Genomic DNA, 50165 nt, shown 5'->3' on the forward strand with positions numbered 1-50165 from the left:
AAGGCGGTCAAAGGCCGGGCTGTGATGGCCGCTGGCTTCCAGTTCGTGGATCAGGGCGTCGGTGAAGCCGGCTTTGCAGCGGGCCATGTAGTCGCACGGGTAGTCGGTGCGGACTTCCTGCAGGTGGCTTAACTGGTGCAGGAGATTGTCAAAAAGGCCTTCCAGGACCTGGGCAGTGAGCGCAGAGGACGGACGAGGGCCCTGGAAGGCAAAACTGGCCGCGTTGATGGCTTTGCTGATGTCGTGGCGGTGGTATCTCATGCGTAGGCCTCCAGGCAGACACCTTTATAGAACTGTCCTGGGGATGCCCCGCAGGCTTTCAGTTGTTCGCGACGCAGTACCACAGAGCGAGGAAGAACACCTTTCACGCTCTGGTAGTAGTTCAGGTAGGCATCGAGGTTGGCGCGGATCTTCAGGGCCCTGGGGTTGTCGATGAACCGGACGACGTCGCCACCAACCGGGGGTTGATCGACCTGGGAAGACACGAAGCGCCAGCCGGCTGCACCGTTGGTGTGATCACCGCCAACGGCCAACCACTGGCGGCCTGATTTGCTGACCGCAACGGTTCCAGGTCTGACCATTCGAGCCGGGCCCAGGCGGTCAGAGGACGCGACGAATTCGGAACCGTTGAAGAAGTAGAAGGTGCAAGAAAGGGTGCGGCCCTTCTCGTTAGCCACACGGATGATGGTCTGGGCTTTTCTGCCGACTCGATTCAGGGGCTTCATTGCCAGTCCTCCTGGTCCAGGGCCTGCTGAGACAGGGCGGCAATGTTGACCATGCGCACCCGGCCGATTTTGAGTGAAGGCAGATGTCCTTTTTCGATCTGGCCCCTGACCTGCCCTTCCGTTAAGCCCGTGAGCTGGGCGTAACGGTCCTGGGTCATGACGGGGGTTGCGATCAGAATGATTTGCTTTTGCTCGTCCACTGTTTTGCACTCTGCTACACTGATTTTCACTGTTTGGTGCGCATTAATGGGTGCACCCATATTCGGGTATACACGTTTTTGTGTATACATATCTAAAGGTATATTCATTTTTGTGTACTGTCAATGGACTTAGCCAGAAAAATTAGAGCAATAAGAGAGGCGGAGACGTCAGGGCGTCAGGAGTTCTGTGATCTTTTGGGTGTGAACAAAGGCACGCTCACCCGGATCGAGCAGACTGGGCAAGTGCCGAAAGGAGATCTCTTGGAAGAGATCTGCAGAAAGTGGCCGAAGTACACGCTATGGCTCATGACTGACAAAACTGACGAGTCATGCGGCCAGATTGATCCGCAAACAGAAATCGCTAGGAGAGAAAACAGCCTGAAAGCAGGATAGGTTTCAGCCTGGCGGCAAGAATCGCCAGTTCCTGGTATGGAGACCGACGAGGGGAACGACAAGAACAAAAGGGCTGGCCGTCGTAGTGTGTGGTGGCGGCTTCAGGCTGGAGCTTTTTATCTTGACTCCGTTAGTGCTTGAGAGACAAAAAGGAAATCCTAATTACATGGAAAAACAATGGCTTCGGATAGAATAGTTAGAGTCTCAGGAGGATTAATTACTCCTAACACCGCGTATGATGTGTATAGAGCAACGAATAGACCCGATCCGGACGTCAGCCCGGAGTCATACTTGCTTCCACCAAAGTCGAACGACTTATGGGAAAATGCGAAGAAAGATGCTGAAAACGAAACAATCCATATCTTGTATATTGTTCTTTTTATAGCAGTTATATTTTTCTGCTTACCTTTTATAGTTACAAAAGATTTGGCTTCCTCATCAGTTTCAGATTGGTCTTTAGTTATATTAACAGGATTTCTTGGAATAGCCGCTATTCTGTCTTATCGCCAAAATGAAAAGCAAAAACAAAAAGAAAATGATTACGAACACTTCAATCAATTCATGGACTTGGCAAACTCTGCGCTAGAAATACTTTATGGCATCGAGCCGATGAGTTTTTCAGGAGAGGATCCAGAAAACACGATAAAGAAATGGGACCTTTGTGCACAAAAAATATCGGCAGCCAACCGCCAACTATTATCAATAGAAAGCGTAGCAGTTTGCTCGAGAATAAAAACTGAGCTTCAAGAATTTCGGGAACTGTTCCGGCACTACTTAAGCAGGAAGAAGCTCTCATACTTTGTCCACCTAGATATATTTTTACCTTATATAATTGCCTACTCCTCCAATACATGGAATATAGAAGATGATGATTACGTTCTTTTTATGATTGAGCACATCGCTGGAAACTCCATCTACAGCGATGAATTAATGGAGGAATTTGTAGCCGATTTTAACAGGATATCTGAGCTTGGCTATCTTGGGGAAATTGAGTTAGAAGATATACTATTTTCATACGCCCAGACAAAGGAGCGAATTTACAAAGAGCATTTCTCAATGCCAGAAGAGCAAAGATTCAAAAAGCCAGTATTGAGCCCCTGCCCAAGCAAACATTCAATAAATACCATTGCTGATTTTTGCACAAACTTAAGCAAAAAAAGTTACTCGTATGACCAGGTTGCATCTTTCATTAGAGGGAATATGAAAAACACGAAATGGACTAACTTTGAGGCCCTTTATATACAACTAAACGAATTTTTCCGCTTAAAAGATGGCGGAATCCAATCGAAGAAATATCCCCAAATAAAGCAAGATTGGAAATCAAGACCAGGGCCAACTCGGATAAGGGTAAGCAGCCCACCTGAAATATCCTTTGACTATCTATTCAATATCTCTCAGATAATAAAAAACTCGAGAAAAAAACAATAAAAATAAAGTAGCAGCATCGGGTTCAATTACCGCATTCCCATTGGCGCCTCTGAGGGGTTAACTCAAAGGCGCGAAAGGACAACCTATTTCAAAGCTCGGCAAGATTAACCGTAGGCCCTTTTCCCTTCGCCGTTATCAGGATCATGGTGCTCGTCGTCGTCCAGGGACCGCATATCAGCCGATTTCTCACGCAAGATGCGTCGTTTTTCTGAATCGGCAAAGCGCTTAAGCACCTGGCGAATCAGAGGCTGATAACCGATACCGTTGATCTCCGCGATCATCTTGAAGTCTTCAATCAATGACTTCTGCAGTCGAATAGAAATCGGCTGCAGCCCCGCGGCTTCGTTCAATGCGGCGTCATCTACGTTCTTTGAAACGCGAACGAACTCTTCTTCCCGGCCCAGGGAACCGTCATCCCAGGCTTCCGGGGTACCTACAATTTTCTTTCCCATGATGCGTGCTCCCCGTCGCTGTCGTTCTCATGTTTCTTTCTCTGCGACTTGTCTCAATTAAAATGCGTACTTGGTATAGATAGCTTCTTCTTTTGGGTTCGGACCATAGGAAGTTTTCAGCAGTATGTCGCCATTCTTGAGGATGAAAACCACCTTCAGGCGGCGACCGTAGTCAGTTTCTGCAATGAACCACTGGGTAGGAGGATCTGTCTTATGGTCCTCCCTGGTATCTTCCAGTAGGCCACCTTCACGGTTCGCAAAACACTGCTGAACCTCTTCCAGGCTGACACCGTGCTTTTCGGCCAGTTTCTGCTTCACCGCAGATGAACATTTCAGCGCCATCGTATTCCTCAAGCCTTTTGTATATACAAAGTATATACGCCGACAGATCACTATTCAACGGCATTGGTGTGTCAACGAAGTGACAACAGGGAAGCGGTTTTGTGTGGTGGTCTGTGGATCTGAACTTCGATAACTGTCTGTTTTTCTGACTATTGTGGTTTTCTGTGGTACTACGAAAACCCGCCCCAAGGCTCTCATAATCCCCTGCTAAATTGAGTCCCTAATGGCTCTCCTACCTCATTAGGCAGTTCACACTTCCAAACAGTTTGTATATACTGTATATACATTGGTAAAGATAATCGCAGAGGTGGCAACATGGCAACCACAAGAATCTTCAAGTCCGGCAACTCCTGGGCTGTGCGCATTCCAGCAGATATGGCCTACGACCGCACCGATGTAGAACTAACGGTCGAACGTGTCGGCGACGAAATCCGTATTCGGCCAGCACGTCGGTTGACTGGGCTCGCCGACAAGTTCCACGGCTTTTCAGCTGATTTCATGGAAGATCGGGAAGGCGAGGAAGACCAGGAGCGTGATGGGCTATGAAGTACCTGCTGGACACGAATATCTGTATTTACCTTATGAAGCATGAAGTTCCAGGGGCAAAAGAGCGGTTTGAACAGTGCTTCTATGGCGATGTAGCTATCTCTGCCATTACCTTGGCAGAGCTACAGTATGGTATTGAATGCAAGCCAGAGAACCGGGAGCAGAACAAGAAGGCCTTGGAGCGCCTACGGGCAGATCTGGTAGTTGCACCTTTCGATGACGATGCAGCGATTGCCTATGGCCGTCTGAGGGCCGGCATTCCCCAGGATCAACGCCGCAAGGACGCACTGGACAAACTGATAGCGAGTCATGCGGTCGCTCTGGGCGCGGTTCTGGTTACCAACAACGAGGATGACTTTACCCGTTACCCAGGCGTGGCAATTGAGAACTGGACCCGTTAGAAAGGCGGCTGGGAAAGGTGCCAACGAAGCATCCAGACCTTGTGCTTTTGTGTGGCGCCTTGAAAGTTTGCGGCATCAGGCTCAATTCCCGCAGATTCGAAATATCAGCTAAGAGAGAGCCCCATTCAAGGGACTCTCTTTACAGGTATAGTTGCAAATAGACTATTGCTCCTTATCTTTACGTCGCCTAACGGTCACCAGTCCGCCGAGGCCAAGCGCCAGTAAAGCTAACGTTCCGGGCTCTGGAACTTGTGTAGCCTGACGGAATGCCACCTCACCTATTGCACAGGAATCGAAATCACCGGGTTGCTGCGGGCATCGACTCATATCCAGTCTGACATACTGGAGGAGCGCAGCCCCGATGCCGAAAACATCAGCACTATAGTCGTATGGATGAGTGGGATGATCGGTCGGAGTCAGCCCCCCTGAGAGCAGCGAAAAGTTTACACCGTCCGAGGAACCATAAAGATCCAGTAGACCAATCCCTGCAGCCTCTTCATTCCAGAGCGCCAATGCATCTATGCTGTAAACAGCCCCCAAGTCATAGGTTACGCTCGCCGTATTGGAGCCTGAGTTACTAAACCACTCATTGCTGGCGAAGGTGGATGTATGTAATGGGTTTGTGCCTATGTATGTGTCGAAATCCGTTACACCACTGGTATAACCACTCAGAAGTCCCGACTGATCAAACGTATCCTGAAGGGAACCAAACCCGGGGCCACTACTGTTAATGGTTCCACCAACAGCGCTAAGAATGGCCCCCGCATTAGCTGCACCTGTAAAGGCCACCATCAAGCTACCACCTAGAACGATACTTTTAGCCAGATTCAGACTTCCTTTCTTTTTCATGTCATGCTGTTTCATGTCGCTCTCCCTATTTCTGCCCAATCGCGAGCATCAAGGGATTTTTTTGCATAAAACAAGCCAGCCAAATAGTTCTTATCGAAAATCTATAATTTACTCATCTATCTACATCCTCAAAGCAGAGCTGCCCCTGGAAAGTGTTTATTATCTCGACACACAACTTGCATCATAAAGCATGCAAAGGGTCGTGTTAGCGAGCGGAATACATCTATCTCTGAGAGAATTGAACGCGATATTTAGCTCTATCTTTGTTCCACAAAAGACAGCCCGATGAGCCGCTCCTCAGCCCTACCAAAGCTCTTCCTTTTTACCCACTCGGCCTGAAAAACGATTAAGAAGCTTTCCGTGACTTTTTGGAGTGTTACAACAAGATGGATGTCCTCAGAGTGTCCACCTAATTGCGCTTTTCAGTGGTGGTGTGTGGGCCTGAACTTCAGTAACTGCCTGATTGTGCAGCCATGTGGTTTATTGAGCAGGTGCCGCAAGGATTGAAAATCCCCGTGTCGGTGGTTCGATTCCGCCTCCGGGCACCATTAAGAATTCAGACAAAACCCGCCTTGTGCGGGTTTTGTTGTTTCTGGTGGCCACCTACTAGCATCCATGCTTATTTCTTTCCCTCTCTAATTGGGCGATAGGCTTTGATTCCAGAAGTCGCAGATTGCTTCCTCAGCTCAAAGTAGTCACCCAAATCCGCAAACAAGTCTGAGAACTTTTTGGCGCCATAAGTCCGAGGGTCAAAATCAGATTTTGCTCGTTTCAGGAAAGATGCAGCACCACCCAGATGAGCCCATCCCTGATCATCCTGGACATGATCGTATGCACGCCTCAGCAGCCTCACGATCTCAGGAACTTCTTCTTGTTGTTTTGACGGCTTGGCTGGCTTCTCAGGCTTAGCAGAACTGGGCTTTCCGGACGCATCCTCAACCTCATCGACAGCAAGGTTCTCAGTAAGAAGGAAATCGTCACAGGCATTCCGGAATGAGGTCGGCGTCTTGTGTTCACCAAAACCAAATACGTAGATCTCATCTTCACGAAGTCGAGAGGCAAGTTTGGTAAAGTCACTGTCACTGGAAACAAGTGCGAACGCGTCAAACTTCTCTGAGTAGAGCAGGTCCATCGCGTCAATAATCATTGAGGCGTCAGTGGAATTCTTACCCTTGGTGTAGGCAAATTGCTGGACCGGCTGGATTGCCAGCTCATTCAGCACGGTCTTCCAGTTCTTTAACGAATCGATGGACCAGTCGCCGTACGCGCGCTTGGTGACAACGTGACCGTGAGACGACAGTTCCTCGAGGATGAGCGGAAGTTTTGAGAGCTGAGCATTATCCGCATCAATCAGTACCGCAATCTTCTTATGCTGATCTAGATCCTTCATTCAGACATCCATGCTATTGATTCGTTAATGAGTATCGGCGCTTTTCCTATAACGTCCACCAGGTGCCCTGATGAAACGTGAGCATACAGTATAGTGAGCTGGATATCCGAGGGCCCCAGGAGTTCTACAAGCCCTTACTTTGAAACCTTTTTGGTTTATTTGAAGTAGTGTCTGGAGAATCCCAGGATTCCAAAACACCAGTTAAAGGGATCTTCGGACTTCTACAAGATCAAACTCAGATCGCAAGGCTTTCGCCTGGTGTATGAGGTAGACGATGGAAAAGTGGTTGTCACAGTCGTAACTGTCGGCCGCCGGGACACAGTCTATAAGGGCTTTTCGGTGTCTGGAGAGCAGCCCCGGGATCAATGCGCTCTTCCATCAGTCGTCGTTCACACATGGCTCTTTTCAGTTCCGTGTAATTGGTGGGGCTCGGATCCTCTTCGTAGCGCTCCTGAGCCAGTCTCGCCAGGTCACACTTATCAAGCCATTTCTCGATCAGCTCTGTAGTCTTCATAGCCACCCCGTTTCGTTGAAGTCACTCAGTCAGCATAAAGGCGTGGACCCGGAGCTATCTCGGTTGTTTTTCGCATGAATTGTGGCGAATCATGGAGGGAGCGATGGTCAAATAAAAAGCCCGCTTGATGCGGGCTTTGCCGTTCACTCACTTATAACCGTCACCGGCCGGTGGGCGTGCCTGACGACCTTTTCACTGACGCTACCAAGAGTGAGGCTTCTCAGCATTGAGTCGCCGCGCCGCCCCAGAAACAGGTGGGCGCCCGGATTTTCGTCGAGATATTCGACGATTTCCTTGGCGGGATCCCCCTTCAGCAGAACTTCTCCAGCAGGCTCGACAAGTCCGCTTACAGCCTGTTTTGCGGCATCAAATGCCTTGCGCCCGTACTCGTTGGCTTCTTCATCAATGTCGCTCTGCAAGACACCACTCACGATCAGTCTCTCGACCCTGGTGCCCGGGAATACAGCGAGCAGTTTAAGTGGTTGGCCGGTAGCTTTAGCAAGCTCAGCTGCCATTTTCGCTGCGTGCGACGAATGCTCTGATCCGTCACAAGCGACTACGATGCTTGGAGTCCCTTTTGCCATGGTCCTCTCTCCCTTCGCATTGAATGTATTTTCAACATAACACCTATGCCCAAACCGGATGATTGACCCAAGTCATACACCCGGGCGACTCCTTGAGAGCTATAAACTTCGATTAACTCCATTCAATCCATCGAATGCTACAACTCAGTGTAGATGACAAGGCATCAAAATCTATCCAGAAGCTCCCGGAGGTGGGTAATGCCCGGAATTTATACTTATTGCAGACACCTGTGGCACCATCGATTCTTCCGCTGCCGAGACGGCAACGACGACAAGGAGTGATTGAAATGCTGATGGCCATTGGGGCGATCATCGCGGGCCTGATTCTGTTGGTGTGGAGCGCGAATCAATTTGTGGAAGGCTCAGCCACCACAGCCAGTCATTTCGGAATGCCGCCGCTACTCATTGGTATGGTTGTGGTGGGTTTCGGCACCTCTGCGCCGGAGATGGCGGTTTCTGCCCTTGCCGCGTCCCAGGGCAACCCGGGGCTGGCCCTGGGCAATGCTTACGGTTCGAATATCACCAACATAGCCCTGATTCTTGGCATCACGGCACTGCTGGCTCCGATAGCCGTGCATTCACAGGTCATGCGCAAAGAGCTCCCCATTCTGATTCTGGTAACCGCCTTCGCCGGCTGGCAGCTTTGGGACGGTAACCTGAGCCGTATGGATGCAGTTGGCCTGATGCTGGTTTTTGTGTTGCTGATCGGCTGGAGTATCTACCAGGGTATGCGGCAGCCCGGCGACGCCCTGGCACAAGAGATGACGGAAGAAATCCATGCCATGCCATTGCGCAAGGCGCTCTTGTGGCTGGTGATCGGTCTTCTGCTGCTAATCGTGAGCTCCCGCATTCTGGTATGGGGCGCCGTTGACCTGGCAACCATGTTCGGCATCAGCGATCTGGTCATCGGCCTCACCATAGTGGCCATTGGAACATCACTCCCGGAACTGGCCTCATCCATCATTGCGGCCCGCAAGGGTGAGCACGACCTAGCCCTCGGCAATATTCTGGGCTCCAACCTGTTCAACACCCTGGCCGTTGTGGGCATTGCGGGACTGATTGCACCCATGTCGGTGGCGCCGGAAGTGCTCACCCGTGACTTCCCGGTGATGGCTGCCCTCGCCCTGGTTCTGTTTGCAATGTGCTATGGCTTCCGCGGCCCGGGGCGCATCAACCGGCTTGAGGGCGGCGCCCTGCTGCTTGCCTTCGTGGCCTATACGGTGTATCTCTTGGCTTTTTCAGGAGCGTAATCTATGTCACTTGCAGCCTGGCTGACCTTCCTTGTTGCGGCCGTACTGATCAGCGTTTCCCCGGGTGCCGGGGCGATCAATACCATGAGTAATGGCATGCGTTACGGTGTTCGCCGTTCGCTGCCGGCCATCATGGGGCTGCAGCTTGGTTTTGGCATCCAGATTCTGCTGGTGGGTGCCGGGCTGGGCGCCATCATTGCCTCCTCCAACATCGCCCTGTCGGTCATCAAGTGGCTGGGCGTTGCCTACCTGATCTGGCTGGGCATTTCCAAATGGCGCGAGCCGGTGATGGAATCCATGGACGATGACCGTCAACCCGTTAGCGGCCACAAAAGGTTCTGGAATGCGGTGTTCGTGAACCTGACTAACCCCAAGGCCACGGTCTTTCTGGTGGCCCTGTTCCCGCAGTTTCTGGTAGCCGGAGCACCCCATGGCCCGCAGCTGATCACCATGGGCGCCACCCTGATCCTGGTTGATTGCCTGGTGATGCTGGGCTACGCCCTGCTCGCCAGCCAGCTGTTCCGTTTTATGACCACCGCCCGCCGCCAGCAACAGATGAACCGGGTGTTTGGTGGGCTGTTCGTCACCGCTGCGGTCGCCCTGGCCAGCTTCAAACGCGCCTGATATTGGGCTGAATCAACGCAGGATACATTCACGGCTCAGCTTCTGGCTGAGCGTTCGGCGTTGCTGCCTGAGTGTATTGCCCCGGTCGTTACTATAGCCAGCCCGCAACTTGGACTGAATGCGCTCCAGTTTACTCCTGTAGGTTGCGCAGGTTTTCTCAAGCCTGGCATCGGCCTTTTCTTTTGCGGATATTCCGGAGCCGCCCGGACGGCCCGAGGCAAGCAGGCCTTCAACGTCTTCGCGGATTCCGGAAACACGCTTGCCTTGCTTGAGGTTCTCAGACATAGGCACGGTGACAGGCGCCTGTACCTGTAGCTGCTTATGGGGAATTTCGCCCGGCGGGTAATCGGAGAAGTGTGCAACGCCCCGGCTGTCTATCCAGGTGTAGACCTCGGCATTGGCCACTGAAGCGAGAAAAAAAGACAAAACGAGACCAGCCAGCATCCTTGGCATACGGTTCCACTCCCTGTGGTTCGGTAACTTGGTGGGGCAGTATAGCGAAAAAAGCCGCGCACTTGGGGTCAGATGAGAAGGGGGTCAGATGAAATCTTCATCCGACCCCGATTTCAGTTTTACTAATCCAGCAGCTCGATCCAGTGCTGAACCGGCACCGGTGATTTGGTCTCCAGGTGCATTTGGCAACCGATGTTGGCGGTTACAATGCGTTCCGGATTATCAACGGTCAAAGCCTTCAGCTTATTGCCAAGCAGCTTCTGGCTCATCTCCGGCTGGGTCACCGAATAGGTGCCTGCGGACCCACAGCAGAGGTGCTTGTCCTTTGTTGCCGCGAGATTGACACCGGCACGGGTCAGGACCTGTTCCACCACACCATTCTGCTTCATGGCGTGCTGCAAGGTGCAGGGGCAATGGAACGCCACCTTGCCAGGATCCTGGCGAACCTTGAGTTTCTCCAGGTCCTGTTGCAGCAGGAAGGCGCCGAGATCCGTGCACAGCTCGCTCACCTTCTGCGCCTTGGCGGCATAGACCGGATCGTCTTTCAGAAGATGACCGTAATCCTGCACCATGGCACCGCAGCCAGAAGCCGTCATGACAATCGCTTCCGCGCCCGCTTCGATCGCAGGCCACCAGGCATCAATGTTCTGGCGCATTCTTTCCAGGCCCTTCTCATGCTCGGAAAGATGGTAGTTCACGGCGCCACAGCAGCCGGCCTCGGGCGCTTCCACCATGGTAATTCCAAGACGGTCAAGAACCCGGGCGGCGGCGGCATTGGTGTTCGGCGTGGCCGAAGGCTGCACGCAGCCTGCCAGTGCCAGCACAATCCGGCTGTGGCTGGCCGCCGGCCATGGGCTGGCCTGTTTTCTCGGCGGCACCTTGGTGCGCAGCTTTTCCGGCAACACCGGGCGGAAGATCTGCCCCAGGCGCAGCAGTAAACCGAACAGCTGGCGGTTCGGAATCACCCGGGCCAGGCCCCAGCGCAGCCACTTGTCTTTCGGCTCCCTGGGCATCTCCTTTTCCATCAGACCACGGCTGATGTCTACCAGGCGGCCATACTGAACCCCGGAAGGGCAAGTAGTTTCGCAGCTGCGGCAAGTCAGGCAGCGGTCCAGGTGCTCCCGGGTTTTCTCGGTGACTTCCGCCCCTTCCAGGAACATCTTCATCAGGTAGATCCGGCCCCGTGGGCCGTCTCGCTCGTCGTTCAGCTCCTGATACGTCGGGCAGGTTGCGGTGCAGAAGCCACAATGCACACAGGCCCGCAGGATGGACTCGGCTTCCTGGCCTTCCTTGGTGTTGGCAAATTGTTGAACCAGATTCGTTTGCATAATTACAACCAGCTGTATAAACGTCCGGGATTGAAGATATTGTCCGGATCAAAGGCAGTCTTGATGCGGCGCTGAATGCCCTTCAGGGCCTCCGGCTGGTGATGCATCACCTCACCGGTGCGATCGCCACCACGGAACAGGCTGACCTGGCCACCGGCCGCTCGGGCGGCAGGTTCCAGATCCTTCAGCTCACCGGCGCCACGGAACCAGCGCTGGGAACCGGCCCAGTCGATAAACCAGTTGCCTTCCAGTTTCGGCGTGGTAGCCGTCGAACCGACCGAGAAGCGCCAGAGCGGTACGTCGTTACCGGCAAAAAACTCGTGCTGCATGTCCTGCACCTGTTGCCAGAACTCGTCGCCCTGCTCCATCACTTCGCCGGACCACTTTTCAGCCGTGGCTTCCACGCCGGATTTCGCACCGGCCAGGCGCAGATAAACCTTGCCGTCCACCCAGCAGGCGGCCGTGATCGGCTTGGGCTCGGCGGCGCGGCTGTTCATGTAGTGAACCACCTCGTCCATGCCCATTTCCTGAACCAGAGTCAGCGAGGCCGCTGGTTTTGGCATAACTTTCATGCTGATTTCGGTGATTACCCCCAGGGTTCCCAGGGCACCGGCCTGGAGCCGTGATACGTCATAGCCGGCCACGTTTTTCATGACCTGACCGCCGAAGCGAAGGTGTTCACCCTTGCCGTTGAGCAGCCGGATACCCAGTACCTGATCCCGTACTGAGCCCGCCCAGGGGCGACCCGGCCCGGAAAGATTGCAGGCCAGGGTGCCACCGATGGTGGAGGCCGCACCAAAATGCGGTGGCTCGAAGTGCAGGCACTGGCCTTCCTCGGCCAGTGTGGCCTCGATCTCGCTCAGCGGCGTGCCGGCGCGGACGGTCAGTACCAGCTCCACCGGGTGGTAATCCACAATGCCGGAGTGCTCGCCCACGTTGAGGGTTCCGGCATCAGTGTCGGCTTCCCGGCCCATGAAGGCCTTGGTGCCACCACCGACAATATTGAGTTTGTGCCCGCTGTCCCGGGCCTGGAGCACCTGCTCCTTCAGTTGCTGGGAAATATCAGCCATGGGCGGCTTCCGTATGCTCGTGCGTGTGTTGTTTGTGCTCAAGGGAGCGGTATTCCTGGCAGAACCTCAGGGCCGGAACGCCCTTGCCCGGATTGAGAATTCCGGAGGGATCAAAGGCTGCTTTCACATCGTGGAACTGCTGCAGCTCCTCATCGTTGAACTGCACGGCCATCTGGCGGATTTTTTCCACGCCCACCCCGTGTTCACCGGTGATACAACCGCCCACTTCCACACACATTTCCAGAATGCGTGAGCCAAAGGCCTCGGTGCGTTCGAACTCACCGGGCACGTTGGCATCAAACAGGATCAGGGGATGCAGGTTGCCGTCACCGGCATGGAACACGTTGGCGACACGCAAGCCAAACTCCTCGGACATTTTCTCCATTTCGGTGAGAACGTAGGCGATATGACGGCGGGGAATGGTGCCGTCCATACAGTAGTAATCCGGGGAAATCCGGCCCACGGCCGGGAAGGCAGATTTACGGCCTTTCCATAACAGCGCGCGCTCTTCCTCGCTCTGAGAGGTGCGGACCGACGTGGCGCCAAGCTTGCGGAACACTTCCTCGGCCTCGGCGATATGCTCGTGGACTTCCTCCTCGGTACCGTCCACTTCACACAACAACAAGGCCTTGGCGTCCCGTGGGTATCCGGCCTGCGCGAAGTCATCCGCTGCGATGATGGCGTGGCCGTCCATCATTTCCAGGCCACCAGGGATAATGCCGTGGGAGATAATCCCGCCCACGGCGTCACCGCCCTTCTGCACGTCATCAAAGCCGGCCATGACAACCTGGGCCACTTCCGGTTTCGGCAGCAGTTTCACTTTGACTTCCGTTACCACACCCAGCAGGCCTTCCGAGCCGGTCATCAGCGCCAGCAGGTCCATGCCGCAGCTGTCCAGGCCATCACTGCCCACGGTCACCACATCACCCTCGGCGGTGACCATTTCCACGCTGAGGATGTTGTGAACGGTCAGACCGTACTTGAGGCAGTGCACACCGCCGGAGTTCTCCGCCACATTGCCGCCGATGGTGCAGGCAATCTGGGAGGAAGGATCCGGGCCGTAGTAAAGGCCGAACTGGGCCACCTCTTCACTGATGGCCAGGTTGCGAACGCCGGGCTGAAGCCTGGCCGTTCGCGCCAGGGGATCAATGTCGATGATGCGATTGAACTTGGCCAGCGACAGCACCACGCCCTCCTTGTTGGGCATGGCACCGGCACTGAGCCCGGTTCCGGCGCCACGGGCAACCACCGGCACTGCGTTCTCGTTGCAGATGCGCATTACCCGCTGCACCTGTTCAACAGTCTCCGGCAGCACTACCAGCAACGGCATTTCGCAATACATCGACATGCCGTCGCATTCGTAGGGCTTCATGGTCTCGTCATCGGTGATGACGTAGTCCGGGTCGATAAACGCCCGGAACTGCTCCGCCAGCTCGGCTTTGCTGACTTTCGGCTTGGTAGTCATAGCACTCTCTGGGTGTGAGTTACGTCTGTCTGACAGTCATCAACCGCGTTTTGTTTCAAAGTGGTCAAGACCGGCCTGGGCACAGTCCATATCCTGCTGAGGGGTACCGGAACTGATTCCGATACCACCCACTACTTCGCCGTCGACGATCACCGGCAGGCCACCACCAACCGAGCTGATGCGCCCGCCCACTTCGGTATGGATGCCGAACGCAAGACTGCCGGGCACGTTTACCTTGTTGTAGTCATGGGTGGCTTTCTTGGCCGCGGCCGCCGTGAAGGCCTTGTCCTGGGCAATGGTCACACTGGTGATCTTGCCACCGTCCATGCGCTCGAAGGCCACCAGGTTGCCGGATTCGTCCACCACAGCGATGCACATGGGCACGCCGATTTCGCGGGCCTTTTCCGCGGCGCCCTCAATGAGGATGCGCGCTTCGGCAAGGTCCAGTCTTTTGATCGTCAACATAAAGCATTACTCCTTGATTTGATTAACCGTAAACCAGCCCTGGCAGCCAGGTTACGATGCCGGGGATCAGGATACACATGAACAGCCCGAATGCCTGAATCGCCAGGAACACCAGGGACGACTTGAAGATGGTACCCATGGAGATTTCCGGAGGACAAACGCCGCGGATGTAAAACAGTGCGTAACCGAACGGCGGACTCAGGAACGACATCTGCATATTCACCAGATACAGCACCCCGAACCAGAGCACCACGTCATCACCTGCAACCGGCGGGAAGCCGAACAAGCCAGGGAACTCCAGCGCTTTCACGATCGGAATGAAAATGGGCACTGCCAGCAGCAGGATACCAACCCAATCCAGGAACATACCCAGGACCACCAGCAGGACCATCAGCAGGAGCAGGATACCGTATGCCGACATACCCGTGCCCAGAATGGCGTCCGTTACGAACTGCTGGCCACCCTGGAGGATGTAGAAACCGACGAATACCGACGCCCCGAACATGATCCAGAGAACCATCGCTGACGCCTTGGCCGTGGTCACTGACGCCTCTCGAAGACCCGCGATCGAGAACTTCTTGTGCATCATCGCAACGATAATGGCACCGAAAGAGCCGATACCGGCCGCTTCAACCGGCGTTGCAATACCACCGAAAAGCAGGCCCAGAACCAGACCAACCAGCGCAAGGGGAGCGATCAGATTCCCCAGAAGCTTGAGTTTTTCTTTCAGACTGATCCGGTCTTCCACCGGAATCGGCGGGCCCAGCTTCGGATTCAGCCAGCTGCGCACCAGAACATAAGTCAGGTAAAGACCGGAGAGCATCAGACCGGGTAACAGAGAGCCCAGATAGAGCTCGCCCACGGACTGTTGTGCCACAACAGCGTAAAGAATAGCCAGAATCGACGGCGGAATGAGGATACCCAGGGTTCCACCCGCCATGATGGAGCCGATGGCAATCTTGTGATCGTAATGACGCTTCAACATGGCCGGCAGTGCGATGATGCCCATGGTGACAACGGCAGCGCCGATAACACCCACCATCGCAGCCAGAATCGTAGACGCGACAATGGTTGCAGCGGCAAGACCGCCACTGATGCCACCCATCCACTTGTAAACCACGCTGAACATCTCTTCGATCAGGCCCGCTCGCTCAAGCATCGAGGCCATGAAGATGAACAGGGGAATGGCCGCGATATCCGGGTTCGCCATCAGCGGAAAGATCCGGCCGGGGACGATGTTCAGCATCATGGCATCACCCACCAGGTAGATGAACATGACCCCAAGGCCACCGGTGACGAAGGCAAGCGGCAGGCCCATCATCAGGGCTACAGCCAGAGATCCAAACATCAGGTAGGTCAGCGGCCCGATTTCGACACCGGACAGGCTACCCGAGAGTTTGAAAAGGAATTTCTCATCACTCCATGGGTCGTAAAACAGAATGTTGATCAGTTCAACACAGATGACAAACGCCAGACCCACGGTGGCGATTATCATTAACCATGTACCCAGTTTCCCGGCCATGCCGTTGCTGGGCGCTGCAGTTGTTGTACTCATGATGTGCGCTCCTGACCGAGACGGATGAACAGTACGATGTCTTTAAGCAGCTTCGAAAAGCCGGCAAGCAGCAACAGGATTGCGCCCACAAACATCACGCCTTTCACGGGGTAATACTGGATACCCCAGGTCTCGACCGTGGTCTCTTGCATCATCAGAGAGTCCTGGAAGAAGGTCCAGGATGTGGTAGCCAGAACGGCTGCAAATATGAAGAAAAACATGGACGTAAAAATATCCATGCCCACGCGCCCGCGAACCGGCAGGAAGTTGTATACGACGTCTACCCGCACATGCGCTCCGTGTAGCAGCGCAAAGGCACCGGCAAGGATGTACTGCATGCCGAAGATCAGGAAGCTGGCCTCATGCACCCAGATCGTTGGCATATTGAAGATGTACCGCATAACCACTTCAAAGAAATAGAAAAGCACTGCGTTGATTGTCCAGAACGCAACGAAAAGGCCTGACTTCTCGCACATCCAGTCAACGATTTTGGTAAACCAGTTACCCTCGTACTCAAAGTGTGCAAGAGGATCATCTTCTTCAGACTGCAGCTCGGAAACCGTTTTCTCTGGCTCGGCGTCATCTCCGCCGTGCTTACTGCTCCACTTATCCCAAGCCATCATGAGCAATGGCATTACCGCAAGCCAGCCCCAGTAGAACCAGTGCGGCAAAACAAAGCCAAAGGAACTCAGATCAGACATGTTGTTACCACCCAGATCAAAGAGCGAGGAAGGGAGGGCTAATCCTTAGTCGGCTAACCCTGCCTTCCTCGTTTGTCGTTTTTTGTTTGAGCTTTGGAACTTAGAAGCCCTTGATGTCTTCTTCGGTAATGTAACCAACCGTGTCGTTCATCATGTACTTCAGCTGGATATCCAGGATGGCGCGTGCGTCCTCATTCTTGTTGGCCCAGTTGAACCAGATGGGGATCGCGGCCTTACGCCAGGTTTCCAGGTCTTCCTGGCTCAGACGGGTAACCGTGTCGCCATCTGCCTTGAACTTCTCCATCGCCTCGATGTTGCGAGCCTGAATCGCCAGATAGTGCTTCTGGGAGTAGATCCGAACCTCATCCTCAACCAGCTGCTGAAGCTCCGGTGAGATAGAGTTCCAGGCACGCAGGCTGACGGTCAGATCCATCAGATCCACCGGCTGGTAGATAGACATGACTCCTGGAGGCCCGAAAATGATGTAGTCGGTAACCTGGGAGAAGCCCAGTTCATAGTTAACCGCAGGGCCTACAAAGTCCGCTGCATCAATGGTGCCTTTCTCGAGAGCAGGGAAGATGTCCGAGCCCGGCAGGCTGACCGTCGACACGCCAAACTGCTGGAACACCTCGGCAACCATGCCTCCCGGGACACGGATCTTCATGCCTTTGAGGTCGGCAAGACTGTTAACAGGCTGCTTGGAGTGAATGATGTTGGCGTCGTGCTGGATCGGGCCAACGTAGAACAGGCCGAACTTCTTGTAGATTTCCCGGGTCTTCTCCAGCATGCCCATGGAGTAGAACATGGTGTCCCACTGATGAGGCTGATCAGGACCGGCTGGATAGGAGGACAGGAAGACAGAAGCAGGTATCTTGCCGGCCCAGTACAGGGTGAACGGATTCATGCCCTGAAGAACACCACTGCGCACCGAATCGAACAGGGAATTGTTATCGGCGGCGACAGCCTTCGCCGGGAAGCACTGGAACTTCAGCTCTCCGCCAGACTTGGCTTCAATACTCTTACACCACTCCTCGAAGAGCGTGTAGCCCACCGTGCCCGCGTCCCAGGTAGACTGGATTTTCCACGTAGTGGCAGCCTGGGCCTGACCTGCACCCATGAGCATTGCGCCGGCCAGAGTGGCGCCCATGGCGATTGTTTTGAGGAAACTTCTGCGAGGTGGGGTCTCGCCAGTGTCACAGCTATTTCGGATGTTATTCTTCGAATTCATCGAAACGTCTCCGTTGGCTTTGTTGTTATCAGCGTCTATGGCAACGCCGGCAAAGGCCGACATTAGAATGATATTCGTAGCCGCGCCGGGTTTAGTCCAGTTCGGAGTCCACTGGTCTGACCAGTTTTTGAAGTATTAAAAATGGACGAAATCCTCTGAATCGGCCATATTTAATGGGCTCGGACGCACATCAGCTGACAACGGAAACACCAACAATCAAAAGCAATCACTGGTCAGACCAGAGAGCGTAAACAGGCAGCCAAATGGCAATCTCCCAGGAAATCTCATACCGGCTTGAGCGCCTCATCCTCGACGGTGGGCTCGCTCCGGAGCAAAAGATACCGTCCGAACGTCAGTTGGCAACGCGGCTGGGCGTATCCCGTGCGGTCATTCGGGAAGCCCTCCATGAACTCCAGGGGCGCGGCGTGATCGAAACCCGCCATGGCAAAGGCTCGTTTGTTGCGAGCATGGTTCCCGGAGCCAACGAACTCGGGGAACAGAGCCCGTTGATGCATCTTTTCGAGGGGCACCCGCGAACGCTGTTCGATCTTCTGGAAGTGCGAGAGCAACTGGAGGGCCAGGCTGCCTATCTGGCCGCACAGCGGGCAACACGCTTGGACCGACATCGCATTACCAAGGCATTCCGAGCCCTGGAGGACACGGACCCGCTCAGCAATGCCCGGCTCGACCACGGTTTTCACCTTGCCATTGTGGAGGCCTCCCACAACCCGGTTCTGGTGCATGTGCTCAACAGTCTGAAAAACATGATGTTATTGACCGTTCAGGCCTCGGTTGCCAACCTGAACCCGCGAGAAGAAATGCGCAAGAAAATCGTCCGCCAGCACCGGCAGCTTTATGAAGCCGTGATTGCCGGAAAACCGGCCAGCGCCCAGAAGGCCGCCACGGCCCATGTCCGCTTTGTCAGCGAAGCCATGCGAGATATGGAAAAAGAGGGCGGCACACTGATCCGGCTGCCAGTCAATCAGGAAGCGGCCAATGAATATTCCCGGGCCGGCACCTGAGCATGGCAAAAAGCTTGCATTGAACACTCATTCGACCACAATGTCATGCAGCGAACGGCGGTGAAATTCGGTAAAACGCTCTCTTCCAGGGATTGATTTCCGGATCCACAGTCCGTAAAACATGCGCCTTTGAATTACAGCCCCAGGAGTCACCCATGGCGGACCAAGCGCCTTTGATCTGCAGGGACATTCACAAGACCTTTGACCAGCTTGAAGTGCTCAAAGGTATTTCACTGGAGACCCGCAAAGGCGACGTGGTTTCCCTGATCGGCAGCTCCGGCTCCGGCAAGAGTACCTTCCTGCGTTGCATAAACCTGCTGGAAACACCCACCTCCGGCGACATTATCGTGCACGGCGACCCAATAAGGTTCACAACCAACCGCAAGGGCGAACGTATTCCGGCGGATAACAAGCAGGTTGAGCTGATTCGCGCCAAGCTTTCCATGGTGTTTCAGAGCTTCAATCTCTGGTCCCATATGACCGTGCTGGAGAACATCATCGAAGCTCCGATCCACGTGCTCAAGGTTCCCAAGAAAGAAGCCATCGAACGCGCCGAAGCCTATCTGAACAAGGTGGGCATCTACGAGCGCAAGGACTACTACCCGGCCCAGATGTCCGGTGGCCAGCAGCAGCGGGCGGCCATTGCCCGGGCCCTGGCCATGGAACCGGAGGTCATGCTGTTTGACGAACCCACGTCGGCGCTGGACCCTGAACTGGTGGGGGAAGTACTGAAGGTAATGCAAAGCCTGGCCGAGGAAGGCCGCACCATGATCGTGGTCACCCACGAAATGGCATTCGCAAGGGATGTGTCGAGTCAGGTCCTGTTTTTGCATCAGGGCGTGATCGAGGAACAGGGTACCCCCGAAAAAGTGTTTGATCACCCGGATTCGGAACGCATGAAGCAGTTCCTGACTCCCAACTTCTGACACTCGGTGCTATCTTGAACCGGTGAAGAAATAAAATGTTGGAACCAAAAACTTCCATCAAAAATAAAGCCCAAAAGGCAAACCACTGGAGAAGTGACACATGAAAAAAATGATTTTTGCAGCAAGCTGCGCCCTCGCCCTGATTGCTGGTGGAGCACAAGCCCAGGAACGGGATCTCCGCATTGCATTCGACGTGCCCTACGAGCCGTTTGAGTACAAGGACGAGAATGGCGAACTGACCGGTTTCGAAGTGGAACTGGCCGAAGCCATGTGCGAAGAAATGAACGCCAACTGCGAATTCGTGATCCAGGCATGGGACGGCATGATCCCGGGCCTGCTGGCACGTAAATTCGATCTGATCATGTCGTCCATGTCCATCACACCGGAGCGCGCAGAGCGTGTTCTGTTCTCCGAGCCGTACTACAACACCCCGGGTGGCTGGTTCGGCCCTGAGAGCTTCAACACCGACGTCACTGACATGGACGCCATGAAAGGCAAGACCGTAGGCGTTCAGCGCGGCACCACCATGGATACCTACGTGACCGAAAACATGGGCGGCGTTGTTACCATCAAGCGTTACACCACTGCCGACGATATGGTCCTGGATCTTGAAGGCCAGCGCCTGGACGTAGTGTTCGTTGATTACCCGGTAGGCGAGCAGACCGTTCTCTCCAAGGAAGGCTTCAAGGAAGTCGGTGAGCCGGTCAAGCTGGGCGAAGGCGTGGGTGTTGCCATGCGCCAGCGCGATACCGAGCTTGCAGAAGAAGTAAACGCTGCCCTTCGCACCCTGAAGGAAGATGGTACCTACGACACCATCATGCAGAAGTACTTCGCTTACGACATCAAGATGTAAATCTGCCGAGGGGTGGCCTGTTGGGGCCACCCCTGCTTACCGGACATTCCCATGCTTGATCTGAAAGGCTATGGCCCGGCCCTGATGGATGGGGCAATAGTCACCATTGAACTGGCCTTCCTGTCTCTTGCCCTCTCGGTTGCCCTGGGATTGATTGGCGCGTCTGCCAAACTGTCGCAAAGCCGGGTTGCCAAAGGTATCGCGACCACCTACACCACCCTGATTCGTGGCGTGCCAGACCTGGTCATGATGCTGCTGTTCTACTATGGCGGCCAGGTTGCAGTGAACATGCTCTCGGATTACATCTGGGAAGCCTATGAAATCGACTTTTTCTTTCAGTTCGATCCGTTCATCTCCGGTGTGGTAACGATCGGGCTGATTTTCGGCGCTTACATGACCGAAACCTTCCGGGGCGCGTTCCTGGCCGTTGAAACCGGCCAGATTGAGGCTGCCCGGGCCTATGGTTTTACCCGCTTTCATACCTTCCGCAGAATCATGCTGCCACAAATGCTGCGCCACGCCCTGCCCGGTCTGGGCAACAACTGGCAGGTTCTGCTGAAGACCACCGCCCTGGTTTCTATTATCGGCCTGACGGACATGGTTCGTGTGGCCGAGGAAGCCGCCAAGGCGGAGCGCATGCCGTTCCACTTTTTCATTCCGGTGGCGTTTGTTTACCTGGCCCTCACAGCGGGGTCTGAACTGTTTATCAAGTGGCTCGACAAACGAGCCAATGTCGGCGTGGTTCAGGGGAGTTGACGGATGCCTGATTTCATTGCCGAGTGGCTGAACCAGAACGAAATCTTTACCGCCATGACCATCATGGAATACTGGGATGGCATGGTCACGACCTTGCATCTGGTGTTCCTGTCCCTGGTTATCGGCTTGCTGGTGGCGGTCCCGCTGGCTATCCTCCGGACGGTTCGCAATCCGTTCGTGTCCGGCCCGGTGTGGCTTTACACCTATCTGTTCCGCGGCACGCCGTTGCTGATCCAGCTTTACATCATTTATTACGGGCTGGCCCAGATTGAGGGCATACAGGAAACCTTCTGGTGGGAGATCTTCCGGGAGCCTTTCTACCCGGCCCTGCTGGCGTTCACCCTGAACACGGCGGCCTATACCACGGAGATTATCCGCGGTGCGATTGTGTCGACGCCCAATGGTGAGATTGAGGCAGCCAAGGCCTACGGCATGAACTGGTTTATGCGTATGCGGCGGATTGTGTTGCCAAGTGCCGCGCGGCGGGCGGTGCAGGCCTATTCCAACGAGGTTATTTTCATGCTGCACGCGAGTGCGATTGCCAGTGTGGTGACTATCGTGGATCTGACCGGGGCGGCCCGTAACATTTACTCGCGGTTTTATGCGCCGTTTGATGCGTTTATCTTTGTGGCGCTTTGCTATATGGCGCTGACCTTTATTCTGGTGTTCGCATTCCGCAAACTCGAAAATCATCTGCTGAAGCATCAGCGGCCGGTGAACGGCTGACTTCAGTGCGTTTTACCTATGTGCCCGGGCAGGCAGGGTATTGCCTCCCGGGAACCGCTACGAGCACATCCATGTGCGCTTGACTGAAGCCATCCATGGCTTCAGACATTCCCGGGAGGCAATACCCTGCCCGCCCCCAAACCTGGTTCGGGGCTTCTATGTCGGCAAAACACAACCTGTTCGGAACGCATTCAGACTGGCTTTCCCACACTCTCGACAACGCAGACGCTCCACTTCCAGAAATCAAAACCCTCCTCACCGATGGCACCCGTATCAGCCGCAAGGCCGTTGGCGTTCTGGACATTGTGCCTCCTGCAGGCCGCAGCAATCCGAATGCGGAGGCAATCATTGTTTCAGCGGGTGTTCATGGCAACGAGACCGCGCCTATTGAGGTTCTGAACGGGCTTGTTTCCGAACTGATCGAGGGCGATTGGGAGCTTGCCTGTCCGGTGCTGCTGATTCTCGGGAATCCGCCAGCGATGGTGGCCGGGGAGCGATTTATGGAGGTGAATCTTAACCGGCTGTTCGATGGCGCTCATGGGCGGAGCGAGTATAAAGGGCTGGCCGAGGCTGAGCGGGCGCAGGAGCTTGAGGAGGCTTGCCGGCAGTTTGCCATGGCGAACCCTCAGGCGCTCTCTCACTACGATCTGCACACGGCCATTCGCCCATCCCATCGAGAGCGGTTTGCGTTGTATCCGTTTGTTGAAGGTCGCAGGGCTCCGTTGGACCAATGTGATTTCCTGCTGGAGGCAGAGGTGGAGACGCTTCTGCTGCAGCATAAAGCGGGCACGACGTTTTCGTCGTTTTCCTCGTCACTGTTAAAAGCCGAGAGCTTTACCGTGGAGCTAGGTAAGGTGCGGCCGTTTGGCCAGAATAATCTGGGACGTTTCTCGGGGATTCGAGACGCATTGCGGCGGCGATTCCGGGGGCTTTCTGCTCCGTATCGTAAACCGCCGTTTGATCACCTGACGGTATTCGAGGTGGTGCATGAGATTCTGAACACCGGGAAGAACTTCCGGTTCCATATTCCGGACGATGTCGCCAATTTCACCGAGTACCAGCCCGGCACGGTCATCTGGGAGGATGATGAAACCAGCTACCGGGTGGGTCATTCGCCGGAGGCGATTGTGTTCCCCAATCCGGAGGTGCCCATCGGCCACAGAGTTGGACTGATAATCCGGCCAAGAACGGGGTCAGATGAAAATTTCATCTGACCCCAATTTCAGCGGTTCAGGCCGGCGCGTTTTCAGGTTCCGGGACGCTGACTTTGATCACTTGGGTACAGACAGCCGGTATGACCAGCAGTGTGAGCACCGTTGAGGCCAGCAGGCCGGAGATGATGGCCCAGGCCATGGGCGGCCAGAGTGTGGAGCTGGAGAACGCCAGGGGCAGCAGGCCGGCCACGGTGGTTGCGGTGGTCAGCAGGATCGGCCGGGTGCGCTGCTCTACCGCGTTGCGCATGGCATCGCGGATGTCTTTTCCTTTTTCCAGTTCCCGGTCCATCACGTCCAGCAGAACGATGGCGTTGTTCACCACGATCCCAACCAGGGCAATCACGCCCAACAGGGACTGGAAACCGAAGGGTGAGCCGGACAGCACAAGCCCCGGGAAGATGCCTACGGTGGCCAGCGGCACTGTCAGCAGGATAATCCCGACCCGGCGGAAGGAGTTGAACTGCAGCAGCAGGAAGAACAGCAGCAACAGCATCCCGATCGGGGCTGCGGTGAGCAATGCGGTATTGGCTTCACCGGAGCCTTCAGCATCACCGCCCATGGCCATGCGGGTGCCCGGTGGTAACGGGTTTTTCTCAAGCCCTGCATAAAGCCCATCCAGCGCCTGGCTGAAGCTGTAGCCGGTTTCAAGATTTGCGGTGACGGTGTTCATTCTCACACCATCCCGCAGGTATCGAGCTGCCGGCTCCCAGGTAGTATTCACTGTGGCCACGGCCGAAAGCGGTATGGCGTCACCACGGTCGTTGTAGATATTCACCGACAGCAACCGCGACAGCGACAGGGCTGTGCCTTCACGGGAGCGCAGCACCAGGGGAATGGGATCATCTTCCTGGCGATAGCGCTCAGCCACCACGCCAAAACTCTGGCCATAGAGGCTCTGGGCGACATCGGCGCGGGTCAGGCCGTATCGGGCCGCCGTGGCATCGTCGACGTTAATGGCAATGCTGGGTACGCCAATATCCAGATCATGGCGCACATCAACCGTACCCTCGACGCCCCGCAGGATGCTGAAAATCCGTTCCACCGCTTCTATCCGGGTGCCGTCGTCGGCGTGGTAAACCCGAATTTCCACCGGCGCGGCCCTGGGTGGCCCCTGCCCAAGGATACCCACGGTCACATCCAGTTCCGGCATCTGCTCTTTCACATGGGCGCGGATCCAGCGAATCATGCCGGTGGTGTCTTCCAGTGTGGGCGTGGTGACTACCAGCCGGGCCCGGTTCGGGGCCTGGGGGGCACGCTGAAGGTTGTAATAAAATGAAGGTCCGGTGAAGCCTACGAACCGGTGAATCTCCAGGGCATCAGGCTGTGTCCGGATAATTCGCTCGAGGCTTTCGGTCGCCTCTGCTGTGCGAGCCTGATCGGTGCCCTCGGGCATGTAGACCTCGACAATCACCCTCGGGCGATCGGCATTCGGAAAGAACTGCTGGGCCATAAACGGAGTCATCGCCAGGCTGATTCCGACCAGTATGGCCCCGGCGGCAATCAGGCGGCCGGGGTACCGGGACACCAGGCCACCAAGGAATCGAGCCAGGCCGATCAACCGGCCCTGCCCGACGGTGCGGCGGGGCTTCAGGAACCTGGCCGCCAGCAGGGGAACGGCAGAGATAGCGAGCAGGTAGCTGACGGACAGCGTCAGCATGATCATGACCGGCACGCCACGAGTGAAGTCCGCGGCACCACCCTTGGCCAGAAGCAGCGGTGCAAAGGCCGCCAGCGTGGTGCCCGTTGAGGCGCCCAGCGGGCCTGCCAGTTCACTGACCGCCTTGCGCAGGGCGTCCAGCCGGCGCATTCCCTCATCCAGATGGCCCTGGATGTTTTCGACGATCACGATGGCATTGTCGATCAGAATACCCAGGGAGATCACCATGCCGATTACGGCAATCTGGTGCAGCACACCGCCGCCAAGATCGTAGAGCCCGACACTGATCAGGGCGACCATGGGCAGGATCGAGGCCACCAGCAGGCCCATCCGGATGCCCATGCCGGTAAAGACCACCGCCACGATAATCAGCACCGACAGCACCAGGCTCCAGGCCAGGTTATCGAGTCGTTCCTGCACCTTATCTGGCTGGAAGAACATCTCCCGGATCTCGTAGGGTTCAAAATCGCCCCGAATCTGGTCCATGCGTTCACGCACCCGCTCGCCGAAACGGATCGCATCGGTGGTGCCTTCTTCCATGATGATGGAGACCAGCACCATCCGTTCTCCGTCGTACCAGGTTTCCGGCTGCCTCGGTTCCACGGGCCCGCGCCAGACATCCGCGGCTGCAGCCAGCGGTACCTGGGAGCCGTCGGGCAATTCAATGGGCGTGGCACGAATCGCGTCAATATCGGCAAATTCGCTGTTGGGAAGCACTGAGAGGCGGCGGCCATCAACCACCACGAATCCGCCGGGGATGGTCTGGTTGCGCCGTGCCAGTGTGTCCAGCACCCGCGCCGGGGATATGCCCAGGCGGTAAAGCGCGGCATCGTCCAGGGCCAGGGTAATCTGTTCGTCGGCATCGCCTTCCAGCTCAATACGGGACACTCCCGGCAAATCCGAAAGGTTCTGCTTCAGCCGTTCGGCGACGTCCGATAATTCGGTGACCGAAGGCGAACCACCCACGGCCAAGACAATGGCGGGGATATCAATCAGGCGATCATCAAGTACCATTCTTCCCACATCGTCCGGGAAGTCCTGTTTGGCCCGTTCCATGGCCTGACGTACCCGGTCCCAGGCCGGGTCGGTGTCATAAATATCATCGTTCAGACGCAGGCGGACAAGGGCCACGCCGGTGCGAGCCGTTGACTGGGTGAAGTCCACCTCTTCCACCTGGCGCAGCTCATCCACCAGGGGCCGAAGCACCAGCCGTTCGATAGCCTCGGCGCTGGCGCCCGGATAATTGATGCTGATCAGGCCCGCCCGATAGGGAAACGACGGATCTTCCTGGCGCGGCATGGTGCTGTAGGCGGCGATGCCAAGCAGGCAGAGCATGGTAACCACCATGCCCAGCAGACGCTGGCAGTTCAGTAGCCGGCGGGTCATCACCGCACCTCCACGGCATCACCGTCCGCCAAACGCGTCATACCGGCATACACCACCTGATCACCCGGGGACAGATCACCGGAGGTAACCACCACCCGCTCGCCGACAACCCGGTCGACTTCTACCGTAACCCTGTTGGCCACATCATCCCGAACCCGGAACACACTGACGCCTTCGGCATTGCGAATCACCGAAAGCAGGGGCACCGTGAGGGCGGACTCGCGTACCGGCGTGATACCGACTTCGACCGGCTCGCCCGGCTCGAGGGTGTTAACCGGCAGGCTCACCAGAACCGGGTGTAGTTCGCCGCGAATAGCACTGGCCTGGGCAATCTCGACCACCGAGCCGGTTTGGGGCGGCTGGCTGCGATCCTGCACCGACCACACGGGCAAGGTCTGCTCAAGCGTCACATGATCCAGCAGATACGCTGGCACCCTCACCTCTACCTCGCGCCCTTCCGGAGAGGAAAGCCGCATCACCGGCTGACCGGCAGCGACGAATTCATCCCGCTCGACCAGCAGGGCTTCTACCCGGCCGGAAAACGGAGCCCGCAACGTGCTTTCTTCGAGCAACTGGGTTGCCTCCGCCAGCGATGCCCGCGCCGTTGCCACGCTGGCATCCAGGGAATCCCTCCGCGCTGCAAGCTGCTCCAGGGTCTGCTCCGACACTACACCACGCTCATGCAATCGGCTGGAGCGCTCCCACTCCCGCTGGGCCTGCTGATACTGCGTTCTCAACTCTTCGAGCCGGGCCCGGGCCGAATCACGGGCCGGCTCCAGGCCGGGATTGTAGACGCGGGCCAGGACATCACCGGCCTGCACTGTCTGACCCAGCTCCACCGCCCGCTCCTTCAGGTTACCGCTCACCTGGAATGTCAGTGTGGCGCGCTGAGTGGCGCGAACAATACCCGAGAACCGTAGCGGCATATCCTGGCTTTCACCGCCGGTAACTTCTGACACACGCACTGAAACCTTCTGCGGCCCGGATTCCGGGGCTACGTCGCTGGCTTTACAGCCCGACAGAAACAGTGAGAAAACCGCAAGCGAAACGATGGCAACGGGGATACGAAGTGGCTTCATGACTCTTCCTTTCATCCATGCTCGTGTGGTTGGCGGGGTCCAGTCCCTGGAGAAACCCGATGGTTGATTTAGACATCATGTCATTCTTTGACATTTTGTCAATAATCGGGTTTGATTCGAATTCAGGTATCCTATGCCTGCTGTTGCCAACTGACCGGATGATTGAATGAGCGAACCGCTGAAAACCCGCCGCGAGCGAGAGAAACAGGCCCGTTACGACACCATTCTGGATGCCGCCGAACTGGTGTTCTCAGAAAAGGGCTACGAGCGCACGTCCATGGACGACATCGCCCGCACCGCCAGTCTCAGCCGGGCCTTGCTGTATGTTTACTTCAAGGACAAGGCAGCAATACAGCGGGGCATCATGCTCAGGGCGGGGCACGCCCTATTCCGGCGATTCGAAGAGGCAAGGCAGACCGCCGACAACGGTCTGGCCCAGATACGGGCAATGGGGGAATCCTACTATCGCTTCTATCTGGAGGAACCGGATTATTTCTCGGCACTGACCAAAGCATCCACCGCCATGGCCGAGGCCGATGAAAGCCAGGCTGAGGAAATGCTGTGCTCAAAATCGGAACTGATGGAACTGATGGTGGGGGCTATCGAGCTGGGGCTTCAGGACGGCACCATGAACCGGGAACGGATTAACAACCCCGTTCAGACAGCCCTGTACCTGCGCGGCGCCCTGCATGGGGTGATCCTGCTCTGCCAGTCGGAAATGGGCGAAGGCAACCCGGAGTTTCCGGCCGAGCAGTTGATCCGGCACACCATGGATATGCTGACGTCGTCGATTTCAGCCTGACAGTCGGCAGGCCACTAAAGCTGGAAATCGTAGATGGAGCCGAGGCCCATGATCCCTGTGAGTTCATCCAGAGCTTTGCGAACTTCTTCCAGCAACATCGGGTCGCCCAGCTCGTCTTGGCTGAGTTCATCCCGATAATGGGCTTCCACCCAGGTGGTCAGGCGCTGATAGAGTTCATCCGTTAGCAGCACGCCCCGGTTGATAGCCCTGAGCTCATCGTCATTCAACACCACTCGCAACCGCAGGCAGGCCGGGCCACCGCCGTTACGCATGGACTGTTTGACGTCGAACACTTCTACCGAGGTAATCGGCCCGCCGGACTTTACAAGGCTATCCAGATAGCGGCTGACGGAAGCTACTTCCCGGCACTCGCCGGGCACAGCCAGCAACATGCCGTCCGGTGTATTCAGCAGTTGGCTGTTGAACACGTAGGAGGCCACCGCATCTTCCAGCGGCACATCGGCACTGCTGACCCGAACCGCTTCCAGCTCGGCGCCGGTAAGGCGCTCCCGGATATCCGCCAGCACCTGCTCTTCGTTGAGAAACGCCATGTCGTGGTAGAACAGGGTATTGCCATTGCCGACGGCAATCACATCGTTGTGAAAAACGCCGCCATCAATGGCTTCCGGGTTCTGCTGGGCAAAGACCCTGTGCTGATCCTTGAGGCCATGCAGCCGCGCCACTGCCTGGGATGCCTCAAGGGTCTGTCGCGCAGGGTATTTATGCGGTGCCGGCGCCTGCTCGTTGAAGGCAATCTGGCCGTACACAAAGAGTTCCACACCGGGCTCGCCGTATCCGGCGCACAAACGGGTGTGGTTGGCGGCGCCCTCATCCCCGAAGTGGCTCACTGATGGCAGCGCCGGATGATGGGCGAAGTAGCTCTCGTCAGCAAAGATGGCTTTCAGGGAGCGCCCTGTCACCGTGTGTTCGATGGAACGATGGAACTTGGCGCTCAAATTCGCCGGGGTGAAGTGCACGCGATGATCTGAAGTATCGGCACTGGGCGATACCGTTGCCGCATTGGCTGTCCACATGGGCGACGCAGAGGAGACTGCCGCCAGTATGGACGGGCTGGACTTGGCCGCCTGCTCCAGCACACGGGCGTCTGTCCCTTCAAACCCCAGGGCCCGAAGCGTCGGAATATGCGGGCGTTCATGGGGCGGCAGAATACCCTGCACATAGCCCCGGTCCGCCAGGCGCTTCATCTTGGCCAGGCCCTGCAGTGCCGCCTCTTTTGGCTTGGAGACGGAACTGACATTGGACTTGGAAGCCACATTGCCCCAGGACAGCCCCGCGTAATTGTGGGTGGGGCCAACCAGGCCATCGAAGTTTGCTTCTACCGCGTGTTTCACCATGGCACTGGGTCCCGTTAATCGAAGTTGAGGCCGGGTGCCAGGGGGTCTGGCAGTTCACTCTTGCCGGCCTCCAGAGAAGCCATCGGCCAGGCGCAGTAGTCGGCGGCATAGTAGGCACTCGGGCGATGATTACCGCTGGCGCCAACACCACCGAAGGGCGCGGCACTGCTGGCGCCGGTCAGTGGCCGGTTCCAGTTCACAATGCCTGCGCGAACCTCTTCCACCAGCCGCTCATAGAGTTTCCGGTCGTCTGTCAGGATGCCCGCTGAAAGCCCGTAATGCGTGTCATTGGCCAGCTCCAGGGCGTCATCAAAACTCTTGTAACGATAGACGGTCAGCAACGGCCCGAAGAACTCTTCATCGGTCACTTCCACCCCTGTCGCATCAATGATACCCGGCGATAGCAGACCGGTTCCCGGTTTCAGGGACTTCATTTCCAGCAGGGATTTACCGCCCTTCTCCAGCAGGCTGGCTTGGGCAGCCAGGAGTTTGTCCGCGGCTTCGGCAGAAATCACCGAGCCCATAAACGGCTGTGGATCGGCATCGAACTCACCCACCTTGATCCGGGAGGAAACTTCCACCAGCCGATCCAGGAAGGCATCGCCCTTCTTGCCCTTGGGCACCAGAAGTCGACGGGCGCAGGTGCAGCGCTGGCCGGCCGACAAGAATGCTGACTGCAGGGCATGATGCACTGCGCCATCCACATCGGCCACGTCCTGCACGATCAACGGGTTGTTGCCGCCCATCTCCAGGGCCAGAATTTTCTCCGGCTGGCCGCCAAACTGCTTGTGCAGCAGGTGCCCGACAGTTGAACTGCCAGTGAAGAACAGGCCATCAATCCCGGGGTGGCTGGCCAGAGATTTGCCAGTAGCCGAGGCGCCCTGCACCAGATTGATCACTCCATCCGGAATGCCGGCTTTCTCCCAGAGTTTCACCGTAAGCTCGGCGACCCCGGGGGTCAGCTCGCTCGGTTTGAACACTACCGTGTTGCCGGCCAGCAGAGCCGGCACTATGTGGCCATTCGGTAGATGTCCCGGGAAGTTGTAGGGGCCGAACACCGCTACCACGCCATGGGGCCGGTGCCTGAGCACGGCATGCCCACCGGCAACATCGGATTCGGATGTGCCGGTGCGATCGTTGTAGGCTTTCACCGAAATGCCGATCTTGCCGATCATTGCCGCCACTTCGGTGCGGGATTCCCACAGGGGTTTGCCGGTTTCCAGGCCAATCTGATGGGCCAACTCTTCCTTGTGAGCTTCAAGCAACTCGCCAAAGGCTTCGACAACGGCCTGCCGTTCGGCAAAGCTTTTGCGCTGCCACTTCAGAAACGCATTGCGGGCCTCACGAACGGCCGCATCAACATCCTCCAGGTTGGCGCTTTCGCCATCCCATATTGTCTCACCGGTCACCGGCTGGACAGATTCGAATATCGGCCCATGGCCCTGTAGCCAGAGCCCGTCGATAAACAGTTCACCTGTCAGCTTTGCCATTTCGATGCACCTCCCGGTACTGAGCTTCTATAACTATGTTTGGTCAGCATCCCCGAGTCTTTCAAGGGGGCAAGACGAACCGGATCACCCGATTCAATCTGCAACGCCTCGGCTACTTCCGGCGGCAGGCTGACGGTATCCGGCCCGATGCAATCTATCGGCAGGGTGGTAACCCGAAAATCCCGGAATGAGCGGTTCGATACCATTATCCGCTCTTCGGCAGGCACATCCAGGTTGACTGGCTTGCGAGTCACCATGGCGTGCCGGTTCATGCCTTCCCGTACCGTACGGATATTGTGAACGAAGGCTTCAACCACAGGGCCACCATCAAAAATGTCCACCAGCCCGTTGAAGTTGAACCCCTCTGACTGGAGCATGCGAAGCGCTGGCGCGGTATTGTCGTGAACCCGGCCAATCACAGCCCGGGCAGAATCCGGCAGCATGGGCAGGTAAATCGGATACTTGGGCATCAGCTCGGCGATAAAGGATTTATTGCCCAGGCCAGACAGCATGTCAGCCTCGCTGAATTCCATATCGAAGAATTTGGTTCCCAGCGCATCCCACAACGGGCTTCGACCCTGCGCATCAGACACGCCGCGCATTTCCGCGAATACTTTTTCCGAGAAATGCTTGCGGAATTCATCCAGATACATGAACCGGCACCGGGAGAGCAGCAGCCCGTTGCCCCCGCCCTTGTAATCATCGGACAACAGCAGCGAGCAGATTTCGCTGGTATCGGTCATGTCGTTGGAGAGATGCAGCGTGGGGGTCCGCACGTGAACACCCAGCTCTTTAGAGGCATTCACGGTAACGCTCAGGCGGTAGTTGTAGAACACCTCATCCAGACCAACCCGGGCCTGGATGCCGCTGATTCCAACCGTCTTCTTGCGCTGGATATCCTCGAGGGCAAACAGATACAGCCCTGCTTCCGGCGCAATGCGCTGGTTGAAGGTTTCACGGGCGTGGTTGATCTTCTTCTGCAGCAGCTCGCGATCCGCCGGCAAGGTGGTAAGCCCCTTCCCGGCACTCTGGGCCATGGCGTAAAGGTCATCCAGATCGTTTTCCTGTAACGGGCGAATTACCAACATGCTATCGCCTCCCTGGGCCCGCCGGCTGCGCGCTTTGCCATTCCAAAACTTGTCATAGCGGCGCAATCCTTACCCGGTCGCCCGCGGTCCTGTTCAGTGTCTTCCAGGTGGCAACCGGAACCTTGAGTTTGTCGTCCAGTGTCTCGGCCACCGATGTCAGGGTGCAGCGGAACTGTTCCCGCTCGCCAGCCGCAATCAGACAGGTTTCGCCGACATCCTCATTGGTGCCATGAAGTTCGGTGGGGCGGTTGGTTACCAGTGTTCTCAGGCTGTCGGTGCGCGCCTCAAGGACCGGACCGGCATCAAAAATGTCCAGGTAACTGCCGGGCTGGAACCCTTCCCTCTGAAGCAGCTCAAAGTTGGGAACGGTTATCTGGTGCGGCTGCCCCATCGCGTTCTGGGCCGCTTCGCTCAGCAGCGTGACGTAAATTGGATTGGGCGGCATGAGCTCGGCAATGAAGGTCTTGCTCAGCTGGCCGGAATACTGATCCGCCGTCTCGAAATCCATATCAAAGAAATGCCGGCCAAGACTGTCCCAGAAGGGCACACTGCCATCCTCCAGCTGCACGCCCTGGATTTCCACCGCCATCCGCGCGGTAAACCATTCCCGGTGGCTGGCAATGAACAGAATCCGGGCCCGGGACAGCAACTCGAACGCCTCGGTTCCCTGCAGTTCGGGGCGAATCGAGAATGAGCAAAGCAGGGAGACATCGGTCAGCGAATGGGAGGGGTACAACACCTCCACCCGGCGCGACACACCCAGTTCGTGGGACGCATGGATCAGGGCATCCCGCCGGTAACTGTAGAAGGGCTGGCCATTGCCGGCGCGGGCATCAATGCCGGCGGTGCCCGCGATGTCTCCGGTCTCTGTGTTTTCCAGCACGAACAGGAATCTCGGCGGATCGTCTTCGGCGCTGATTTTGCCGGCAAAGGAAGCCAGGGACTGCTCGATCTTGTAGGCCAGGGCATCGCCCTGTTTGGGCAGAGTTGAAGAAAGACGGGCACACTGGGTGCCCGCGATGGCGAGAATCTGGTCCAGATCATCCGGCTGAGCCGGACGTACCAGCCACATAAAATCTCCTTAGGCCGTCAGTTTTTTCACCGCCGTCTCGAAACGCTCGAGCGCTTCATCGATGTCCGATTCCGGGATAATCAGGGACGGCGCCAGACGAATCACGTTTGCGCCGGCCACCAGAACCATCACGCCCTCTTCCAGGCCGGCGTTCAGGAAGTCCTTGGCCTTGCCCTGCCATTTCTCCGTAAGCACGCAACCGAGCAGCAGACCGGCACCGCGAACCTCGCTGAACACACCATAGCGCTCGCCGATATCCATCATGCCCTTGCGGAGCTTTTCAGAGCGGGCTTTCACACCCTTAAGAATTTCCGGCTGGCTAACGGTGTCCACCACCTTCTGGGCCACGGCGCAGGCCAGTGCGTTACCGCCGTAGGTGCTGCCGTGGGTACCCACACCCAGGCTGGCAGCAACTTTGGCCGTGGTCAGCATGGCTGCCACCGGGAAGCCACCACCCAGCCCCTTGGCACTGGAGAGAATATCCGGCACCACATCGTACATCTGGTAAGCGTAGAAATGGCCGCTTCGACCAACGCCGGACTGAACCTCATCAAACACCAGCAACGCGTTATTTTCGTCACACAGCTCACGAAGCCCCTGAAGGAACGCCTGATCGCCGGGCATAACGCCACCTTCACCCTGGATCGGCTCAACCACAATGGCACAGGTTTTCTCTTTGGAGATCAGTTTCTTCACCGATTCCAGGTCGTTGAAATCGGCGTGATGAATACCACCCGGCGCAGGCTCGAAGCCTTCCAGGTATTTTGGCTGGCCACCAACGCTCACGGTGAAAAGAGTTCGACCGTGGAAAGAGTTCTTGAACGAAATGATCTCGTTCTTCTCTTTGCCATAGTGCTCCCAGGCATAGCGACGGGCCAGCTTGAAAGCTGCCTCGTTGGCCTCGGCACCGGAATTGGCGAAGAACACGCGCTCGGCGAAGGTGAGGTCACACAGGGTCTTGGCCAGACGCAGGGCCGGCTCGTTGGTCATCACATTGGACAGGTGCCAGATTTTCTCGGCCTGATCGTGCAACGCACCCACCAGCCCCGGATGGGAATGGCCCAGGCAGGTCACTGCGATGCCACCCTGGAGATCAATAAACTCGCGGCCTTCCTGATCCCAGATCCGGGAGCCCTCCCCTCGCACCGGAATGATGGAACCGGGAGCGTAGTTGGGCACCATGACTTCATCGAACAGTTCGCGGCTGACGGGTTCTTTATTCATAAATCTCTCTCGGGAAAGCGGCTAAGCAATTAAAAATAGTCGAGTGACCGCACCAGACAAGTAAGTAGGAGTGCGGACTCTCGCACCATAATACGCCACTCACGGCATAAGAACATCCGGTTCCCCGATAGCCGGCAATGCAATCACCCGGTGCGGCATGCTCCCTCCCTTGTTCCGAGCCATCAGTGCGCCGATCAGAAGTTTGTAGGAATCCAGGTCAAAGGTGACTGCCTGGCCGCAAAGGGAAAGATCCTGCAGCTCTTCCTCATCGTGGAGGGTAGCCACATGCATCCAGTTATAGACCACCAGGATATCCGTGCGGCCGGAACGGGCATCCCGTTCAACAATGCCCACCGGCCCTTTCCAGGGCCAGGTCTTCAGACGCAGACTGTGAAAGGCAATCTGCACCCTCAGGTTGTAACGCTCGACATCCTCCAGCTCTTCGCAGGCACCCTTGCAGCGCCCGAGCGTTCGCTGGAAGCAGGGGCCATCGTGTTCTGGCTCCAGCCCCAACAACCGGTTGCACAATTCATTCTTGCCAGCAATGCCACTCAAAGCCCGCTCGGCATCCCGCTTGCTGCGGAACAACCCGAAATAATCCCCTAGCCGATGGGGTTCGATTTCACGAACCAGCCGCGCCTGCAGATACCCGGCCTCGTTTTTCGTCAACTCGATGCTCACAAGATTCTTGGCGGCCCTTGAGCGACGATTGAACAGGGGCTTCAGGGTCTTGATCTGCCTGAGCTCCAGCAAGAGCGCGCCAAGCTCGCCAGCGGTCTCCGTCCATTCAACACGACGCAGGCTCTCGGACATGCGCACGCCACGGGCAGAATTGTGATCGCCGGAAAAGTGCGAAGCCACCCGCTGGGCAATGTTGGTGCTTTTGCCCACATATAAAAGCACATCGTTCTCGCCATAAAAGCGATACACCCCCGGCCCCCGGGGCAGATCCTGCAGAATATCCGTCGGCAGATGCGAGGGAATGCTCGGTCGTTGCAGCAGCTCCCGCAGGGCACTCTCGAACGTCCCGTCCCCTTTCTCTGCCCGGGCATGCTCGAAAAAGGACAGCATGGCGGACACATCTCCCATGGCCCGATGACGCTGAACCTGGGCAAGGCCATGGCGGGCAATCAGCGCATCCATGTTGTGCCGCCGGAATTCCGGGTAGAGCCGCCGGGATAACTTTACGGTGCACAGCACCTTCGCCGAGAACAATCGCCCCAGCCGGCGGAATTCCGCTTTGATAAAGCCGTAGTCAAAACGGGCATTGTGGGCGACAAACACCTTGCCCTTGAGCTGCGCCTCCAGCTCATCCGCCACCTCCTCAAACAACGGCGCATCCGCCACCATCTCATTGGAAATGCCGGTAAAGTTTTCGATAAACGGCGAAATCCGCGTTTCCGGATTCAGCAACGTCTGCCACTCGCCCACCACTTCACCGGCCCGCCAGAAACGGATACCAATCTCGGTAATCCGATCCCGGGCTGAATTGCCGCCGGTGGTTTCAATATCAAGAAACGCGAACGTGGCTGACTCAAGAACTGTACTTTCGGACGTCATGGAACAACATTACGCCTCGTTGGCAACTGCAGATGTCTGTATATGAACGAAAAGCTGTTATAGACATTCGTCTAATTTCTGCATGAATTTATTTGAATTGTCACGAATTCGTAACTACCTTGTTTTTGGGTCCAACAACAAAAATGTGTGGAGACAACAACGATGCAAAGCAACAAACTGAGATTGGCAATTCGTGCGACGGCAGCAACAGTAGTAATGGGGGTTGCCTCTCAAGCGAGTGCACTTACGCTGAACGTAGGTGACGATACCGAAGCGAGCCTTTACGGCTACGCTCGTCTGAACATGAGCTATGACCTGGACGGCAACCGCGCCGTATCTACCCGTGCAGGTTCCTTCACTCCCGCTAACGAAGACGTAACCGGCCACTTCGGCGCCGACGTTCAGCAGAGCCGCCTGGGCGTTAAAGTCAAGCACGCCTCCGGCGTTGCTATTACCGTTGAAGGTGATTTCCGTGGCGCCGGCAACAGCGCGGGCAGCCTGCGTATGCGTCATGCATATGGCGAATACAAAGGCCTGATGGCGGGCCGCAACTGGTCTAACTACACCAGCTTTGTGGGCAACACCCCGACTCTGGACTTTGACAGCCTCGCAGGTACTGCAGGCAGCCAGGATCGTACCGAGCAGATCCGTTACACTACTGGCGCCCTGTCCTTCTCCCTGGAAGATCCGAGCTCCCAGGGTGTACTCGGCACCAGCGATACCCGCACTTCTGCTCCGGCTTTTACCGCTCGCATCCAGGATTCAGCTGATGCGCTGTCCTACTCAGCGGCAGCTTTGGTGAGCCAAGTAACTGCTGACGATGGCACTAACGATGATAGCGCCATCGGTTATGCTGTATTCGGTGCGGCCAAGTTCGCCTTGAGTGACATGATTTCGATTCAGGGCGCCATCAACTATACCGACGGTGCCAACGGTTACCTGTGGCGCTCTGGCAGCAACTACTACGGCCCAAGCGCCTACGTTGACGGCACCAGCCTTGAGACAATCTCTGGCTATGGTGGCTCAATCGGTACAAGCGTTGCGCTCGGCGGTGGTCGTAGCATCAACCTGGGCTACGGCACCACTATGCTGGACCTGGACGACGCGATTGCAGCCGGCGCTACCACCAATGCTGACCCGGAATCCAACCAGAACGTGTTCCTGAACTACATGTGGTCGCCAGTATCCAACGTCATGTTTGGCGTTGAGTACGGCTACTTTGATCAGGAAACTGTTGCCGGTGACTCCACCGACGCAAACCGTGTTCTGTTCGCAGCGCAGTACAGCTTCTAATCCTTCCGTTAGAAGTTAGTTAACTCAGCAGAAACCCCGGCTCCGGCCGGGGTTTTTGTTTGGGCGGGATTTATTATGGCCAGCCTGACAGATAGAGAAGAAAAGGAAGAAGCGAACAGCAGGGAGCCAGAACGAGAGAGGCGGGCAATACGATTCAGGACTGTAGAGGGCCAGGGATGGCCCGAAACAAGCCCCCATGGATGGGCTCGTAGCGTGTCCTGAATCGTATTGCCCGCCTCTCGCCGCCCCCAAACTCACAGGCCAGGAGCGGAACTACCGGCTATCACAGAAGAAGGGTACGAATATCCCCAAGAAGCTGACTGAGCACCGTGGTAAACCGCGCCGCCTTGGACACCCCAAAAATCGCCCCCTCCGGCGTATTCACAATCGGCGTAAATGCCGTGCCGACAAAGCGGCTTGGAATGACCTACCCGCTAGGCGATAACAGTCGAGCCCACAGTTACATCAAAAACGAAGATTTGGCCGATTGATCAGAATGGATTTCATCCCGGACTTGTTCGAGTAAACTGATAACACGGCTTTGTAAAAAGTCGGTGAATTTCTCCTTTGCCAGCGTCCGTTCTATCACATCCGCTGGCAGGAACCGGTTCATCTCATCCCTGAAAGATCTACCTCTGACAATTTCAGGCAGCCTGGAAATAATTCCTTCCAGTTTTGCCCCATAGTTCTCAATCTGGTAATCCCGGATCTTGTTTAACACCAGACCAGAGCGCACGACTGCCTTTTCCTGAGACAAGTACGCCAGGTCCCAGATATCCCGATGACGAACATACTTTTGCGTTGCAGGCAGCGATACCAGCTTATCAGCCATGATTTCGTTTTTGTCTTCCGTCATGATCAACAAATCTTCATACCCGTCAGGCAGGAAGTCATAGGTACGAATTAGCGGTTGTGGAATAGCCGTGTAGGCTGGAATATTTGCCACTTCAAGTTTGACTCGCTGCTTCGGCAGATCTGGTCGTTCGGGCGAGGTGGTGATAGCGATCTGCCACGTATCCACGTTTCGCTCTGAATACGCAGGCTCCTTCCGAAGGGATTTTGGCTCTTTAACACTGACTTCAAGGCCGTAACGAGTGCTCAGGTAATCCAGAATGCACTCTTTCATTTGCGCGAGCTGGTCGGATGAAAAGTTGACTCCACCAGCGAAATCCAGATCCTCACTGAATCGCCTTCCACCGTAGCAGAGGCGGACGGCGGTTCCACCCTGGAACACCAGATCGTTCAACAAACCTTCTTGGTCAAGTACGAAGAAAAGATCAAAGTGGATAATCTCTTTTTCTATCACTGGGCGCATACTGGCAAGGTTGGGATCCTGCATGGCCAACGAAACCAGCTTTTGAAAGTTTTCCCTATCGTACTTACGCACCAGCTTCCTCCGGATCAATCAAGTGGGTATTCCGACCTACTCGCTTTAGATCTCGCAACGCAGTCTCTTTGGTAGCGATTCGCAGCGGATGCCCCCTATCTGTTGCGCCAGCGAGAATATCGGTCACAGAACGTTTAGTGTGAGTGAATTCAATCACCCCATACGGAGTTTGGTACTCCCCTTTTCGCCCCGTGGTAACAACCGTAATGCGACCTACCGGCACCTGGGAAATCACACCGTATTCAGACAGTGCGGATTCCAGACTGATGTAGTTGTACTCCCCGCGACGAAGCGTTTTCGCCACCCGTTCCAGCAGGTCAGCCCCCCTGTGACGGGACAGCTTATATACGTACACGCCTTTTGAGGGTCGCTCAAGAATACCGCTGCTCACCAGACGCGAAACCGTTGCCTGCCGGCTACGTTCGGATTCTTCAGGAAACAGCTTTGGCAGATCCTTGGATGAATAGACGTACCGCCCTTTCATGTCGAATTCCGCCAGGCGCCTAATAGCATCTGATTGCTTCATTGCCTCTCCCACTGGCGCTCATTAACAACATTTTAAAACGCGATTAATGTCGACATAGTAAACCAAGGTGGTCAATTAAACCACTTAAAAGTGTGGTTATTGTTTACTTAAAGGAGAACCTAAAGCGAAAACCGAATAGCCGGAACGACAAAGGCGGGCCTACCTTTTCAGAACTGTTGAGGGCCATGGACGGCCCGAAACAAGCCCACATGGATGTGCTTGTAGCGTGTTCTGAAAAGGTATGCCCGCCTTTGTTGCCCCCTCAGCTCGAAGGCTGGGAGGGCACATAGCACAGGGCTAAACGGTTACAGCAGAAGAGAACGAATATCCCCAAGAAGCTGACTGAGCACCGTGGTAAACCGGGCCGCATCGGCCCCGTTCACTGCCCGGTGATCGTAAGACAGCGACAACGGCAGCATTAACCGGGGCTGGAACTCCTTGCCATCCCAAACCGGCTTCATCGCCGCCTTGGAAACCCCCAGAATCGCCACCTCCGGCGTATTCACAATCGGCGTAAATGCGGTGCCACCAATACCACCCAGACTGGTGATGGTAAAACAGGCGCCCTGCATTTCTGCCGGCTTCAGCTGCTTGTCCCGGGCCTTCTGGGCCAGCTCGGCGCTTTCCGCCGCCAGCTCCCACAAGCCCTTCTTGTCCACATCCCGGATCACCGGCACCATCAGCCCGTGGGGAGTATCCACCGCAATCCCGATGTGGATGTAACTCTTGCGAACCACCTCCTTGCGCTCCATGTCCAGGGACACGTTGAACTGGGGCAGTTCTGCCAGCGCCGTGGCACAGGCTTTCAGCAGGAACGGCAGCGGCGTCATCTTCACGCCCTTCTTCTCGCCGGCCGCTTTCTGGGCCTTGCGGAAATCCTCCATATCGGTGATATCCGCATCCTCGAACTGGGTAACGTGGGGCACGTTCAGCCAGCTGCGCTGCATATTGTTGGCCGTTGCGAACATCATCCGCGACATGGCCTCACGCTTTACCTCACCAAACTGGCTGAAGTCCGGCAGCTTGACCCCGGGAATACCGGAGCCAGTGGCAACACCACTGCCCTGCTGGGCCTGTTTGAGCTGGCTCTTCACATAGGCCTGGACATCGTCCTTGATAATCCGTCCCTTCGGGCCAGAGCCCTTGATGCGGGCCAGATCGGCACCCAGCTCCCGGGCCAGCTTGCGAACGGCCGGGCCAGCGTGAACCTTGGCGCCCGGACTGGGCGGCTCATAGGTGGCACCCTGGGGCTCAGGGGCGGACTCTGCTTGCTGCTTTGGCTTCTCTTCGGACTTCGACTCGGACTTCTCTTCCTTCGCCGGTTCTTCAGACGCCGACTCAGAGGCTTCTTCCTCATCGCCACCGTCTTCCTGAACGGTCATCTCCAGAAGTTCATCGCCCTCGGAGAGCTTGTCACCCTCCGACACCAGGATCTTGCCCACCTTGCCGGAGTAGGGAGAGGGAATCTCCATGGTGGCCTTGTCGGATTCCACCGTTACCAGCGGATCGTCGGCTTCAATGCTATCGCCTTCAGCGACATTGATTTCGATAACCGGAACATTGTCGAATCCATCCAGCGCAGGAACCTTGACGGTCTCCTTGCGGGAGCCACCGGAAGCCTTCTTCGGCGCCGGCTTGCCCTCTTCGGATTTCTCTTCCGGCTTGGCTTCTTCCTTATCCTCGGCCTTTTCTTCAGGCTCGTCGTCACCGGTATCGTCAGAGCCACCGCCATCGGCGCTGGCTTCCATCATCCCGACAACATCACCTTCCTTGACCTTGTCACCCACCTTTACGGTGATCTTGGTGATTTTGCCGGCACCAGGTGACGGCAGCTCCACCGAGGCTTTGTCTGACTCGACCGTCAGAATCGGATCTTCTTCCTCAACCGAATCCCCTGCGCTGACAATGATTTCGATAACCTCGACCTCATCCGCACCGCCGAGATCCGGAACCTTGATTTCCTGTTCACTCATGGCGGTCTCCTTAGCTCAGCACCGGGTTCGTTTTGTTGCGATCGATTCCGTACTTGCGCATGGCTTCGAGAACCACATCGTTCTTCACCTCCCCATCCTGGGCCAGGGCTGACAGCGCCGTGACGGTTACGTAGTAACGGTCCACTTCAAAGAAGCTGCGCAGCTTCTCCCGGGTATCACTCCGGCCAAAGCCGTCGGTACCGAGAGTCAGGTAGGTTTTGGGAATGAACGCCCGGAGCTGCTCGGAGTGCAGCTTGATGTAATCAGTCGAAGACACCACTGGCCCGTCCTGCTTCTCCAGGCATTGGGTTACGTAGGCCTTCTTGGGCTTGTCGTCCGGGTGCAGGCGATTCCAGCGCTCAATGTGCAGGCCTTCACGGGCCAGCTCGTTGAAGCTGGTCACACTCCACACGTCGGAAGCTACGCCCCAATCGTCTTTCAGCATCTGGGCCGCTGCGCGCACTTCATTGAGAATCGCGCCAGCACCAAGAAGCTGAACCCGCGGGGTTTTCTTGCGACCCTTGGTTTCAACAGACTCGAACTTGTACATGCCCTTGATGATGCCGTCTTCACAATCCTTGGGCATCGCCGGCTGTTCGTAGTTCTCGTTTTCGATGGTCAGGTAGTAGAAGACGTTCTGGTTGTCCTCGAACATCTCTTTCATACCCTTGCGCAGCACAACCGCCATTTCGTAGCCGTAGGCCGGATCGTAGGCCTTACAGTTCGGAATGGTGTTGGCGAGCACATGGCTGTGACCGTCCTGGTGCTGCAGACCTTCGCCGTTCAGGGTGGTCCGGCCAGCGGTACCACCGATCAGGAAGCCACGGGCCTGGATGTCACCGGAAGCCCACGCCAGATCGCCTACCCGCTGGAAACCGAACATGGAGTAGAAGATGTAGAACGGAATCAACGGGAAATTGTTGGTGCTGTATGACGTTGCCGCTGCCATCCAGGCCGCCATGGAGCCATCCTCGTTGATACCTTCCTCAAGGATCTGCCCCTTCTTGTCTTCCCGGTAGTACATGATCTGGTCACGGTCTTCGGGCACGTATTTCTGCCCTTCGGCGGTGTAGATGCCGAGCTGACGGAACATGCCTTCCATGCCAAAAGTACGCGCTTCGTCGGGTACGATGGGTACCACGCGCTTACCAATGCGCTTGTCCTTCGTCAGAGCTGTCAGGATACGGACGAACGCCATGGTGGTGGAGATCTTCCGATCGCCGGAACCGTCCAGTACCGCTTTGAAGATGTCCAGATCGGGAATCTGCAGCGGCTGACAATCCTTGCGGCGCTTGGGATAGAAACCACCCAATTCCTGCCGGCGCTTCTTCATGTAGACGATTTCCGGGCTATCCGGCGCTGGCCGGTAGTAAGGAACATCATCTAGCTCGTCATCTTTCAGGGGCACAGCAAAGCGGTCCCGGAAAGCCTTGAGCTGCTCAACATCCAGCTTCTTCAAGGAGTGGGCGGTATTCTGCGCCTCGCCGGCCTCACCGAAGCCATAGCCCTTGATGGTATGAGCCAGTATGACGGTCGGACGCCCGCCGTTCTTGTGAACAGCATGGTGGAAGGCTGCATAGATCTTGTAAGGATCATGGCCGCCACGGTTGAGCTTGTTGATCTCCTCATCGGACAGATCCTCAACCAGCTTGGCGGTTTCGGGGTACTTGCCGAAGAAATTCTTACGGGTATAGGCCGGGCCATTACTCTTGAAGTTCTGCAGGTCGCCGTCGCACACCTCGTCCATGACGTGCTGCATCTTTCCTTCCTTGTCCCTCTCAAACAGGGGATCCCAGTGGCGACCCCAGACAACTTTCAGCACGTTCCAACCAGCACCGCGGAAGACGCCCTCAAGCTCCTGAATAATCTTGCCATTACCACGGACAGGACCGTCCAGACGCTGGAGGTTGCAGTTAACCACAAAGATGAGGTTGCTGAGGTTTTCCCGACCAGCCATGGAAATGGAACCCAGGGTTTCCGGCTCGTCGCACTCGCCGTCACCGACAAAACACCAGACCTTGCGGTCGCCCATCTCGATGAGCTCACGGCTGTCCAGGTACTTCATTACGTGTGCTTGGTAAATCGCCTGAATCGGGCCCAGGCCCATGGAAACCGTGGGGAACTGCCAATAGTCGGGCATCAACCAGGGGTGCGGATAGGAAGAGAGGCCAGTGCCATCCACTTCCTCACGGTATTTATCGAGATCTTTCTCGTCGAAACGGCCCTCAAGGAAGGAGCGCGCATAAATGCCCGGTGAAGAGTGGCCCTGGAAGTAAACAAGGTCGGACTCGCGCTTTTCGTCGCCGCCGTGGAAGAAGTAGTTGAAGCCAACATCGTAGAGCGTCGCAGCCGACGAGAACGACGAAACATGCCCGCCGAGGTCACCGGGACGCTGGTTGGCACGCATAACCATGGCCATGGCGTTCCAGCGAATCAGGGAGCGGATTCGACGTTCCATGAAAAGGTCACCAGGCATCGGCGCCTGCTGCGACACCGGAATGCTGTTCCGGAATGGCGTGGTAATGGAATAAGGTAGCTCGGTTCCATCGCGGCTCGCTCTTTCGGAGAGCCTCTCAAGAATGTATTTGGCCCGGTCTACGCCTTCGTTCTCGATCAGAGATTCCAGCGCGTCCAGCCATTCGCTGGTTTCAATGGGATCATCGTCCTGGTACATCAAACCCTCCCCTTGGCATCAAAAAGTGCAGCGCCGCCACGATCAGCAGCCTGGCGCGTTGCGGTGTCGATTAAGCTGCGATGGAATGCAGTGTTTTGTTGTGGGTATTTTCAGCCTGACAGGTGCACCGGCTCGCAGTACACAGAACCTGTACAAAGCATAGAACAGCTTTCACACTTTTCCTGCCTGATCGCCCCCGATTTACGGGCTTTTGGCCCAAAGGATGACCGGCATGCCGGCGAAGTGCGCGGATTAGCCCACCTGATTACGTAGTATTTTTACTACATTTAAGCCGCTAAGTTCAATCAAAGCCCTACGAACATCCTTTTCGGGTGAACTTCTTTCGGTTACTTACGGAAGAATGACCGTTTTTGGACCAACAGACAACCAGACTGCGACCAATGTCGTAGCATTCTTATCAACAGACAAATTGATTACCACGCTAAACGATCTTCTCGCCGCCATTCGCCACTCATTCACTTCATTTAGCGACTTTTATTGAATTTTCCACTCCAAATTCATCGGCATTTTCCTGATTTACTGGAACTTTTTAATTAGACCTGAAAATAATTCCCGATTTATGTATACTCGCCTGCCTGATTTTTAACCACCGAAAAAGTGGTCGGACCACTTTTTTGTCATTGGCACCAACAGAGGGCGATCTATGAACTCCATCGTCACCTTTCCGAACCGGATTCCCACTACGGAGTTCGAGGAACGGCGTTTCAAGGTCTACACGGACCGCCAGCTCGACAAGATTGAAGTCATTCAGAATCTCCCCGAAGAGACCCTGTTTGAAATGAAAGTGGTAGCCAGCGTGCTGCCGTTCCGGGTCAACGAATACGTGATCAATGAACTGATCAACTGGGACAAGGTGCCCAACGACCCGATCTATCAGCTTGTCTTCCCCCAGAAAGGCATGTTGAAAGACGAGCATTACGAACGCATGGCAAAAATGCACCGGGAAGGTGCCGACAAGAAAGAGATCCAGGCCGTCGCCAAGGAAATCCGGGATGAACTGAACCCGCACCCGGCCGGCCAGATGGAAATGAACATGCCTGAGCTGGACGGTGAAGTGCTGGACGGCGTTCAGCATAAGTACCGCGAGACGGTGCTGTTTTTCCCGGCCCAGGGTCAGACCTGCCACTCCTACTGCACCTTCTGTTTCCGCTGGGCGCAGTTTGTCGGTGACAAGGACCTGAAGATGGCCAGCACCGAAGCCGAGAAGCTTCACGGCTATCTGCAGGAGCACACCGAGGTGACTGACCTGCTGGTAACCGGCGGTGACCCCATGGTCATGAAGACCAAGAACCTGGTGCAGTATCTGGAGCCACTGCTTCAGCCAGAGTTTGATCACATCCAGACCATCCGCATCGGCACCAAGGCCCTCACCTTCTGGCCCTACCGCTTCGTGACCGACAAGGATGCCGATGAACTGATCGACCTGTTCGCCCGTCTCGTGGATGCCGGCAAGCACGTGGCCATCATGGCCCACTACAACCACTGGCAGGAAATCACCACCGAAATCGCCGAAGAGGCTATCCGCCGTATTCGTGCCACCGGCGCCGAGATCCGCGCCCAGGGCCCGTTGATCAAGCACGTCAACGACGATGCCGAAGCCTGGGCCAAGCTGTGGAAGAAAGAAGTGCAGCTGGGCATCATCCCTTACTACATGTTTGTGGAGCGGGACACCGGCGCCAAGAACTACTTCGAAGTGCCCCTGGTTGAGGCCTTCCACATTTATCGGGAAGCCATGAAAAAGGTCAGCGGCCTGGCTCGCACTGCCCGCGGCCCCTCCATGAGCGCCGGCCCCGGCAAGGTGGAGATTCAGGGCATCACCGAAATCCACGGTGAGAAGGTATTCGTGCTGCGATTCCTGCAGGGCCGCAACCCCGATTGGGTACAGCGTCCGTTCTTTGCCAAGTACAGCGAGACAGCCACCTGGCTGCATGAGCTGGAACCGGCCTTTGGAGAAGAGAAATTCTTCTTTGAGGATGAGTATGAAGAAATGAAGAAAGGTAACGGCTGAAGGCTCATACACCATATGGGTGATGCCTGACTTTTGTGGCTCTTCTAGCTTTGGTTTGTCGGAAACCGATAAAAACCAAGAATGAGGAATCACCAAATGATCAGGCAACACTCCCTTCGTTTATGGCTGTTGCTGTGCACCATGGCAGCAGCACTCATTATCAGTGGTTGCGGAGGCGGCAGCAGCTCCGGCTCCGGAACGACACCCACCACCGATGATTCTGCAACCATCTCCGGCACAGCGGCTGCCGGTGCACCCGTCTCGGGCATTGTGGGCGCCCGCGATGCCAGCGGTGATACGCTGACCACAACGATCGAAACGGATGGATCGTTTGAGTTGGATCTTTCCGGTCTCGACACACCCGTTCTGCTCTATGCCAGCGGCATTGCCGGCGGCAACGCCTATCAGATGCTTTCCGTGGCATTCGCAGATGACCTGAATGGCACCGCAAACATCACGCCCTTGACCGACCTGATCGTTGGCAACGCGGTGGGCCGGAGCCCTCAGGAATTTTTCAACAATCCCGACTTCGACCTGATCCAGCAGGCAGCCATCGAAACCGAGGAAGCGGCTCTGAAAACTCGCCTGAAGCCCCTGCTCGATGCTCTTGGTGTGGAAGAGGACTTTGATCTACGCAGCTCACCGTTTACGGCTAACCGTTCCGGGTTCGACGCAGCCCTCGACGTGATTGAAGTTCAGATTGATCCCGGCACGAACACGGCAACTATTACCAATCGGGTCAATCGGACCCAGACCATTACCAACAATTTTGTACAGCCGGAGAGCGAGGAAACCACGCTTGAGGTAGACGAAACCGAAATCAACGAGGGCGTGACCACACTTCAGGCGCTGAACACCCTCGCCACCTCATTTGCCGATGCGCTTGAGGGCCAGGATGAAACAACCCTAGAGAGCCTCACCAGCGACTTCCTGAACAACGGCGAGACAATTGGAGGTTTTTCAGCGCGTTTGTCCGGCTCCCCGGAAGGTATTGAAGACGCAGGCGAACTGGCGGAGGATATCCGCGACTGGTCCGTAGCGGAACTGGGTGAAGGAACCGCCAGGCTGAACGTTGGCCAGGCCCAGGGACCATGGCAGGCCATCAATGACGGCGGCGACTGGAAGCTCCAGGGTAACCGGGCAGAATTCTTCGTCTTTGTTGAGCCTACCCACCGATACGAAAATGGCGCTGACAGCCCTCTGATTGAACAAATCGCAACGCTGATTTATGCCGGCTTCCCCTCAGCAAGCCTGGGCTCGGTGGCGGATTCCAGCGTTACCGTTTCCGGTGATCTGGAGAACTTTAACGGCGATCTGCCCATCGACTCCGGAAACAACCGTTTTGCCGATTTCCAGGGCCTGGCGGCTGGCTCCATCAGCTCCGGCGATCAGGTTACTTTCGCCTGGAATAATCCGGTCGAAGGGATTGTCGATTCCATAGCGACCTTCACCATCCGCCGGGGCAGCCCCGACTTCAGCAACGGGGCGCCGGAGATCACTGCTGCGTCAGCTGATCTGGCTGCTGATGAGTACAGCTTCCAATGGACTCTGCCCCCGGGCTACGACGCCGTATCTGTACGCAACAACTTTACCGGACAGACCTCAGGCGGCCAGGGCGGCGGCTTTACCGGTAACCCGCTGGCGAACGATGCCACCAGCTTTACCGGCGAACTGCCAGCAAACTATGTCCCCAGGGAAACTGACCAACTGCGCCTGATTGCCCGTGATCCATTCGGGGTGTTTGTGGCGGCGCGCCTGAACAACCCGTTTGCAGAGCAGGTTCCAGCACCCTCCGAGGCAGGCGCACTGGTTGGCAGCTTCATCAAGCGCAATACCGATCGCACGGACAACGCACCCTGGGTCCACTTCACCTTTTTCGAGAGTGGCCAATACATCCATCTCGAGCTCGGTGATGACTTCCGCCCAGACGCAGACCCGAACGGCAATACAGGCATGGAAATGGGCACCTACACCTGGAACAACCAGACCGGTGATTTCGAGTTCACCGGCATTCTGATTGATCAGAACGGAGAGTGGGGTGCCAGCGACCTTCGCGCAGAAGAAACACCCCTGCGCGTTGAAGCCGACAGCGATGGCTTTACCCTGAACTTTGCCAACGGCGATTCCCTGCAGTTCGACCGAGTTCCTGCCAACAGTGCCACCGGTGGTGTAGCCGGCACATGGGCAACGCAGAATCCTGCAAACCCGGATGAAGTCGCAGTTCTCACCCTGCTTGAGGATGGCTTCTACTTCATTGGCGACGCATATGACGCATCCGGTGACGAGGTTCCGGGTATCGAATTCGGCGAGTGGACCTGGGACAGTGAATCACTGATTCTGGACTACATCACCGAGTACGATCAGAACGGCGTGGCCGGCTTGGCCAATAACGGCGCATTTAACGGCGAGTATGTCTTCACCGTCATTGACGGCCAACTGGTTGTGGACGAGGATGAACCTGGCCAGCTCAGTGAGCTCTTTGCAGGCAACCCTGTTAGCGATGGTGAGCTTACGGTCGATTATACGCCACCTGGCAATGACACTGGCTCCCCGGGCACTGCCGGCCCTGCCGTCACTGGTGATGTCCACTACCTGCGCACCTCAATTGGCATTGAAAGCTCACGGGTGAACAATCCACCGACGGTATTTCAGGCGCACTACGCCCATATCGATGCCAACATTGTCGATAACGCCGACGGGACCGGCACACTCAGCTGGTCAGATCTCTGTGTCGGCGACCTGCTCATCGATCCGGGAACCAGCGAGGACGGACGGGACGCATTGTTTGATTCCGTCAGTGAATGCTTCGGTCAGGGTAATGGCTTTGATCTGAGCTTCACCGAAACGGGTCTTTTTGCAGCGGTTCCAGAAAGCACTACGATTGACCCCGAGGACAACTCGCAGATTATCACTGGTGCGACGGAAATCGATTTCCGGGCGCTTGACGCTGAACGAAGCCTGTTCATTGCCAATGAGGCGAACAGCTTCCAGTATGAAGAGAGCGACGGAAGTTTCACCGAAGGGCGTAATATGAATACCCATGTGCTCAGCAAGACAGACCCCACGCTGACGGTCGATTCGCTTGCGGGGGATTGGGGCTTTGCCACGTTGCGCATCTCCAACATTGTTGATGACGCTGACGCGGTCGTGCCGAACGAGATGGAGTACGGTGCCGGAGCCCTCAATATAAGCGTTGACGCAGCGGGCAACGCCACTCTGACCGACGAAGTCCAACTGAATGTTGGCCAGGGCCTGAAGCCTCTGGTGACGAGCGATGTCTTCGTTGATACAAGGAACGAAGAAACCGCGCTTGGCGTTAGCCTCGGAGCATTCGGCCTCACCGCTGATGGAACCCTGGATCTGCTGAGTGGCGAGCTCGGAGGATTTGTTTCACAAGGTAGCAACGTGATGACGCTTGGGCTTCCTAATCCGTTCACGCCTTATGAGGTGCAAACCGACGAATCGTCGTTCCTGATCGGCGTCAAACTTGACCCGAATTTTCAGTCCGCCGACCTCGCCGGAAAATCCTACGATCTGATGCTGAAAGGCTACTTTGCCGGGCAGAATTATTTTGAAACGGACATTTTCCTGCCAGGCGCAACATTGGAATTTGACGGCAGTGGCACCGCCACCTCACAGAGGGGCCTTACCTTTGCCTATTCCAATTTTGGTCTGAACACAGACGTTGTGGATGTGACCCGGCAATCTGCCGGTCTCACCCCCAACAACTGGACCTATCAGGTCGACACCTCAACCGGTTTGATCAGAATGGAATCGCCTCAATACACATACTCTGGCGGTGATGTGGGCTTCGGCGAGCAATTCGGCTATTCCTCTGCAGACAACCGATTGCTGGTTCTGGTATCGCGCTTTTACGACAACTCCGGTGGCACGCCAATGGGACCCGCTGGTGCTTACATAGCCTACGCCATCTGCAATAACTGCGACTAAACAGACTTTGTTCTCACTTCAGCCCCGCCCAGAGCGGGGCTTTTTTTTGGTTCATCGCGCTTTACCGGGAAACGCTGCTTTTATCTTTAGGAAGAAGTAATCGTTGTCCCGGTAGCCATAAGCCATCCGCTTGATCACCTTGATCTTGTTGTTCATTCC

General features: G+C 56.2%; 46 protein-coding genes. 16 read left to right on the forward strand and 30 right to left on the reverse strand.

The window, feature by feature from the left end; genetic code table 11:
• The 3 genes from KEHDKFFH_RS18200 to KEHDKFFH_RS18210 form a co-directional block, all read right to left on the reverse strand.
• Positions 1-261 (reverse strand): hypothetical protein (locus KEHDKFFH_RS18200; protein ID WP_146084238.1); only part of this gene is annotated, 261 nt, incomplete at its 3' end.
• The gene (locus tag KEHDKFFH_RS18205; RefSeq protein WP_104323218.1) at positions 258-725 is read right to left on the reverse strand and encodes a hypothetical protein; all 468 of its coding nucleotides are present in this window, start codon (positions 723-725) and stop codon (positions 258-260) included. The genes KEHDKFFH_RS18205 and KEHDKFFH_RS18200, both read right to left, overlap by 4 nt.
• On the reverse strand, positions 722-925 hold the full coding sequence (locus KEHDKFFH_RS18210) for a hypothetical protein (RefSeq protein ID WP_041646358.1): 204 nt from the start codon (positions 923-925) through the stop codon (positions 722-724). Before KEHDKFFH_RS18210 ends, KEHDKFFH_RS18205 begins: the two co-directional genes overlap by 4 nt.
• A 123-nt stretch (positions 926-1048) precedes the next feature.
• Here KEHDKFFH_RS18210 and KEHDKFFH_RS20600 point away from each other — a divergent pair, with 123 nt between their 5' ends.
• Together KEHDKFFH_RS20600 and KEHDKFFH_RS18220 are read left to right on the forward strand one after the other, a co-directional pair.
• Positions 1049-1318, forward strand: a complete 270-nt coding sequence (locus KEHDKFFH_RS20600) for a helix-turn-helix domain-containing protein (protein ID WP_104323219.1) — start codon at positions 1049-1051, stop codon at positions 1316-1318.
• A 177-nt stretch (positions 1319-1495) separates the two neighbouring features.
• Complete coding sequence (locus KEHDKFFH_RS18220) at positions 1496-2746, forward strand: hypothetical protein (protein WP_146084239.1); 1251 nt, start codon at positions 1496-1498, stop codon at positions 2744-2746.
• Between the two features lie 104 nt (positions 2747-2850).
• Here the strand turns inward: KEHDKFFH_RS18220 and KEHDKFFH_RS18225 are convergent, their stop codons facing one another.
• Both KEHDKFFH_RS18225 and KEHDKFFH_RS18230 read right to left on the reverse strand, forming a co-directional pair.
• Positions 2851-3198, reverse strand: a complete 348-nt coding sequence (locus tag KEHDKFFH_RS18225) for a hypothetical protein (RefSeq protein WP_104323221.1) — start codon at positions 3196-3198, stop codon at positions 2851-2853.
• A 57-nt stretch (positions 3199-3255) separates the two neighbouring features.
• Positions 3256-3540 (reverse strand): BrnT family toxin, encoded by a 285-nt coding sequence (locus tag KEHDKFFH_RS18230; RefSeq protein ID WP_104323222.1) that lies wholly within the window; start codon positions 3538-3540, stop codon positions 3256-3258.
• Positions 3541-3855: 315 nt separating this feature from the next.
• On the opposite strand from KEHDKFFH_RS18230, the gene vapB reads away from it, so the two are divergent.
• Together vapB and KEHDKFFH_RS18240 are read left to right on the forward strand one after the other, a co-directional pair.
• On the forward strand, positions 3856-4086 hold the full coding sequence (vapB, locus tag KEHDKFFH_RS18235; RefSeq protein WP_104323223.1) for a type II toxin-antitoxin system VapB family antitoxin: 231 nt from the start codon (positions 3856-3858) through the stop codon (positions 4084-4086).
• Positions 4083-4487, forward strand: a complete 405-nt coding sequence (locus KEHDKFFH_RS18240) for a type II toxin-antitoxin system VapC family toxin (protein ID WP_104323224.1) — start codon at positions 4083-4085, stop codon at positions 4485-4487. The genes vapB and KEHDKFFH_RS18240 overlap by 4 nt, the downstream gene beginning before the upstream one ends.
• 162 nt (positions 4488-4649) lie before the next feature.
• Here the strand turns inward: KEHDKFFH_RS18240 and KEHDKFFH_RS18245 are convergent, their stop codons facing one another.
• The 4 genes from KEHDKFFH_RS18245 to KEHDKFFH_RS18260 form a co-directional block, all read right to left on the reverse strand.
• Positions 4650-5351: a PEP-CTERM sorting domain-containing protein gene (locus KEHDKFFH_RS18245; protein ID WP_198412820.1), complete on the reverse strand. Its 702-nt coding sequence runs from the start codon at positions 5349-5351 to the stop codon at positions 4650-4652.
• A gap of 604 nt (positions 5352-5955) precedes the next feature.
• Positions 5956-6726: an NYN domain-containing protein gene (locus tag KEHDKFFH_RS18250; protein ID WP_104323225.1), complete on the reverse strand. Its 771-nt coding sequence runs from the start codon at positions 6724-6726 to the stop codon at positions 5956-5958.
• A gap of 289 nt (positions 6727-7015) precedes the next feature.
• Positions 7016-7240: a hypothetical protein gene (locus KEHDKFFH_RS20095; protein WP_146084240.1), complete on the reverse strand. Its 225-nt coding sequence runs from the start codon at positions 7238-7240 to the stop codon at positions 7016-7018.
• A 143-nt stretch (positions 7241-7383) separates the two neighbouring features.
• Complete coding sequence (locus KEHDKFFH_RS18260) at positions 7384-7824, reverse strand: universal stress protein (RefSeq protein WP_104323226.1); 441 nt, start codon at positions 7822-7824, stop codon at positions 7384-7386.
• A 287-nt stretch (positions 7825-8111) separates the two neighbouring features.
• On the opposite strand from KEHDKFFH_RS18260, the gene KEHDKFFH_RS18265 reads away from it, so the two are divergent.
• Together KEHDKFFH_RS18265 and rhtB are read left to right on the forward strand one after the other, a co-directional pair.
• Positions 8112-9074: a calcium/sodium antiporter gene (locus tag KEHDKFFH_RS18265; protein ID WP_104323227.1), complete on the forward strand. Its 963-nt coding sequence runs from the start codon at positions 8112-8114 to the stop codon at positions 9072-9074.
• Between the two features lie 3 nt (positions 9075-9077).
• The gene (gene rhtB, locus KEHDKFFH_RS18270) at positions 9078-9698 is read left to right on the forward strand and encodes a homoserine/homoserine lactone efflux protein (RefSeq protein WP_104323228.1); all 621 of its coding nucleotides are present in this window, start codon (positions 9078-9080) and stop codon (positions 9696-9698) included.
• Between the two features lie 12 nt (positions 9699-9710).
• On the opposite strand, the gene KEHDKFFH_RS18275 is transcribed toward rhtB, so the two are convergent.
• The 8 genes from KEHDKFFH_RS18275 to dctP form a co-directional block, all read right to left on the reverse strand.
• Positions 9711-10151: a DUF4124 domain-containing protein gene (locus KEHDKFFH_RS18275; RefSeq protein ID WP_104323229.1), complete on the reverse strand. Its 441-nt coding sequence runs from the start codon at positions 10149-10151 to the stop codon at positions 9711-9713.
• A gap of 122 nt (positions 10152-10273) precedes the next feature.
• Complete coding sequence (glcF, locus tag KEHDKFFH_RS18280) at positions 10274-11479, reverse strand: glycolate oxidase subunit GlcF (RefSeq protein WP_104323230.1); 1206 nt, start codon at positions 11477-11479, stop codon at positions 10274-10276.
• A gap of 2 nt (positions 11480-11481) precedes the next feature.
• Entirely contained in the window at positions 11482-12549 is a 1068-nt protein-coding gene (gene glcE / locus KEHDKFFH_RS18285; RefSeq protein ID WP_104323231.1) for a glycolate oxidase subunit GlcE, read from the reverse strand.
• Positions 12542-14014, reverse strand: coding sequence for an FAD-linked oxidase C-terminal domain-containing protein (locus KEHDKFFH_RS18290; RefSeq protein ID WP_104323232.1), 1473 nt, complete (start codon positions 14012-14014; stop codon positions 12542-12544). The genes glcE and KEHDKFFH_RS18290 overlap by 8 nt, the downstream gene beginning before the upstream one ends.
• A gap of 39 nt (positions 14015-14053) precedes the next feature.
• Positions 14054-14479 (reverse strand): GlcG/HbpS family heme-binding protein, encoded by a 426-nt coding sequence (locus KEHDKFFH_RS18295; RefSeq protein WP_008169282.1) that lies wholly within the window; start codon positions 14477-14479, stop codon positions 14054-14056.
• Positions 14480-14501: 22 nt separating this feature from the next.
• Positions 14502-16034, reverse strand: coding sequence for a TRAP transporter large permease (locus KEHDKFFH_RS18300; RefSeq protein ID WP_104323233.1), 1533 nt, complete (start codon positions 16032-16034; stop codon positions 14502-14504).
• Positions 16031-16735, reverse strand: a complete 705-nt coding sequence (locus tag KEHDKFFH_RS18305) for a TRAP transporter small permease subunit (RefSeq protein ID WP_008169278.1) — start codon at positions 16733-16735, stop codon at positions 16031-16033. Before KEHDKFFH_RS18305 ends, KEHDKFFH_RS18300 begins: the two co-directional genes overlap by 4 nt.
• A gap of 100 nt (positions 16736-16835) precedes the next feature.
• Positions 16836-17882 (reverse strand): TRAP transporter substrate-binding protein DctP, encoded by a 1047-nt coding sequence (dctP, locus tag KEHDKFFH_RS18310; RefSeq protein ID WP_241956556.1) that lies wholly within the window; start codon positions 17880-17882, stop codon positions 16836-16838.
• Between the two features lie 344 nt (positions 17883-18226).
• Here dctP and KEHDKFFH_RS18315 point away from each other — a divergent pair, with 344 nt between their 5' ends.
• From KEHDKFFH_RS18315 to KEHDKFFH_RS18340, 6 genes are all read left to right on the forward strand, one after another.
• A complete protein-coding gene (locus KEHDKFFH_RS18315) occupies positions 18227-18985 on the forward strand; it encodes an FCD domain-containing protein (protein WP_104323234.1) in 759 nt (252 codons plus the stop codon).
• 155 nt (positions 18986-19140) lie between these two features.
• Positions 19141-19911: an ABC transporter ATP-binding protein gene (locus tag KEHDKFFH_RS18320; protein ID WP_064230039.1), complete on the forward strand. Its 771-nt coding sequence runs from the start codon at positions 19141-19143 to the stop codon at positions 19909-19911.
• A gap of 100 nt (positions 19912-20011) precedes the next feature.
• Positions 20012-20764, forward strand: coding sequence for an ABC transporter substrate-binding protein (locus tag KEHDKFFH_RS18325; protein ID WP_104323235.1), 753 nt, complete (start codon positions 20012-20014; stop codon positions 20762-20764).
• A 51-nt stretch (positions 20765-20815) separates the two neighbouring features.
• On the forward strand, positions 20816-21520 hold the full coding sequence (locus KEHDKFFH_RS18330) for an ABC transporter permease (RefSeq protein ID WP_104323236.1): 705 nt from the start codon (positions 20816-20818) through the stop codon (positions 21518-21520).
• Positions 21521-21523: 3 nt separating this feature from the next.
• Positions 21524-22246, forward strand: coding sequence for an ABC transporter permease (locus KEHDKFFH_RS18335; RefSeq protein WP_104323237.1), 723 nt, complete (start codon positions 21524-21526; stop codon positions 22244-22246).
• 158 nt (positions 22247-22404) lie between these two features.
• Complete coding sequence (locus KEHDKFFH_RS18340) at positions 22405-23460, forward strand: succinylglutamate desuccinylase (RefSeq protein WP_104323238.1); 1056 nt, start codon at positions 22405-22407, stop codon at positions 23458-23460.
• A 16-nt stretch (positions 23461-23476) separates the two neighbouring features.
• Here KEHDKFFH_RS18340 and KEHDKFFH_RS18345 read toward each other — a convergent pair whose 3' ends face one another.
• Both KEHDKFFH_RS18345 and KEHDKFFH_RS18350 read right to left on the reverse strand, forming a co-directional pair.
• Complete coding sequence (locus KEHDKFFH_RS18345) at positions 23477-26503, reverse strand: efflux RND transporter permease subunit (RefSeq protein WP_104323239.1); 3027 nt, start codon at positions 26501-26503, stop codon at positions 23477-23479.
• Positions 26503-27582 carry an efflux RND transporter periplasmic adaptor subunit gene (locus KEHDKFFH_RS18350; RefSeq protein WP_104323240.1) on the reverse strand — a complete coding sequence of 360 codons (1080 nt, stop codon included), beginning with the start codon at positions 27580-27582 and terminating at the stop codon, positions 26503-26505. The genes KEHDKFFH_RS18345 and KEHDKFFH_RS18350 overlap by 1 nt, the downstream gene beginning before the upstream one ends.
• A 166-nt stretch (positions 27583-27748) precedes the next feature.
• Here KEHDKFFH_RS18350 and KEHDKFFH_RS18355 point away from each other — a divergent pair, with 166 nt between their 5' ends.
• Positions 27749-28384: a TetR/AcrR family transcriptional regulator gene (locus KEHDKFFH_RS18355; RefSeq protein ID WP_104323241.1), complete on the forward strand. Its 636-nt coding sequence runs from the start codon at positions 27749-27751 to the stop codon at positions 28382-28384.
• Positions 28385-28398: 14 nt separating this feature from the next.
• Here the strand turns inward: KEHDKFFH_RS18355 and astB are convergent, their stop codons facing one another.
• From astB to KEHDKFFH_RS18385, 6 genes are all read right to left on the reverse strand, one after another.
• On the reverse strand, positions 28399-29739 hold the full coding sequence (gene astB, locus KEHDKFFH_RS18360) for an N-succinylarginine dihydrolase (RefSeq protein ID WP_104323242.1): 1341 nt from the start codon (positions 29737-29739) through the stop codon (positions 28399-28401).
• A gap of 14 nt (positions 29740-29753) precedes the next feature.
• Entirely contained in the window at positions 29754-31229 is a 1476-nt protein-coding gene (gene astD, locus KEHDKFFH_RS18365; protein ID WP_104323243.1) for a succinylglutamate-semialdehyde dehydrogenase, read from the reverse strand.
• Complete coding sequence (astA, locus tag KEHDKFFH_RS18370; protein WP_104323255.1) at positions 31217-32317, reverse strand: arginine N-succinyltransferase; 1101 nt, start codon at positions 32315-32317, stop codon at positions 31217-31219. Before astA ends, astD begins: the two co-directional genes overlap by 13 nt.
• A gap of 52 nt (positions 32318-32369) precedes the next feature.
• A complete protein-coding gene (locus KEHDKFFH_RS18375) occupies positions 32370-33389 on the reverse strand; it encodes an arginine N-succinyltransferase (RefSeq protein ID WP_104323244.1) in 1020 nt (339 codons plus the stop codon).
• Between the two features lie 9 nt (positions 33390-33398).
• A complete protein-coding gene (locus KEHDKFFH_RS18380) occupies positions 33399-34613 on the reverse strand; it encodes an aspartate aminotransferase family protein (protein ID WP_104323245.1) in 1215 nt (404 codons plus the stop codon).
• Between the two features lie 99 nt (positions 34614-34712).
• Positions 34713-36173 carry an exonuclease domain-containing protein gene (locus tag KEHDKFFH_RS18385; RefSeq protein ID WP_104323246.1) on the reverse strand — a complete coding sequence of 487 codons (1461 nt, stop codon included), beginning with the start codon at positions 36171-36173 and terminating at the stop codon, positions 34713-34715.
• A gap of 162 nt (positions 36174-36335) precedes the next feature.
• Between KEHDKFFH_RS18385 and KEHDKFFH_RS18390 the strand changes: the two genes are divergently transcribed.
• On the forward strand, positions 36336-37466 hold the full coding sequence (locus KEHDKFFH_RS18390; RefSeq protein ID WP_104323247.1) for a DcaP family trimeric outer membrane transporter: 1131 nt from the start codon (positions 36336-36338) through the stop codon (positions 37464-37466).
• Between the two features lie 460 nt (positions 37467-37926).
• On the opposite strand, the gene KEHDKFFH_RS18395 is transcribed toward KEHDKFFH_RS18390, so the two are convergent.
• The 4 genes from KEHDKFFH_RS18395 to aceE form a co-directional block, all read right to left on the reverse strand.
• The gene (locus tag KEHDKFFH_RS18395; protein ID WP_241956555.1) at positions 37927-38853 is read right to left on the reverse strand and encodes a nucleotidyl transferase AbiEii/AbiGii toxin family protein; all 927 of its coding nucleotides are present in this window, start codon (positions 38851-38853) and stop codon (positions 37927-37929) included.
• Entirely contained in the window at positions 38846-39379 is a 534-nt protein-coding gene (gene abiEi, locus KEHDKFFH_RS18400) for a type IV toxin-antitoxin system AbiEi family antitoxin (protein WP_104323248.1), read from the reverse strand. Before abiEi ends, KEHDKFFH_RS18395 begins: the two co-directional genes overlap by 8 nt.
• A 305-nt stretch (positions 39380-39684) precedes the next feature.
• Positions 39685-41352, reverse strand: coding sequence for a dihydrolipoyllysine-residue acetyltransferase (gene aceF, locus KEHDKFFH_RS18405; protein WP_104323249.1), 1668 nt, complete (start codon positions 41350-41352; stop codon positions 39685-39687).
• A 10-nt stretch (positions 41353-41362) separates the two neighbouring features.
• Positions 41363-44026, reverse strand: a complete 2664-nt coding sequence (gene aceE / locus KEHDKFFH_RS18410) for a pyruvate dehydrogenase (acetyl-transferring), homodimeric type (RefSeq protein WP_104323250.1) — start codon at positions 44024-44026, stop codon at positions 41363-41365.
• 664 nt (positions 44027-44690) lie between these two features.
• Between aceE and KEHDKFFH_RS18415 the strand changes: the two genes are divergently transcribed.
• Positions 44691-46055 carry a KamA family radical SAM protein gene (locus KEHDKFFH_RS18415; RefSeq protein WP_104323251.1) on the forward strand — a complete coding sequence of 455 codons (1365 nt, stop codon included), beginning with the start codon at positions 44691-44693 and terminating at the stop codon, positions 46053-46055.
• Positions 46056-46151: 96 nt separating this feature from the next.
• Positions 46152-50006 carry a hypothetical protein gene (locus tag KEHDKFFH_RS18420; RefSeq protein WP_104323252.1) on the forward strand — a complete coding sequence of 1285 codons (3855 nt, stop codon included), beginning with the start codon at positions 46152-46154 and terminating at the stop codon, positions 50004-50006.
• Positions 50007-50057: 51 nt separating this feature from the next.
• Here the strand turns inward: KEHDKFFH_RS18420 and KEHDKFFH_RS18425 are convergent.
• A partial coding sequence (locus tag KEHDKFFH_RS18425) for a transposase (RefSeq protein WP_146084220.1) occupies positions 50058-50165 on the reverse strand: 108 nt, incomplete at its 5' end.

Origin of the sequence: Marinobacter maroccanus (assembly GCF_002933275.1) — a bacterium.
GTDB lineage: Bacteria > Pseudomonadota > Gammaproteobacteria > Pseudomonadales > Oleiphilaceae > Marinobacter > Marinobacter maroccanus.

What these genes read in the sequence shown, in the direction of transcription:
- KEHDKFFH_RS18230 (WP_104323222.1), bottom strand. Translation starts at nt 3,540, where the DNA reads ATGGCGCTGAAATGTTCATCTGCGGTGAAGCAGAAACTGGCCGAAAAG.
- astA (WP_104323255.1), bottom strand. Translation starts at nt 32,317, where the DNA reads ATGTTGGTAATTCGCCCGTTACAGGAAAACGATCTGGATGACCTTTAC.
- rhtB (WP_104323228.1), top strand. Translation starts at nt 9,078, where the DNA reads ATGTCACTTGCAGCCTGGCTGACCTTCCTTGTTGCGGCCGTACTGATC.
- KEHDKFFH_RS18240 (WP_104323224.1), top strand. Translation starts at nt 4,083, where the DNA reads ATGAAGTACCTGCTGGACACGAATATCTGTATTTACCTTATGAAGCAT.
- KEHDKFFH_RS18295 (WP_008169282.1), bottom strand. Translation starts at nt 14,479, where the DNA reads ATGTTGACGATCAAAAGACTGGACCTTGCCGAAGCGCGCATCCTCATT.
- abiEi (WP_104323248.1), bottom strand. Translation starts at nt 39,379, where the DNA reads ATGAAGCAATCAGATGCTATTAGGCGCCTGGCGGAATTCGACATGAAA.
- astD (WP_104323243.1), bottom strand. Translation starts at nt 31,229, where the DNA reads ATGGCAAAGCTGACAGGTGAACTGTTTATCGACGGGCTCTGGCTACAG.
- KEHDKFFH_RS18330 (WP_104323236.1), top strand. Translation starts at nt 20,816, where the DNA reads ATGCTTGATCTGAAAGGCTATGGCCCGGCCCTGATGGATGGGGCAATA.
- KEHDKFFH_RS18220 (WP_146084239.1), top strand. Translation starts at nt 1,496, where the DNA reads ATGGCTTCGGATAGAATAGTTAGAGTCTCAGGAGGATTAATTACTCCT.
- KEHDKFFH_RS18420 (WP_104323252.1), top strand. Translation starts at nt 46,152, where the DNA reads ATGATCAGGCAACACTCCCTTCGTTTATGGCTGTTGCTGTGCACCATG.
- KEHDKFFH_RS18355 (WP_104323241.1), top strand. Translation starts at nt 27,749, where the DNA reads ATGAGCGAACCGCTGAAAACCCGCCGCGAGCGAGAGAAACAGGCCCGT.
- astB (WP_104323242.1), bottom strand. Translation starts at nt 29,739, where the DNA reads ATGGTGAAACACGCGGTAGAAGCAAACTTCGATGGCCTGGTTGGCCCC.
- KEHDKFFH_RS18275 (WP_104323229.1), bottom strand. Translation starts at nt 10,151, where the DNA reads ATGCCAAGGATGCTGGCTGGTCTCGTTTTGTCTTTTTTTCTCGCTTCA.
- KEHDKFFH_RS18225 (WP_104323221.1), bottom strand. Translation starts at nt 3,198, where the DNA reads ATGGGAAAGAAAATTGTAGGTACCCCGGAAGCCTGGGATGACGGTTCC.
- KEHDKFFH_RS18260 (WP_104323226.1), bottom strand. Translation starts at nt 7,824, where the DNA reads ATGGCAAAAGGGACTCCAAGCATCGTAGTCGCTTGTGACGGATCAGAG.
- glcE (WP_104323231.1), bottom strand. Translation starts at nt 12,549, where the DNA reads ATGGCTGATATTTCCCAGCAACTGAAGGAGCAGGTGCTCCAGGCCCGG.
- KEHDKFFH_RS18250 (WP_104323225.1), bottom strand. Translation starts at nt 6,726, where the DNA reads ATGAAGGATCTAGATCAGCATAAGAAGATTGCGGTACTGATTGATGCG.
- aceE (WP_104323250.1), bottom strand. Translation starts at nt 44,026, where the DNA reads ATGTACCAGGACGATGATCCCATTGAAACCAGCGAATGGCTGGACGCG.
- KEHDKFFH_RS18300 (WP_104323233.1), bottom strand. Translation starts at nt 16,034, where the DNA reads ATGAGTACAACAACTGCAGCGCCCAGCAACGGCATGGCCGGGAAACTG.
- KEHDKFFH_RS18350 (WP_104323240.1), bottom strand. Translation starts at nt 27,582, where the DNA reads ATGAAGCCACTTCGTATCCCCGTTGCCATCGTTTCGCTTGCGGTTTTC.
- KEHDKFFH_RS20095 (WP_146084240.1), bottom strand. Translation starts at nt 7,240, where the DNA reads ATGAAGACTACAGAGCTGATCGAGAAATGGCTTGATAAGTGTGACCTG.
- aceF (WP_104323249.1), bottom strand. Translation starts at nt 41,352, where the DNA reads ATGAGTGAACAGGAAATCAAGGTTCCGGATCTCGGCGGTGCGGATGAG.
- KEHDKFFH_RS18265 (WP_104323227.1), top strand. Translation starts at nt 8,112, where the DNA reads ATGCTGATGGCCATTGGGGCGATCATCGCGGGCCTGATTCTGTTGGTG.
- KEHDKFFH_RS20600 (WP_104323219.1), top strand. Translation starts at nt 1,049, where the DNA reads ATGGACTTAGCCAGAAAAATTAGAGCAATAAGAGAGGCGGAGACGTCA.
- KEHDKFFH_RS18385 (WP_104323246.1), bottom strand. Translation starts at nt 36,173, where the DNA reads ATGACGTCCGAAAGTACAGTTCTTGAGTCAGCCACGTTCGCGTTTCTT.
- KEHDKFFH_RS18245 (WP_198412820.1), bottom strand. Translation starts at nt 5,351, where the DNA reads ATGAAACAGCATGACATGAAAAAGAAAGGAAGTCTGAATCTGGCTAAA.
- KEHDKFFH_RS18345 (WP_104323239.1), bottom strand. Translation starts at nt 26,503, where the DNA reads ATGACCCGCCGGCTACTGAACTGCCAGCGTCTGCTGGGCATGGTGGTT.
- KEHDKFFH_RS18415 (WP_104323251.1), top strand. Translation starts at nt 44,691, where the DNA reads ATGAACTCCATCGTCACCTTTCCGAACCGGATTCCCACTACGGAGTTC.
- KEHDKFFH_RS18320 (WP_064230039.1), top strand. Translation starts at nt 19,141, where the DNA reads ATGGCGGACCAAGCGCCTTTGATCTGCAGGGACATTCACAAGACCTTT.
- KEHDKFFH_RS18375 (WP_104323244.1), bottom strand. Translation starts at nt 33,389, where the DNA reads ATGTGGCTGGTACGTCCGGCTCAGCCGGATGATCTGGACCAGATTCTC.
- KEHDKFFH_RS18205 (WP_104323218.1), bottom strand. Translation starts at nt 725, where the DNA reads ATGAAGCCCCTGAATCGAGTCGGCAGAAAAGCCCAGACCATCATCCGT.
- KEHDKFFH_RS18340 (WP_104323238.1), top strand. Translation starts at nt 22,405, where the DNA reads ATGTCGGCAAAACACAACCTGTTCGGAACGCATTCAGACTGGCTTTCC.
- KEHDKFFH_RS18335 (WP_104323237.1), top strand. Translation starts at nt 21,524, where the DNA reads ATGCCTGATTTCATTGCCGAGTGGCTGAACCAGAACGAAATCTTTACC.
- KEHDKFFH_RS18380 (WP_104323245.1), bottom strand. Translation starts at nt 34,613, where the DNA reads ATGAATAAAGAACCCGTCAGCCGCGAACTGTTCGATGAAGTCATGGTG.
- KEHDKFFH_RS18390 (WP_104323247.1), top strand. Translation starts at nt 36,336, where the DNA reads ATGCAAAGCAACAAACTGAGATTGGCAATTCGTGCGACGGCAGCAACA.
- KEHDKFFH_RS18290 (WP_104323232.1), bottom strand. Translation starts at nt 14,014, where the DNA reads ATGACTACCAAGCCGAAAGTCAGCAAAGCCGAGCTGGCGGAGCAGTTC.
- vapB (WP_104323223.1), top strand. Translation starts at nt 3,856, where the DNA reads ATGGCAACCACAAGAATCTTCAAGTCCGGCAACTCCTGGGCTGTGCGC.
- KEHDKFFH_RS18325 (WP_104323235.1), top strand. Translation starts at nt 20,012, where the DNA reads ATGAAAAAAATGATTTTTGCAGCAAGCTGCGCCCTCGCCCTGATTGCT.
- KEHDKFFH_RS18315 (WP_104323234.1), top strand. Translation starts at nt 18,227, where the DNA reads ATGGCAATCTCCCAGGAAATCTCATACCGGCTTGAGCGCCTCATCCTC.
- dctP (WP_241956556.1), bottom strand. Translation starts at nt 17,882, where the DNA reads ATGGGCGCCACTCTGGCCGGCGCAATGCTCATGGGTGCAGGTCAGGCC.
- KEHDKFFH_RS18305 (WP_008169278.1), bottom strand. Translation starts at nt 16,735, where the DNA reads ATGTCTGATCTGAGTTCCTTTGGCTTTGTTTTGCCGCACTGGTTCTAC.
- glcF (WP_104323230.1), bottom strand. Translation starts at nt 11,479, where the DNA reads ATGCAAACGAATCTGGTTCAACAATTTGCCAACACCAAGGAAGGCCAG.